The 57,671-nt window shown below is 42.9% G+C and carries 49 protein-coding genes, 2 pseudogenes and 1 riboswitch; of the genes and pseudogenes, 35 read left to right on the forward strand and 16 right to left on the reverse strand.

Going from position 1 to position 57,671, the window contains the following annotated elements; genetic code table 11:
- Window positions 1-389: 389 nt before the first annotated feature.
- Window positions 390-749, reverse strand: a complete 360-nt coding sequence (locus tag FZC79_RS14720; RefSeq protein WP_148947537.1) for a hypothetical protein — start codon at window positions 747-749, stop codon at window positions 390-392.
- Between the two features lie 554 nt (window positions 750-1,303).
- Entirely contained in the window at window positions 1,304-2,155 is an 852-nt protein-coding gene (locus FZC79_RS14725) for a TetR/AcrR family transcriptional regulator (RefSeq protein WP_187442801.1), read from the reverse strand.
- A gap of 225 nt (window positions 2,156-2,380) precedes the next feature.
- Here FZC79_RS14725 and FZC79_RS14730 point away from each other — a divergent pair, with 225 nt between their 5' ends.
- The gene (locus FZC79_RS14730; protein ID WP_148947539.1) at window positions 2,381-5,470 is read left to right on the forward strand and encodes an efflux RND transporter permease subunit; all 3,090 of its coding nucleotides are present in this window, start codon (window positions 2,381-2,383) and stop codon (window positions 5,468-5,470) included.
- 448 nt (window positions 5,471-5,918) lie between these two features.
- Here the strand turns inward: FZC79_RS14730 and FZC79_RS14735 are convergent, their stop codons facing one another.
- A complete protein-coding gene (locus FZC79_RS14735; protein WP_148947540.1) occupies window positions 5,919-6,734 on the reverse strand; it encodes an ion transporter in 816 nt (271 codons plus the stop codon).
- A gap of 282 nt (window positions 6,735-7,016) precedes the next feature.
- On the opposite strand from FZC79_RS14735, the gene psiE reads away from it, so the two are divergent.
- Together psiE and nhaC are read left to right on the forward strand one after the other, a co-directional pair.
- Window positions 7,017-7,427, forward strand: a complete 411-nt coding sequence (gene psiE, locus FZC79_RS14740) for a phosphate-starvation-inducible protein PsiE (protein ID WP_148947541.1) — start codon at window positions 7,017-7,019, stop codon at window positions 7,425-7,427.
- Window positions 7,428-7,820: 393 nt separating this feature from the next.
- Window positions 7,821-9,254 carry a Na+/H+ antiporter NhaC gene (nhaC, locus tag FZC79_RS14745; protein ID WP_148947542.1) on the forward strand — a complete coding sequence of 478 codons (1,434 nt, stop codon included), beginning with the start codon at window positions 7,821-7,823 and terminating at the stop codon, window positions 9,252-9,254.
- 256 nt (window positions 9,255-9,510) lie between these two features.
- Here the strand turns inward: nhaC and FZC79_RS14750 are convergent, their stop codons facing one another.
- The 4 genes and pseudogenes from FZC79_RS14750 to FZC79_RS14765 form a co-directional block, all read right to left on the reverse strand.
- Window positions 9,511-10,212 carry an ABC transporter ATP-binding protein gene (locus tag FZC79_RS14750; RefSeq protein ID WP_148947543.1) on the reverse strand — a complete coding sequence of 234 codons (702 nt, stop codon included), beginning with the start codon at window positions 10,210-10,212 and terminating at the stop codon, window positions 9,511-9,513.
- Complete coding sequence (locus FZC79_RS14755) at window positions 10,209-11,021, reverse strand: ABC transporter permease (protein WP_148947544.1); 813 nt, start codon at window positions 11,019-11,021, stop codon at window positions 10,209-10,211. The genes FZC79_RS14750 and FZC79_RS14755 overlap by 4 nt, the downstream gene beginning before the upstream one ends.
- A 335-nt stretch (window positions 11,022-11,356) precedes the next feature.
- Window positions 11,357-11,833, reverse strand: a pseudogene (locus FZC79_RS14760) (nitrous oxide reductase accessory protein NosL); the annotation flags it as partial.
- Window positions 11,830-13,203: a right-handed parallel beta-helix repeat-containing protein gene (locus FZC79_RS14765; protein WP_187442803.1), complete on the reverse strand. Its 1,374-nt coding sequence runs from the start codon at window positions 13,201-13,203 to the stop codon at window positions 11,830-11,832. The pseudogene FZC79_RS14760 and the gene FZC79_RS14765, both read right to left, overlap by 4 nt.
- Window positions 13,204-14,071: 868 nt before the next feature.
- A riboswitch (SAM riboswitch) is annotated at window positions 14,072-14,173 on the forward strand.
- A 139-nt stretch (window positions 14,174-14,312) separates the two neighbouring features.
- Between FZC79_RS14765 and FZC79_RS14770 the strand changes: the two genes are divergently transcribed.
- From FZC79_RS14770 to FZC79_RS14775, 3 genes are all read left to right on the forward strand, one after another.
- Window positions 14,313-15,416 (forward strand): 5-methyltetrahydropteroyltriglutamate--homocysteine S-methyltransferase, encoded by a 1,104-nt coding sequence (locus tag FZC79_RS14770; protein WP_148947545.1) that lies wholly within the window; start codon window positions 14,313-14,315, stop codon window positions 15,414-15,416.
- Between the two features lie 639 nt (window positions 15,417-16,055).
- A complete protein-coding gene (locus FZC79_RS23875; protein ID WP_262372216.1) occupies window positions 16,056-16,178 on the forward strand; it encodes a hypothetical protein in 123 nt (40 codons plus the stop codon).
- Window positions 16,179-16,267: 89 nt separating this feature from the next.
- Entirely contained in the window at window positions 16,268-17,464 is a 1,197-nt protein-coding gene (locus FZC79_RS14775; protein WP_148947546.1) for an MFS transporter, read from the forward strand.
- A gap of 148 nt (window positions 17,465-17,612) precedes the next feature.
- Here the strand turns inward: FZC79_RS14775 and FZC79_RS14780 are convergent, their stop codons facing one another.
- The gene (locus FZC79_RS14780; protein ID WP_187442804.1) at window positions 17,613-18,212 is read right to left on the reverse strand and encodes a hypothetical protein; all 600 of its coding nucleotides are present in this window, start codon (window positions 18,210-18,212) and stop codon (window positions 17,613-17,615) included.
- Window positions 18,213-18,402: 190 nt separating this feature from the next.
- On the opposite strand from FZC79_RS14780, the gene FZC79_RS14785 reads away from it, so the two are divergent.
- Entirely contained in the window at window positions 18,403-19,662 is a 1,260-nt protein-coding gene (locus FZC79_RS14785) for a cytochrome P450 (protein WP_148947548.1), read from the forward strand.
- Window positions 19,663-19,792: 130 nt separating this feature from the next.
- On the opposite strand, the gene FZC79_RS14790 is transcribed toward FZC79_RS14785, so the two are convergent.
- Together FZC79_RS14790 and FZC79_RS14795 are read right to left on the reverse strand one after the other, a co-directional pair.
- Window positions 19,793-20,374, reverse strand: a complete 582-nt coding sequence (locus FZC79_RS14790; RefSeq protein WP_187442805.1) for a hypothetical protein — start codon at window positions 20,372-20,374, stop codon at window positions 19,793-19,795.
- Window positions 20,375-21,122: 748 nt separating this feature from the next.
- A complete protein-coding gene (locus tag FZC79_RS14795; RefSeq protein WP_148947550.1) occupies window positions 21,123-21,689 on the reverse strand; it encodes a TetR/AcrR family transcriptional regulator in 567 nt (188 codons plus the stop codon).
- A gap of 165 nt (window positions 21,690-21,854) precedes the next feature.
- Between FZC79_RS14795 and FZC79_RS14800 the strand changes: the two genes are divergently transcribed.
- Together FZC79_RS14800 and FZC79_RS14805 are read left to right on the forward strand one after the other, a co-directional pair.
- A complete protein-coding gene (locus FZC79_RS14800; RefSeq protein ID WP_187442810.1) occupies window positions 21,855-23,912 on the forward strand; it encodes an efflux RND transporter permease subunit in 2,058 nt (685 codons plus the stop codon).
- Window positions 23,913-23,914: 2 nt separating this feature from the next.
- Complete coding sequence (locus FZC79_RS14805) at window positions 23,915-25,705, forward strand: YhgE/Pip domain-containing protein (RefSeq protein ID WP_252183344.1); 1,791 nt, start codon at window positions 23,915-23,917, stop codon at window positions 25,703-25,705.
- 510 nt (window positions 25,706-26,215) lie between these two features.
- Here the strand turns inward: FZC79_RS14805 and FZC79_RS14810 are convergent.
- The gene (locus FZC79_RS14810; RefSeq protein WP_148947553.1) at window positions 26,216-26,587 is read right to left on the reverse strand and encodes a VOC family protein; all 372 of its coding nucleotides are present in this window, start codon (window positions 26,585-26,587) and stop codon (window positions 26,216-26,218) included.
- Between the two features lie 603 nt (window positions 26,588-27,190).
- Here FZC79_RS14810 and FZC79_RS14815 point away from each other — a divergent pair.
- Entirely contained in the window at window positions 27,191-28,714 is a 1,524-nt protein-coding gene (locus FZC79_RS14815) for an AbgT family transporter (protein WP_148947554.1), read from the forward strand.
- A gap of 378 nt (window positions 28,715-29,092) precedes the next feature.
- Here the strand turns inward: FZC79_RS14815 and FZC79_RS14820 are convergent, their stop codons facing one another.
- Window positions 29,093-30,040, reverse strand: a complete 948-nt coding sequence (locus FZC79_RS14820; protein ID WP_148947555.1) for an ABC transporter substrate-binding protein — start codon at window positions 30,038-30,040, stop codon at window positions 29,093-29,095.
- Between the two features lie 660 nt (window positions 30,041-30,700).
- Between FZC79_RS14820 and FZC79_RS14825 the strand changes: the two genes are divergently transcribed.
- The 4 genes from FZC79_RS14825 to FZC79_RS14840 all read left to right on the forward strand — a co-directional run bounded on the left by FZC79_RS14825 (window position 30,701) and on the right by FZC79_RS14840 (window position 34,505).
- Window positions 30,701-31,756: a FecCD family ABC transporter permease gene (locus tag FZC79_RS14825; RefSeq protein ID WP_148947556.1), complete on the forward strand. Its 1,056-nt coding sequence runs from the start codon at window positions 30,701-30,703 to the stop codon at window positions 31,754-31,756.
- A complete protein-coding gene (locus tag FZC79_RS14830) occupies window positions 31,756-32,775 on the forward strand; it encodes a FecCD family ABC transporter permease (RefSeq protein WP_148947557.1) in 1,020 nt (339 codons plus the stop codon). The genes FZC79_RS14825 and FZC79_RS14830 overlap by 1 nt, the downstream gene beginning before the upstream one ends.
- A gap of 18 nt (window positions 32,776-32,793) precedes the next feature.
- Window positions 32,794-33,615: an ABC transporter ATP-binding protein gene (locus FZC79_RS14835; protein WP_148947558.1), complete on the forward strand. Its 822-nt coding sequence runs from the start codon at window positions 32,794-32,796 to the stop codon at window positions 33,613-33,615.
- A 158-nt stretch (window positions 33,616-33,773) separates the two neighbouring features.
- A complete protein-coding gene (locus tag FZC79_RS14840; RefSeq protein ID WP_148947559.1) occupies window positions 33,774-34,505 on the forward strand; it encodes a hypothetical protein in 732 nt (243 codons plus the stop codon).
- 224 nt (window positions 34,506-34,729) lie between these two features.
- Here the strand turns inward: FZC79_RS14840 and FZC79_RS14845 are convergent, their stop codons facing one another.
- Window positions 34,730-35,710, reverse strand: a complete 981-nt coding sequence (locus tag FZC79_RS14845; RefSeq protein WP_148947560.1) for an ABC transporter substrate-binding protein — start codon at window positions 35,708-35,710, stop codon at window positions 34,730-34,732.
- Window positions 35,711-35,923: 213 nt separating this feature from the next.
- Between FZC79_RS14845 and FZC79_RS14850 the strand changes: the two genes are divergently transcribed.
- From FZC79_RS14850 to FZC79_RS14875, 6 genes are all read left to right on the forward strand, one after another.
- Complete coding sequence (locus FZC79_RS14850; RefSeq protein ID WP_148947561.1) at window positions 35,924-36,775, forward strand: AraC family transcriptional regulator; 852 nt, start codon at window positions 35,924-35,926, stop codon at window positions 36,773-36,775.
- A gap of 214 nt (window positions 36,776-36,989) precedes the next feature.
- Window positions 36,990-37,577, forward strand: coding sequence for a nitroreductase family protein (locus FZC79_RS14855; RefSeq protein WP_148947631.1), 588 nt, complete (start codon window positions 36,990-36,992; stop codon window positions 37,575-37,577).
- 212 nt (window positions 37,578-37,789) lie between these two features.
- Window positions 37,790-38,626 carry a class I SAM-dependent methyltransferase gene (locus FZC79_RS14860; RefSeq protein WP_148947562.1) on the forward strand — a complete coding sequence of 279 codons (837 nt, stop codon included), beginning with the start codon at window positions 37,790-37,792 and terminating at the stop codon, window positions 38,624-38,626.
- 14 nt (window positions 38,627-38,640) lie between these two features.
- Window positions 38,641-39,576 carry an ABC transporter substrate-binding protein gene (locus FZC79_RS14865; protein WP_148947563.1) on the forward strand — a complete coding sequence of 312 codons (936 nt, stop codon included), beginning with the start codon at window positions 38,641-38,643 and terminating at the stop codon, window positions 39,574-39,576.
- A 531-nt stretch (window positions 39,577-40,107) separates the two neighbouring features.
- Window positions 40,108-40,962: a DegV family protein gene (locus FZC79_RS14870; RefSeq protein WP_148947564.1), complete on the forward strand. Its 855-nt coding sequence runs from the start codon at window positions 40,108-40,110 to the stop codon at window positions 40,960-40,962.
- Between the two features lie 22 nt (window positions 40,963-40,984).
- Window positions 40,985-42,085 (forward strand): flavin monoamine oxidase family protein, encoded by a 1,101-nt coding sequence (locus FZC79_RS14875; RefSeq protein WP_148947565.1) that lies wholly within the window; start codon window positions 40,985-40,987, stop codon window positions 42,083-42,085.
- A gap of 826 nt (window positions 42,086-42,911) precedes the next feature.
- On the opposite strand, the gene FZC79_RS14880 is transcribed toward FZC79_RS14875, so the two are convergent.
- Window positions 42,912-43,244 carry a winged helix-turn-helix transcriptional regulator gene (locus FZC79_RS14880; RefSeq protein ID WP_148947566.1) on the reverse strand — a complete coding sequence of 111 codons (333 nt, stop codon included), beginning with the start codon at window positions 43,242-43,244 and terminating at the stop codon, window positions 42,912-42,914.
- Window positions 43,245-43,365: 121 nt separating this feature from the next.
- On the opposite strand from FZC79_RS14880, the gene FZC79_RS14885 reads away from it, so the two are divergent.
- Window positions 43,366-43,857 (forward strand): lactoylglutathione lyase family protein, encoded by a 492-nt coding sequence (locus FZC79_RS14885; protein ID WP_148947632.1) that lies wholly within the window; start codon window positions 43,366-43,368, stop codon window positions 43,855-43,857.
- A gap of 985 nt (window positions 43,858-44,842) precedes the next feature.
- On the opposite strand, the gene FZC79_RS14890 is transcribed toward FZC79_RS14885, so the two are convergent.
- A complete protein-coding gene (locus tag FZC79_RS14890; RefSeq protein WP_148939653.1) occupies window positions 44,843-45,391 on the reverse strand; it encodes a ribonuclease H-like YkuK family protein in 549 nt (182 codons plus the stop codon).
- Between the two features lie 236 nt (window positions 45,392-45,627).
- On the opposite strand from FZC79_RS14890, the gene FZC79_RS14895 reads away from it, so the two are divergent.
- The 6 genes from FZC79_RS14895 (at window position 45,628) to FZC79_RS14920 (ending at window position 49,678) form a co-directional block, all read left to right on the forward strand.
- Window positions 45,628-46,263 carry a YhbD family protein gene (locus FZC79_RS14895; RefSeq protein WP_148947567.1) on the forward strand — a complete coding sequence of 212 codons (636 nt, stop codon included), beginning with the start codon at window positions 45,628-45,630 and terminating at the stop codon, window positions 46,261-46,263.
- Window positions 46,264-46,911 carry a bactofilin gene (locus FZC79_RS14900; protein WP_148947568.1) on the forward strand — a complete coding sequence of 216 codons (648 nt, stop codon included), beginning with the start codon at window positions 46,264-46,266 and terminating at the stop codon, window positions 46,909-46,911. It abuts the gene before it with no gap.
- A 13-nt stretch (window positions 46,912-46,924) separates the two neighbouring features.
- Window positions 46,925-47,653, forward strand: coding sequence for a polymer-forming cytoskeletal protein (locus FZC79_RS14905; protein ID WP_148947569.1), 729 nt, complete (start codon window positions 46,925-46,927; stop codon window positions 47,651-47,653).
- 99 nt (window positions 47,654-47,752) lie between these two features.
- On the forward strand, window positions 47,753-48,166 hold the full coding sequence (locus FZC79_RS14910) for an RrF2 family transcriptional regulator (protein WP_148947570.1): 414 nt from the start codon (window positions 47,753-47,755) through the stop codon (window positions 48,164-48,166).
- 607 nt (window positions 48,167-48,773) lie between these two features.
- The gene (locus tag FZC79_RS14915; RefSeq protein ID WP_148947571.1) at window positions 48,774-49,313 is read left to right on the forward strand and encodes a GNAT family N-acetyltransferase; all 540 of its coding nucleotides are present in this window, start codon (window positions 48,774-48,776) and stop codon (window positions 49,311-49,313) included.
- Window positions 49,314-49,480: 167 nt separating this feature from the next.
- A complete protein-coding gene (locus tag FZC79_RS14920) occupies window positions 49,481-49,678 on the forward strand; it encodes a hypothetical protein (RefSeq protein WP_148947572.1) in 198 nt (65 codons plus the stop codon).
- Window positions 49,679-49,771: 93 nt separating this feature from the next.
- Here the strand turns inward: FZC79_RS14920 and FZC79_RS14925 are convergent, their stop codons facing one another.
- Window positions 49,772-50,152 (reverse strand): hypothetical protein, encoded by a 381-nt coding sequence (locus FZC79_RS14925; protein WP_148947573.1) that lies wholly within the window; start codon window positions 50,150-50,152, stop codon window positions 49,772-49,774.
- A 544-nt stretch (window positions 50,153-50,696) separates the two neighbouring features.
- On the opposite strand from FZC79_RS14925, the pseudogene FZC79_RS14930 reads away from it, so the two are divergent.
- The 8 genes and pseudogenes from FZC79_RS14930 (at window position 50,697) to FZC79_RS14960 (ending at window position 56,821) form a co-directional block, all read left to right on the forward strand.
- Window positions 50,697-51,980, forward strand: a pseudogene (locus FZC79_RS14930) (histidine--tRNA ligase).
- 70 nt (window positions 51,981-52,050) lie between these two features.
- The gene (locus FZC79_RS14935) at window positions 52,051-52,725 is read left to right on the forward strand and encodes an HAD family hydrolase (RefSeq protein WP_148947574.1); all 675 of its coding nucleotides are present in this window, start codon (window positions 52,051-52,053) and stop codon (window positions 52,723-52,725) included.
- A gap of 107 nt (window positions 52,726-52,832) precedes the next feature.
- On the forward strand, window positions 52,833-53,504 hold the full coding sequence (locus FZC79_RS14940) for an HAD family hydrolase (RefSeq protein ID WP_148947575.1): 672 nt from the start codon (window positions 52,833-52,835) through the stop codon (window positions 53,502-53,504).
- Between the two features lie 146 nt (window positions 53,505-53,650).
- Window positions 53,651-54,583, forward strand: coding sequence for a S66 peptidase family protein (locus tag FZC79_RS14945; protein WP_148947576.1), 933 nt, complete (start codon window positions 53,651-53,653; stop codon window positions 54,581-54,583).
- A gap of 164 nt (window positions 54,584-54,747) precedes the next feature.
- Window positions 54,748-54,924 carry a hypothetical protein gene (locus FZC79_RS14950; RefSeq protein ID WP_252183345.1) on the forward strand — a complete coding sequence of 59 codons (177 nt, stop codon included), beginning with the start codon at window positions 54,748-54,750 and terminating at the stop codon, window positions 54,922-54,924.
- 52 nt (window positions 54,925-54,976) lie between these two features.
- Window positions 54,977-55,150, forward strand: coding sequence for a type II toxin-antitoxin system RelE family toxin (locus FZC79_RS23460; protein WP_215727439.1), 174 nt, complete (start codon window positions 54,977-54,979; stop codon window positions 55,148-55,150).
- 174 nt (window positions 55,151-55,324) lie between these two features.
- Window positions 55,325-56,032, forward strand: a complete 708-nt coding sequence (locus tag FZC79_RS14955) for a nitroreductase family protein (RefSeq protein ID WP_148947577.1) — start codon at window positions 55,325-55,327, stop codon at window positions 56,030-56,032.
- Window positions 56,033-56,170: 138 nt separating this feature from the next.
- Window positions 56,171-56,821, forward strand: a complete 651-nt coding sequence (locus FZC79_RS14960) for an SDR family oxidoreductase (protein WP_148947578.1) — start codon at window positions 56,171-56,173, stop codon at window positions 56,819-56,821.
- Window positions 56,822-57,671 lie beyond the last annotated feature (850 nt).

Consider the following 57,671-nt stretch of genomic DNA (forward strand, 5'->3'; position numbering starts at 1 on the left):
TCAATCAACCCAAGCATCATGATTTACACCACCCCCGCGGGTAGGCTTTCGTCAGCTCATTTTAGCTGATACGGTAAATTCTTACGCCTTTTCACCGAGCTCTTAACACTATCTTTCTTACTAAATCCAGTGCTAATCGACTAAGAGAGAACCCTTCCAAGCGTTACCTCTTCATTTGATTCTTCGATATAATCCTTCAATTCCATAAGGAATTGTCTACCTTTTACCTGAGTAATGTGTAACCACTCTCAGCTGTAGTAGAAACATTTCGCACAATTATCCTGCCCTTTACTTGAACAGAGGGCGGCTGCTTATTAAGCAAACGCCCCCTTTATATTGAACAACCTGGAGCTGCTTGTTCAGCTAAAGCTACCTTGAGTGGAAGATTGTTATTGAGTAGAAACCTCTTCTTTCTTCAGTAAAGAAAAGATTGATGAGAGCAAATACAATCCACTTACCGCCAAAATAACTACCATTAGAGCCGTTTCTATTGGTTCATAAAATATAGTTGACATAGTTATTAGCATAAAAGCAATAATCCAAATAGATTTCGAAGTTTTAGCTTCTTTAGTGCTTATCTCTTTTATATACAGCCCACCTGCGACAGCAGAAAAGACAAAACCAATTATCATCAAAATGAATAGAATTGGTTTTAAAAACACTGGAAGTGCCCAGATTTGACCATAGAACAAAAAACTTAAAGCGAAAAAGAAGACAAAAAGGTGAATGTTATATTTTATTAGTCCCAATTAAAATTTCTCTCCTCGATGTTTAAAACTTGCCCGCCTATATACCCGCTTAATAGTTAGACGAAGCTATAAGAGATTTGTTTCACAATCTTCCGTTAACCTGCCCCTTAATGGAAGATGGTTAGCGTTAATTAAAGATTCTTCTCCTATATATTAACATAATATTCAGTGATTATTTCTTTATTATCTGTATTAAAAAGTCCCAAGCTGTTGTGTGTATTAAAAACGAGTATCCCTGTTTAATACAATGCAATATTCCTTTGCTGTAAGCATAATTTCAACATAGAAATTAGCACTGGTTTTAGCAGAGCTTTTGAACACCGTACAATATATTTTGTACGGTTGTTGATTTGTGTGCTAATTCGGGTGTTATTTTACTCGTTAAACCTCCAAGAACATTTATATATCAACAAAAAAAGAGTGGCTAATTCTTATGCGAATTGCCACTCTAAAAGTAATGTTATTCAATGTTTTCTCTCCCGCAACCGAACCCGTTAGGCTCAGCCTTGTCCCTTTTCAGTGCGGGAAAAAGTACCTGTCCCGCCGCCCTGAAATCACTTACTCGTAAAATAATCCGAGATAAACTCCCGATAAGAATTAAGGCTTGGATATCCCGAGAAATTAGACAGCATCCCCTGAATGACTGGAACTCTGGGGGATTCCTTCCCGATTTCCTCTTTAAGGACTTGCAGGGTAACGGTCAGTTCGTCTGCACCCAGTTTTTCGATTTCGTCTTCCAGGTCTTTCATGACAGTGGACAGCTGCGGCTGGTCCGAAAACAAGAAATTGGATAAAACCGTTTCGGCTTTTTCTTTTGTAAAGAAAGGCTGGTCTTTATGAATGTCTTTGACAATGCTGTCGAGTCTGTTCAGCATGTATTCTGTTAAGCTTCTCAGGTCAAAGTCCTGAGTGGAGAACATCAGGACGCTCATATAGGATTTGATAATTCCTTCAAAGATGAGGGTGAGATCCCAGGAGAACGGTTCGATTTCAGGACCGTAAATGTCTATGATGCTTTTTCGATATTCAAGTTGTCTTTCCATCTTTTTTTCGAATATGAGCTGCTTGACAGTCTCATTTCTCGGGATGGCCTGTTCTTTGGCGAGCATAACGAGAAGGTCGCGATGGGTGATGAAATGGGAGTAAATCGCCATTTGTTCTCTAATGAGTTTTTCGCGAGGGTCTTCTATATCTTTTGTTTCTTCGCTGATTGTTCTGTGAATCATGTCGAAGTGATATTGTAAAATACCTAGTAATAGATCATCTTTTGTTTTGAAGTGTAAGTAAAAGGCGCCTTTTGAAATCCCGCTTTCAGTGGCGATTTCCTGGACCGAGGTGGTTGAAAATCCCTTGCTGGCAAAAAGCCTCATTCCTACTTCGATTATCTGCATATCTTTTTCCTTCATAAAATCCCCCCGGAAGGCCAAGTTCGAATTTATAGTATATCCCAAATGTGAAACTTTTGTTAACGGCATTCGTATATAACTGTGAGAAAAGTAACAAAGTCATTGACGGCTGACTGGTCGGTCAGTTATATTTGATGTATTGAAAATAAGGTTATGACTAACCGGTCATTTACATTATATCAAAGGTGTCAACCTTATTCAAAAGGGAAGAGGAAGGTGCTTTTATTGAAAAGTTTAGTGAATTTTGTCCTTAAAAATAAGCTGGCTGTATGGTTATTGACGATTATCATTACAGTTTCTGGTTTATATTCTGGGACGCAAATGAAGATGGAAAGTATACCGGATGTATCAATCCCGTATTTAATCGTGATGGATGTGTATCCAGGTGCAACGGCTGAGCAGGTCATGGACGAGGTTTCCATGCCGATGGAGCGGACGATTGATGGCCTTGAAGATGTCAAGGCAGTCTATTCGAATTCTTCAGCGAACGTGTCACAGGTTCAAATCGAATATGAATATGGCGTCGATATGGACGAGAAAAAACGTGAGCTGGAATCAGCTATAGATAATATCTCATTGCCGGAAGGTGCTGAGGAGCCATCGATCATGGCCCTTAGCATGAACATGATGCCGGTTGTGGCATTATCCGTCAGCAGCACAGAAGGAGATATTGTTGATCTTTCAACAAAGGTTGAAGAAACCATTTTACCTGAAATCGCCAAGATTGAGGGTGTTGGTTCGACGACGATTACAGGCCAGCACTTGGAAGAAGTAGAATTTACGTATGACCAGGAGCAGCTGGAATCTTTAGGATTAACGGAAGATACAGTTAAACAAATGGTCCAAGCAAGTGATATGGCTCTGTCGCTTGGCCTTCAGGAATTCGAAGGCGGAGAAGAGGCTCTTGCGATTGATGGTGACATTAAAACCATCGATCAACTGAGAGAGCTGCAGATCCCCGTTACACCATCTGAGTCAAACCCGAATCCGTTCGTCAGATTGGGGGAGATCGCCACAATTGAAACGGTTGGGAATGTCCAATCGATTTCCCGGACAAACGGGGAAGAAGCGATTGCTATCCAAGTAACTAAGGGTCAGGAAGCTAACACAGTTGATGTTGTAAATGCTGTTAAAGATGCAGCGGCTCAACAAGAAGAGGAAATTGACGGCTTGGTCATTGATGTTACCTTAGATCAGGCAGAACCGATTGAAGACTCTGTTTTCACCATGGTGGAAAAAGCATTATTTGGCGGCTTGTTCGCAGTCATTATCATTCTGTTATTCCTTCGTGACTTCAAGTCAACGATCATCTCTATTATATCCATTCCAGTTTCAATTTTCATGGCATTCCTGCTGTTGAACTGGCTTGATATTACATTGAACATCATGACACTGGGTGCGATAACGGTCGCAATCGGGCGTGTTATCGATGACTCGATCGTTGTAGTGGAAAATATATATAGACGGATGCACCTGCAGGAAGAGAAACTCCGCGGCCGTGCCTTAATCCGTGAAGCAACCATTGAAATGTTTAAGCCGATTTTATCATCGACACTTGTAACGGTTGCCGTGTTTGCGCCGCTTATGTTTGTCGGCGGGATGGTTGGCGAGTTGTTCAGACCATTTGCCTTGACGATGGCATTTGCTCTTGGGGCGTCACTTCTTGTAGCGATCACAATCGTTCCGGCGCTTTCGCATTTCTTATTCCGCAAGTCATTATACGGAGAGAAAAAAGAAGCGAAGCATGAAGAGGTGGGCAGACTTGCAAACTGGTATAAAGGCGTACTGGTAAAAGCACTGAACCACAAAATCATTACATCAGTCATCAGCGTCGTGCTCCTGGCTGGTTCACTAGCCTTGACTCCTCTCATTGGTTTCAGCTTTATGGGATCTGAAGAGGAAAAAACGATCTATTTAACGTATACACCAGCAACAGGTGAGCTGGAGGATGAAACGTTAGAAAACCTTGAAGAAGTTGAACAGGAATTAATGAAGCGTGAAGACCTGAAGACGGTTCAGTTATCCTTCAACAACAGCAACAGCACAGATGCTTCCTCGGTCATGATGGGAGGAACCAATGGTGCGTTACTGTATCTATTCTTTGAAGATGATACAGAGAACTTCTCTGAAGTAAAAGAAGAAGTCGAAGAGTATGTCTTTAACATCGGTCAGTCTGGTGAATGGAAATCGCAGGACATGATGGGCGGCGGAGGCATGGCCTCTAATGAAGTAAGCTATACATTGTATAGTGAAAACTTAGATGACTTGAATGCCGCTGTTACCCAGGTAGAAGATGCTTTAAAAGAAGTAGAAGACCTGGAAGATGTGACATCTGATATGGAAAATCCTTATGTTGAGCATGTGCTGAATGTGGATCATGAAGAGATATTGCAATATGGTCTGACAACAGGACAGATTGTAGGTGCCCTAACCGCTTCAGAATCTGAAGAAGTGCTGACAACAGTGGAAAATGACGGTGAAGAAATCGATGTGATTGTCCAGAGAGAAGAGAAAACGGACGCCGCATCCATCGATGAACTGCTGGAAACAGAAATTCCTACTGCGACGGGTACAACTCTGCCGCTGTCCGAGCTGGTAACGACAGAAGAGGGTACGACCTATAACACACTATCCCGTAGTGAGGGAGAATATTACGCAACCGTTTCAGGTACGGTAACGACTGATGACGTATCTGCTGCAACCACTCAAGCTGAAGAAGGAGTCGATGAGCTTGAGCTTCCGGATACGGTAGAAGTTGGGGTGGCCGGTGTTGCTGCCGATATGCAGGAAACCTTTACACAGCTAGGGATCGCCATGCTTGCGGCCATCCTGATTGTTTACTTCATCCTGGTTGTAACCTTTGGTGAAGGATTGGCGCCATTCGCGATCTTGTTCTCCTTGCCTTTCGCTGTGATTGGTTCCTTTGTAGGACTGTGGATCGCCGGGGAAACCATCTCCGTATCCGTCATGATGGGACTTCTGATGCTAATCGGAATCGTCGTAACAAACGCGATTGTCCTAGTGGACCGTATCATCCACATGGAACGCGATGGAATGCCGATCCGTGATGCCATTGTTGAAGCAGGAACGACAAGGCTTCGTCCGATCCTGATGACAGCTATTGCCACAATTGGCGCAATGTCACCAATGGTGCTTGGCGGCGCTGGATCAGCACTGATCTCTAAAGGGCTGGCCATCACTGTAATTGGCGGTCTAACATCATCCACGATCTTAACATTATTGATTGTACCGATTGTGTATGAAGTGCTTTCGAAATTGTTGAAGAAGAATCGTAAAGAAATTGAAGAGAATTAAGAATAGATAGTGAAAATCCCCTCAATCCTGTGATTGAGGGGGTTTTTGTGAGCAGAGTGATTTAAAGAAGGATGTCGTTCTCAGATAGCCTTCTTTAAAATTAACCGCAGCTGTCCTGTTGGTCTGTGCTGCGCACTTTTTCTTTTATCATTAAGTGCGCAAAAAAGATCAAAGGATTCTAAAGCTAATGAAGTAAAGAGAAGTATATACATTGCTTTCAAAGAAAAAAGTCAACTTTTCTTCCTGATTTAGGAGGGGTAGTTGACTCTTTCTATGTTCATAAGAGGTAGATTCTAAAATTCGGTAGATTTTCAGTACCCTCACCTGAAATATCCTCGTAAGCAAGAAAGAAAAGGGCTGCTCACTCCGATTAGAGAGTTAAAAAACTTAGTACCCGGGGGAAACCCGGCTGGCTGGATTTTTTAATTATGAAAAATCATGTCATCGTTTACTTTTCATTTTGAGCGACAAGCGTCTCCAGAAGGCCCTTTAATTCTTTTACTTCTTCCCTCAACTCAGCTATTTCTGTTGTATCTTTTTTAATATCTTTAGACTCTTTTTCAACTTCTTCGGAAATCAATTGTGCGTTGTTTACGATTTCCCCTACAATCAAGTTGATCATGATGAAGGTCGTGATGACGATAAAGGATACAAAGTATATCCAGGACCATGGCTCCACTTCGAAAATCGGGCGGAAGATACCGCTTGCCCACGATTCTAGTGTGAATATCTGAAACAGCGTGATAGTGGCGAGCTGCAAATTGCCGAAGTAATCAGGTTCAATAGTTGAAAAGAAGGCTGTTCCGATTACCGCGAACACATAGAATATGATGGTCATTAGAATCAGGACACTCCCAATAGTCGGTATCGCCATGAATAATGCACGGACAATCCGTCTCAAGGATGGGAAGATGGTTATGGTCCTGAAAATCCTCAGGACCCTGAAAATACGCAGCACACTGACAAATGGTGTGTTGTACAGTATTAAGCTTCCGACTACGATGAAAAAGTCAAAGTTATTCCAGTTATTTTTAAAGAAATGAGATCTTTCTACAGATATTTTTAAAAGCATTTCAATTGCAAAAATGATTAAGACGATCCAATCTAGAATGAAAAAGATATCTTTGTTGGGCTCATATATTGCCGGGTATGTTTCCAATCCAATTAAGACGGCGTTAAAGAGGATTAATACCGTAATAAATCGGTTGAAAAAACTGTGGTTCACGAATGATGCTATTCCTTTATCTCTACTTCGTTCCTTCAATCTCTTATTTCTCCTTCTCGTGTAAAAGTTTTCGTATACCTTTGTTTATTTAAATTTAACATAATTTTGACCTCGGCACTATTACTGAAAGGCGGGGCATCGTGACTTTTCCCTTTTTGGCAATAGCTTTGGGACTATAGATCTGCCGCGGTTATCATATTAGGATGAAGCAGGTGGATTTTGTCTGTTTTTCCTTCCATTTTGTTCATTGCAGTTTCTTTGCTTTTACATTCAATTTTATATATAGTTTTTACCAACGATGGACGAAAAGGAGCTCGGAAAATGAAAAAAACAATCAGTTCTATAGTGAAAGCAGCTCCAAAAGTATTTCAGCTCATTCTGAATGTTTCCCTCATCATCCTTGCTGTGATTCTTTCGATACTACTGATACAGGAACTGCTGGCTTTCGCAGCCGTATTATTTTCGCAGAACACTAATGATTACAAAGAGTTTTTGGCTATAATTCTTGTCTTCTTCCTTTACTTTGAGTTTATTGCCATGATTGTTAAATACTTTAAGGAAGACTACCATTTTCCGCTTCGTTATTTTATGTATATTGGCATTACGGCAATGGTAAGGCTGATTATTGTAGATTATGAAAATCCACTGGATACATTACTGTATTCGCTGGTCATATTAGTGCTCATCATCGGGTACTTCATTATGAATAAAACACCACGGGAAAGACCCTGAGCAAAACGAGCGGGACAAGGTGAAGTGCTTTGTCCTTTTTACGTTTATTTGAGTCGATTAACCTTCCTGCTGTCTCGCAAGAAAAAAGATAGGGCTACAATCCGGCAGGAAAAGAGAGCATTGCTGTGTATTAATACACCGAAAGCGCTATCAGCAGCCGTATAGCATTATATAGCCCTAGAAACGCTTATTTATCGGAATTTACTAACAATTCAATCTATAGTATTATTTTTATATAACTTATGACATCTTGGTATTATCCGCAGGCACCTCAAATCCCTTCCTGATCCCTCGAAGGAACATACCAAATCCACATTCGTAAAAAGTCTGTAATTGTCTTTTTTACAAAAGGAGTCCTAAGATTATTATATTAAAATACAAAGGAGTGGTTGGTTGGACACCGATAATATTAAAACACCATCTTTCGTGTACGCAATGTTTATGTTGATTTCATCGATTGCGATCATTTCGGTCGGAATCCTTGTTTTCGATGCACCTATTCAAATTCTGATGTTTATTAGTATGCTTGTGCTGATACCTTTCATGATGAGGTTGGGGTTCAGTTATAAACAAGTGGAACAATCGATGATAAGATCGATGAGCAGGGCTTTGCAGCCGGGCTTGATTCTATTGACCGTCGGGATTTTAATAGGTGCATGGATCGCTTCTGGGACCGTTCCTACCTTGATTTATTATGGAATTGAATCCGTGTCGCCGAAGTACTTTTTGGTGACGACGCTGCTTTTCTGTTCTCTTGTGGCATTGGCCACCGGTACATCTTGGGGAACAATCGGTACGGCCGGGATTGCCATGATGGGGGTTGGCGCGAGTCTTGGCGTACCTGCTGGCTTAACGGCCGGGGCCATCATCAGTGGAGCGTATTTTGGGGATAAGATGTCTCCTCTTTCTGATTCGACCAATCTGGCTCCGACCGTGACAGGAGGAGACTTATTCTCCCACATTAAACATATGCTGTGGACGACGGTCCCTGCCTATGTGATCACAGCCATTATTTTCACTGTCATCGGACTGCAATACAATACCGCTTCTGCCGAGGAACAAAGTGTGGCGGCACTGACTTCTTATTTAGCTGACACGTTTAATCTTGGTTTGATTCCAATGATTCCGATTGCTGTTCTTGTGACGTTATTGATGTTGAAAAAGCCGGCCATTCCGTCGATCTTTCTTGCTTCGGCAGCCGGGGGCCTGGTGGCGGTCTTGCACCAGGGATTCGGCTTTGGAGAGACGATCGGGATTTTCTATAACGGCTATGCAGTGGAATCCGGGATTGAAGTCGTGGATAGTTTACTGCAGCGCGGCGGCCTGACAAGTATGCTTGCCCTTATTGCGTTGTTCCTGTTTGCCCTTGGCCTTGGCGGGATGCTTGCTGAATCCAAAGTGCTGGAAGCGTTGATTGCTTCATTTGCTGACAAAATTCAGCATACGGGAGTCCTTGTATTTGTCACAGTGATTGTCAGTTATTTTACACTTGCCATCGGCGGCGCGATTTACTTTTCAACCGTGATGGGCGGTACTTTAATGAGACCGATTTTCGAAAGGCTGAATTTAAAGCCTGAAAATCTTTCAAGGATCTTGGAGGATACCGGGACACAGGGAGGTGCTCTGGTTCCATGGACAGGCAGCGGTATTTACACAGCCGGAGTCCTTGGAGTCGCAACCTTGACGTACCTTCCATTCTGTTTCCTTGCACTCATCACACCGCTCGTTTCCCTTTTCTACGGTATCACCGGGTGGACGATGACAGAATATGAAAAACCGAGGAAGTCCAGGAGAAATACAGGTAAAGTTGAATCCGTGGGTGCTTAATACTGAATATTAGAAAACCCCTGAAGTGCTGTTTCCTTATTGGAAGCAGCTTCAGGGGTTTTTAGAGGTTAACCAGGGGGAGAGTCAGGCTGCTGGGACTTTTCTGATAGCAGTAATTTATGCGGAAACAGTTTTGTATTAAAGGAAAATCAGTTCTAGTTTCTTAGAGCAGCCTTTGTACTAATACTGGATCGTATTGTCCACTTCAATTTGGTGAATTAAAAGGTGAATGTGAACCAGGCATAAATCTCAGCCTTCATACGCTTCGATGCAGCTTTAAAAGCTGAAGGGTTGTTTTTTCTTTGTCAGTCTCATGAAGAAACTCATGCACAATTCTGCCTTCCTTCATGAAATAAATGATGTCTCCAACTTCAGCTGCGACATCCATCATGTGAGTAGACAGAATGATGGTTGTTCCTGTTTTTTTCACTTCATTAACGATATTTATAAATCCATTGATCCAATAAGGATCCAGGCCATTTGTCGGCTCATCCATTAATAATAAAAGGGGAGTACCCAAGAGAGCTTGGCCGAATAAGAGCCGCTGGCGCATACCTTTAGAAAGATTTTTAATCAATTCATCTTTTTTTTCAATGAGTCCTATGCGTGACAAAATCTCTTCCACTTGTGTCTTGGAAGCATCAGGACGGTAAGAGGCGTAAAAGTGAAGCATTTCCCCAACAGACATCAGCTGTTGTGCAGGAAAACTGTCAGGCATATAGCCAATTCGGTTCACATAGTTCCCTCGGCTTTTCTCCATTTCGATTCCGTCCAGAACCACATGGCCGGCAGTTGGCTTTGACAAGGCAGCCAGTATTTGTATTAATGTACTTTTTCCAGCTCCGTTTCCCCCGCACAACACCACACACTGTCCTGGTTCTGCTGTAAAGGATAGAGGAAGAAGAGCTTCTTTACTTTGATAGACCTTTGACACTTCTTCTACTTTCAATAGACTCAATTCATCTTCCTCCTTTCGAGTTTCCATCCGGCTGCTCCAAGCACTGCGGCTATAAACAAAAAGGAATAGATCCCAAGCAGCGGAAAGGAAACAGGCAGTTCTAATAATGAGATCACCGTATCGAATTCCTGGCCAAAAACTGCTCCGCCGCCGAATTGAACAACGAAAAAGACACGCAGAAGCTCGGCGGGATTAAGAAGTAATGAAAGTGCCAATATATTCGGTATCAGCGGGTAAGGGATAAATTGCAGAATAGCTATTAACAGGCTTGCCCACATCATAATGAGAATGAACCAGACGGTCACCGACCCCATCAAAGCCTGCCAGCGCGTAGAAGCGAAAGAGCCCAATAATATTCCCAACCCGAGAAAGAAGCTTTGCAGAAATATAGAAAATAGATAAATAAGGATGATCCATTTCAAAGAGACAGAGAACTGCAGAACCGTACTTATTAAAATGCTGATTCCGAAGCTTAAAGTGAAAATGGCGATCTGAGCCACCAGCTGGCCGAGAAATTTTCCGCTGATATAACGAATGGCTGATATTGGGTAAGTACTGATGATGGCCCATTGTCCGCTTTCCACTTCATTTGTAATAGAAAGAGAGCCGATGATCAACATGAATAAAGGTAAAAGATATAATAGGAGATTAATGATTGTGCCTAACATATTGGTATAGCCTTCGAATTGCGGCAAGCCTCTATTTAACAAAAACAGCAGACTTATGACCGAAGTCCACAAAATAACAAAGGTATAGGAAGAGGGCTGTCTTAATGTCGTCCGCCACTCTGTTAAAAATGCTGTTTTCATCCTAAGCCCCCTTACAAAAATTTAATAGGACGGTGTATTGATTGGGTATACAGCCGTCCCTTGATTATTATTAAGGTGTTTCTAACATCATCCTGGAGGAAAACTTTAACTAAGTTATCCACGTCCAGCTTCAGCCTCCGAGGTTCGTATCCACCGAATCGAACTCAGCCCCTGGGAGTCAAATGTCCGAAGAGAATAATTCGGGGAGGGTCCGGGCACTTGCGCTTTTGTTCCTAACATTAATGGTCTGAGCTATCATGGTCGCCATTCTCGGAATGATCCATTTCTTCTTCAGTATCATCGTGATTATGTCCATCGTTACCCTCAGTTTCTTCATGATCATGTCCATGATGATGGTCCTTCATTTCTCTATTCATTTTCCATTCATGAGTCTGCAGGTCATCATAGGTCAAAAGGTCGCCATTGTTTTCTTCGACAAATTGTTCTGCGTCCTCTTTTTCCTGGAAAGAGATAATATTATAACTCATAGGTGTTTTGACGGATTCGTTGTATACATACGTTGCTTGTTCTCCCTCAATCCAGTCATCAGTATCGAAATCTCTTACGAAGTGGGCAGCCATATCTTCTGTTCCATTCTCATCCATCCAGTCATACATACATCCAACATCATCAAACTTGAGTACTTTATCGTTAGTCAAAATGATTTCAGTGGCAAACTGGCTGTTCATTACTTGCATATTGCACACCGCACATGTATCCGTTGACTCATCGATCGCAACAGGTTCGATCGCATTGTTTCCGCAGCCTGCTATGAACATAGCCGCTGCTAATAAAACGATGATTTTCTTCATTTATATTTCCTCCTAGTGTTAAATAACTTAATGCCTATTATGGTAAAACCGAGCCCAATGAATACTTTTAGAATGAAAGGTAACAAGTTGAAACCATCTCCATCAGGTTGGACAGGGGGGGTCATTAATGGGTTTTCGTCCTGCATCACATTCTCTGCCGGCACTTTGAATAACGCCTTTAATACTGTGATACCGGGTGAATCGAAGAATAACTGATAAGCAGGGGTGTCCTCGGTTAACAGTAAGTAAAGCGGTTCAGCAGCGTAAGGAAATATGCTGGTTCCTTCATTTCCTTGTTGAAGTTTCATTGAGGCATCCCAATAATTATGGTCTACGTTGTTCTTGATACTATCAACAGCTTGAAGTTCGTTCACATTTCCAATGAAGCTGTTATTCGTGACGGTATTTTGATTGGTTTTGTTGAATTGAACTCCAATGAAATTGCTTGTAATAAGGTTGTCCATTACTTCATTGCCTTCTGCAGATTCCATGAAGATACCCACCCGATTTTGAGTAATGGTATTGTTCCGTACAATCGTGTCATCGGCATCAAATAACAGGAGGCCCTGGGAATGGACATTGGAATTGTTAAAACTGAAAGTGTTATCAATTACTTGGGCGTTATTGGTCGTCATAACCATTGCTCCAGTGAAGTTTTGATGAGAAAGATTAGACTGAACGACCACTTCATCGGAATACATCAGATGAAGCCCATACCTAGCTGACTGGATATTGTTCTGCAGGATCTTGTTCTTGCTCCCTCGTTCCATGTAGATACCGTCCAGCACATGATTGATTTCTACGCCTTGGATGACATTTTCTGTCGAATCCCAGACATCAATCGCATGACCCGCTCCATTTGTGGTGATCTTACCACCTTTAATAACAGAATTGGTGACGCCGTCCAGCCTAATGCCGGTGCTTCTGCTGTTAATCTGAATATTATCCAGAGTGATGTTACTGCCCGCCAGGTATATGGAGGGTCCGCCAATTTCAGTCTCTTCCTGCTCATGGTTGTCATGCTCATGGCCGGCACCGGATTGAGCCTGCGGGCCTATTGTTGAATCATCGTCCTTGCAATGTTCAAGTTGGATGTTTTGTAATTTAACATCATCAGCTTGCACTTGTAGCAGAGGCTGATTAGAGCAGGAGCGAATTACCGTATACTCCGATCCTATTAATGTTATGGGCTTTGTGATAATGATTTCATCCTCGTAGGTATGGTCTAATAATGTAACTGCACTCCCAGCAGAGGCTTGATCAATCAAAGCCTGCAATTGACCTTCACTTGTAGCGCTGTCAGGTTTGGTCAAGAAAAGGATAAATAAGAGAGAAAGAGCCGAAATACCAATATATTTTTTCCTATTCACTTTGAGGTATCATCTCCCATGTAAGCGTTAAATAATATGAGCAATGAAATGCTGATCTCAGACTACCCAAGAATAATCTTAAATTGTATATGTGAAATTACAATGAAGTTTCTGGGTATTTTAAATGAACTAACGGTGTGTCAGGCGTGTAAAAACACTAGTTAAGAATCAACGCTGAATGTGCTGCCGGTGTACTGCTGAATTCAACAGTATTATCAAGTATGCCAAAGATAATTAATTTAAATCATTCTCTATTGAAGTACAGTAAAATTATGAATAGTAATAAAAGGGTGAATTGAATTAACAGGGGCATTACCGATAACGGCTGTAAAGGAAATTTGTAAGATTTTTAGAATGCTTAATTGATATAGCTGCAGTACAATGAGTCCCTTGCCTTCATTGAAAGAGGCTCAGATTAAGTTTAACGATTTTCAATCCTTCAAGTTGGCAGGTCATATTATTTAAATAAAAATAGTAGTGGAACCATCCATAAGGAGGACGTCTGTATTTGAATGGCTCTTTCGTCTTTCGTACTGCTATTTAATATGGATTTCGTAAGATAACGCCAACATTCACTTAAAATATTCCGTTAAGCAAAAAAGGAAAGACGTGCTCTCTCCGATTAGAGAGGGATATCCGAGAGCAACAATATATGCAAAAACAGCCATTTGAATTAAGAACATGGCAATCCATGCTTGCTTCCGATGCCACCCTGAAAATTGGGAGAGTTCACTAGCAGGAAATCTCAATTGAGGGGGCAGATATATAATTTCCCCTCAGATCAATCAGTTTATTTTAAATATTCACAGTTGACAATTTATTCATCCCGGTTTATAGTGATTCTAATAACTTAATAGTATCCAATTTTTTCTTATCCAGAGAGGTGGAGGGACTGGCCCTTTGATACCTCGGCAGCGGACTTTTAATAGTACTGTGCCAATTCCAGTAGCGTAATGCTAGCAGATAAGAAGAGAAGGTCTTTTAAATTCGTTTATTGCCCCCTCTTCTTATTTTTGAGAAGAGGGGGTTTTTGTTTTACATAATAGCAATTGAATTAGGTTGGACGGTAGACGCTGTATTAGCAAAAAAATGAAAAGGATGGGATTTATATGACAAAAACATTGATTAGAGCACCATTCAGAGCCGATCACGTAGGGAGCCTGCTGCGCCCGGACAGGATTCACCGCGCAAGGAAGGAGTTTCAGGACGGAACCCTTTCTGCTGAAGCACTTCACGCTATTGAAACAGAAGAGATCAAAAGAATTGTAGACAAGCAGATTGAAGTGGGCTTGAAAGCCGTAACAGACGGGGAATTCCGCCGCCGATTCTGGCATACTGATTTCCTGGAGCACCTGAACGGAGTGGAGGGATATGTTCCCGAGCAGGGCTTCCAGTTTAAAGGCGAGGAAACCGAAAGATATGATGTTCGTGTCACCGGAAAAATTTCTTTTAACAGGGATCACCCGCATATAAAGGATTTTGTTGAATTCAAGGAAATCGTCGGAGACCGGGCAGTTGCTAAGCAGACGATCCCGAGTCCGAACCAGTTGTTCAATGCCGGGATCCGCAATCTGGACATTTATCCGGACATAGAAGAATATTCAAAAGATGTAATCCAAACCTATCGTGATGCCGTCCAAGCCTTTTATGCTGCAGGCTGCCGCTATTTGCAGTTTGACGATGTTTATATTGCCGGCCTGAATGCTCCGGAAATTCCATTCAATGACAGCGGCTATTCCCGAGAGGAGCTGATCGACTTAGCACTGCATGTGGTGAACAGCGTATTGGAAGATAAGCCGGAAGACCTGACAATCACGACCCACCTCTGCAGGGGGAACTACCGATCCAAATGGGCATTCGAGGGCAGTTACGCTAAAATTGCTCCCACCCTTTTTGCCAAAGAGAACGTGAACGGATTCTTCCTGGAATATGACGATGACCGTTCCGGTGATTTCCAGCCGCTGGAGCATATCCCGAATGGCGGCCCTCAGGTTGTGCTGGGCGTATTCACTTCCAAGCACGGTACCTTGGAAGATAAGGAAAATATCAAGGCGCGAGTGGAAGAAGCCACACAATTTGTGCCGTTGGAACAGCTCTGTATCAGCCCGCAGTGCGGCTTTGCTTCCACGCATCACGGCAATATTTTGACCGAGGAAGAGCAGTGGGCGAAGCTGAAGTACATTGTGGAGGTTTCTAAAGAAATTTGGGGGTGAGGGTTTTCGGGTTTTTAAGGAAGCCGGCTTTTAAAAGGCAGGAACAAGGGGAAGGCGTCTTGTTCCTGTCTTTTGTTTTGGGCGTGAGATATAGTTCCTCCGTTCCTAAAAGGGGTTTAAACGGCATCAACGGTAGAGGTTTGTTGGTTTGATGCTGTATAACCGGGGTTTAAGCAGCATCAAGTATAGGGGGGTTGTGGATTTGATGCTGTATAAATGAGGTTTAAACGGCATCAAAGGTAGAGGTTTGTAGGTTTGATGCTGTATAAAAGGGGTTTAAATGGCATCAATGGTAGGGGTTTGTAGGTTTGATGCTGTATAAGTAAGGTTTAAACAGCATCAATGGTAGAGGTTTGTAGGTTTGATGCAGTATAAACGGGGTTTAAGCAGCATCAAGTAAAGGGGTTTGTGGATTTGATGCAGTATAAATGAGGTTTAAACAACATCAAAGGTAGAGGTTTGTAGGTTTGATGCTGTATAAAAGGGGTTTAAACGGCATCAACGGTAGGAGTTTATGGATTTGATGAGGTATAAACGTGGTGTACCCAGCCTAAAAGCGTACCCCCCACAATCCCAGGTTGTCGAGCCAGCAAAAGAGCTATATAATGAAAGTATCTTAAACATAAAGGAGGGAATATCATGAAATCGTTCATTGTAGACGTCAAAGCAGAGAAAAAATATCTTGTGTTTATGATGTCTATTTTTGGATTCTCTGCTGCCAACGGGACAGGTCTGTCCTTTTTCAGCGGAAATTCCAACTGAACGATTGCATGATTTCCTGAAGATATTTACAGCCGCAGGGGATCTCCCTGTGGTTTTTTACTTTTGTGTTTAAGAGAGGACTTTTTACTATGACTATCAAAAAGAACAATATTTACATGCTGTATTTTTATATATTTTTTGCTCAGTTATTTTTTGACCGGGCATTATGGGTCATCTATCTAGGGGACAAGGGGCTGACATTAGGCGAAATCGGAGTTTTGGAAGCTCTTCTTCATCTGGCGATTGTCCTTTTCGAGGTTCCGACAGGCATGATTGCTGACTTGTATGGAAGAAAAATCAGCCTGGTGGTCGGAAACATTTTCAGCTTGCTTTATGGTCTGTTTATGCTGATGAGCGGTTCGTTTTCGATGTTCACGCTGGCTTTTTTATCCATGGGATTAATGGTTACTTTTCATTCTGGAGCTGAGCAGGCATTTGCTTATGATACGTTGAAAAATCAAAACCGTGAAAAAGATTATACGAGGGTCATTGGCAGCATGACGGCCATTAGTTTGCTGTCATTGAGCCTTGCCAAATTCCTCGGCGGCTTCATGGCGGATGTCAGCTGGGAATGGGTGTATGGTTCAACGATCTTCACCCATGTCCTGGCGATGGTTCCGCTGATATTTTTAAAAGAACCCCTGCGGGAAAAGCCGGAAGAGGTGGCGGGGCGCTGGTATCAACAATGGGTTCATCAATTTAAGCTTGGGGTTAATGTCTGGAGGACAAATTCGATTATCCACCAGCCGGTCGTACTCTTTATTTTAGCGAGTGCGGTCATGGTGATCATTGTTTTCTACGGACAGGAATACTTCATTCAATTGGGGTACTCGCCGGTTGTTGTCGGAGCTGTGTTTACGATTGAGGGGCTGCTGGGAGTGGCGATGGCGAAGATTGCTTACAGAGTAGAAAGACGGTTGAAGTTCTTCAATATTCTCTATTATGGATGGGGTCTGTTTCTTCTGTTCTTTATCCTTTTCATCTTTGCCAGTGACTGGGCGATTCTGTTGTCGTTTCTTTTCCTTGCACAGCTGCTGAGCCTTTTTGAACCGATATTCAGTTCGTTCGTGCAGCAATTTTTAAAAAGCAATGTTCGATCTACTTTCCTATCGCTCATCGGGCTGGTGGAAAGCTTCGTCATCATGATCAGCTTCCCGCTGTTCGGGTTTGCGGTGGAACGTGCCGGCTTCACCAACGGCTTTACCGGCCTGCTGATTATCTTCTTTATTGGGGCAGGCGGATATCTGGTCTTCCAGCGAATCAAGATGCATAGAAAAACGGAATAAAGTATTTTATACGTAAAAAGCTGAAGATCTGTTTATTGGGATCTTCAGCTTTTTTATTGAGCTAATAAAATTGGAAGGTGTCAGAGGCAAATTAGTATGGAGAGCCTGTTGGGTAATAACCTGAAAAAATTGAATGGAGGCAGAGTAGTTAAGCTCTTATGGAGGCTTTCAAATCCTTTATTTCACTTTCATGCTTAATAGAACGAGCTGAAAGTGTGTCAATCATGCTTTGCTGCTCATTGAGGGTTTCTTTAATTGATTCCGTTTTGGTGTCAATGTGCTTCTCGATTTGTTTAAAGTACGGCCCTAATCCATTGATGAGGTTGTCTTTTAATTGGTCTTGTCCAGCCTGCAATCGATCTTGTCCGGCTTGCAATCGATCTAGTCCCGATTGAAATTTATCTTGTCTGTCTTGCAGTTGATCTAGTCCCAATTGAAATTTATCTTGTCTTTCTTGCAGTTGGTCTAGTCCCGATTGAAATTTGTCTTGTCTTTCTTGCAGTTGGTCTAGTCCAGCTTGAAAATGGTCTTGTCTGGCTTGCAATTGCTCTAGTCCAGCTTGAAAATGTTCTTGTCTGACTTGCAGTTGGTCTTGTCGAGCTTGCAACCGGTCTTGTCCAACTTTTAATTCTTTTACGTCTTTGGTTAAACCGTCGAGTCGTCCTTCAATTGAAACAAAGCGCTGGTCTACTTGGTCAAAACGGTTATTCATTTGTTTCATGAACTGTTTCAATAATTCTTCCATCATTGTCTCCTCCTTTCCTTTTTTTATATTATATCACGGGGAAGTGGGCCTGTCCCTTGGTCCCAGGAGGGATTTTTTGTATTTTTATCGAGAGAGGGAAAGCTTAAATTGTAGTGCTTTTGCAAGTGTTTTTTTATCTCCAAAAAGTGGTATATAGGAAGAAAGTCTTTTTGTGTAAAAGGAGGAAGAGAAGATGGCAGGTCATAAGGCAATGCCGAAAGAGACGGGGCTGATGGAAAATGTCCGCCTGCTCAGGGAAGGGTATTTATACATAATGAATCGAAGTGAAAAGTTTGATTCTCCCGTTTTTGAAACGAATCTCTTGGGGGAAAAAGGTATTTGTTTGACAGGTAAGGAAGCCGCGGAACTTTTTTATGACAATGAACGCTTCAAGCGTGAGGGTGCAGCTCCGAAACTTGCGCAAAAAACCTTGTTCGGCGAAGGCGGGGTACAAGGCCTGGACGGAGAGGAGCATCGAAACCGGAAAGTGATGTTCATGTCGATGATGACGAAGGATTCACTTGAAGAGGTTCAAGCCCTCTTCCAGGAGAAGTGGGAGAGATACAGTATGAAATGGGAAGCGGAGGAAGAGATTGTCCTTTACGATGAAGTGAAAAAAATGCTGGCTGAATCTGCCTTTGAGTGGACGGGTGTTCCGCTTCAAGGAGAAGATTTGGAGAAGTGGACAGACGAGCTGAGCGACATGTTTGAAGGAGCGGCGAGTTTTAGCTTGAAGCATTTCGAGTCACGCCGGTCCCGTTCCAAAGCAGAAGAACGGATGGAGGCATTAGTTGAGAAGGTGCGTTCCGGAGGTGTTAATGCTGATGAACAGAGGGCGCTTTATCAGTTCTCATTCCATAAGGATACCAATGGAGAGTTATTGAGCCCGGCTGTTGTTGCGGTGGAACTCTTGAACTTGCTGCGTCCAATCACAGCAATCTCCGTCTACGCAGATTTCACTGCCCTGGCTGTCCATGATTATCCAGAGGAAGCGGCGAAAGTGAAAGGCGGAGGCAAGGATGAACAGCAGCGCTTCATTCAGGAAGTCAGGCGCTATTATCCATTTTTCCCGTTTGCTGCAGCCCGTGTGAAGAAGGACTTTGAATGGAAGGGGTTCGAGTTTAAAAAAGACACGCTTACTCTTCTTGATTTATATGGCACGAATCATCATCCTGATCTATGGGAGCAGCCTGATGAATTTAAACCTGATCGTTTTTTGACCTGGTCGGGCAGTCCATTTGATTTTATCCCGCAAGGCGGGGGAGAGTATAATATCGGCCACCGCTGTGCCGGAGAATGGCTGACACTTGATATCCTGAGGGTGACGGTCGATTACTTGGTGAACCATTTGGAGTATACCGTTCCGAAGCAGGATTTAACCTACAGCATGAACGATATTCCGAGCCTGCCTGAGAGCAAGATGAAGATTCGGGATGTGAGACGGCGGGACTAAGGGACAGGTTCCTTTTTCCACCATATAATTCCAGTTGGATTTTTTCGCTGTTTTTTTATATCAAAAAGACATGCCGCAGTGGCATGTCTTTTTGGTATGTCTCTCCTCGGGCGGGGTACCTCCGTCCCTATTATTGAAGATAGGCCCAAGAAGGCCTCATACCGATGTTGGCAGATGTCGTCACGCCAATCATGGTTTCGCCTTCATATTCATAATGCTCGACATTGGAAGCGACGACTACCTTTTCACCTCTTGCACCGTAGACTTCCTTAATTTCATCCGGCTGTAGTTCCGGATTGAACTGAACGACCATGAAATAGACGATATCGGCCTGGCGTTCGAGTGTTAAGGTAGACTTGCCTTTAGAATCCACTTCTATTAACTCTTCAACTACAGGTGTCTCGGCAGGTTGAACTTCATCGTTAAAAATCTCACGTAAGGAGGCTTCCTTAGGATACTCTCTCAGAATTACCTTTAAGAGTGCTCCTTCTTGTAGGCTAGTGTATGCCTTCAAGTTGATCTGAGACTCATCGTACTCAATATCTCCGTTAATGAAGATACTTAAACTTTCATTCTGAGCGGAAGTGTTCCCGGAAGCAGGTACACTTGATTGAGCGGTTCCAGGGCCAGCAGGCGCCTCATCCAGACTCATCTCTATACGGCAGCCGCTCAATAGCAGCAGAAGGGCCAGCATCAAACATACTCTGTACATAACCTGATTCAATCTCCCATCCATCTAAATTGAGGTTCCGATCATGTCTCGAACTCCATGCTATACCTTTTCTACTTAATGGGTGGAAAATCCTGCATGGGACAAGGAACCTGTCGAGATCTCTGAAAGAGTCCAAAATAACTTAAAAAGCAGACCCGTTTATTTCAAAGAATGATCCCGCCTTACTCGCTTCATATAATAAAAAAGTGATTTCCATTAAAGGTGCATGATTCGACTGGGCGGATGCCCGGAGGAGTGGGCTTTGAAGAAAACCTAGATTAAGGTATCCGGCGGTAATAATAGGGGGAGATTTTCCCGTTAACGGCAAATTCAAAGCCCATTTAGGAGTAAATAAAGGGAGTTTTTCCCCTTATACGAAGAAATAGCACCCGCTTTTCAGTGATTCTAGTCTAATAAGGGGAATTTCTCCCTCTATTTTAGCTGTTTTCACATGCTTTTTAGTAAATAAGGGGAATTTTTCCCTCTATAATACCAGCCAAAGTACGGATACTGGCGGAGAGGTAGTGCAGGTTACTGTCCTGAGCCATGAAATTAGGATACTTCCATCGACTCGATTAGAAAGTACCTTCCCAGGCCGCGCAGGGAAGTCTTCTCATAACCATTAGAAAAACCCCAAAGCTAATGAGATAAAGAGAGCATGGGATTCAACTATTCTTATGATTTAAGAAGTGTTTATTTATGAGAATTAGATTTTGTTTCAGGGTCCTCAACCCGTCCGTCTGTCCCGTTACCGCATATTCGACAACCCTTTATTAATAAAATTATTAAGGATTTCCGCCATCTCCTTCGGTGTTTTGTTCTGTCCGCTTTCCAGCCAGTTTTTTGTGACGTAGATGCTGCCGCTGACGATGAAGAGGTTGATGTATCCGTAGGTTTCTTCATCCATTTTCATGTCGGTGATCCAGTCGTTGAAGATATACTCCCGGGTGATCATCATGCCCTTTTTTTGAAAATGAATGTCTGTATTTTCGCCTAAAAGGGTCTGGCAGACTTCACTGTTTTCCGCAATGAATTCAAAGAATTTCTCTGTCATTTGCAGAGTGTCATCTTCTTTTGAAAAATTGTATTGAGTGAGAGTGCGGACCAGATTCTCTATAAACTCTTCTTCTATTGCGTTCAACAGTTCGTATTGACTTGCGAAATGAGCATAGTAGGTGGAGCGGTTGATGTCCGCTTTTTCACAGATTTCTTTGATGGTGATGCTGGAAATCGATTTCTCCTTCAGGAGGTCCATCAAGCTCTCTTTTAAAACCATCCTCGTGTATTGCTTTCTTCGATCCATTTTTGAACTCATTATCAGTAATCCTTTCCTTCACAATATATTCATAAAGTTAACCAACATATTTTAAAAATATGTTGTGTAATGTACATTCTATATACAACTGTTTGTTGAATAACCAACACTGTGTTTAATATAATGATATAGTGTAAATCGGAAAGTGACAAGAGAGGATGAAAAATCATTAATATAGCATCATGGATCATTAAACATAAAAAAGCTGTTTTGGCTGCTTTCGTCCTTATTACGGTACTCTCGACAGCCGCGCAGTTTTTTGTATCTGTCAATTACAATATGGTCGATTACTTACCGGAAGACGCCCAGTCGACTCGTGCCATGGAGATCATGGAAGAGGAATTTACGGGTGATGTGCCGGATACCCGGGTCATGGTCACCGATGTCACCATACAGGAAGCCCTGGATTATAAAAAAGAATTAGAGAACATAGACGGTATTTCAAGTGTGATGTGGCTCGATGATATGGTCGATTTAAAAATGCCGCTTGAAATTGCCGATGAAGAAACAGTAGAGAATTACTACAAAGACGGCAATGCCCTCTTTCAGATCAGTGTCGGAAGCGGGGATGAAGTAAAAGCCACCAATGCGGTATATGAACTGATCGGCGAAGAAGGTGCGATTGCCGGAGAAGCCATCAATACGGCAAGTTCACAGACAATGGCCGGTCAGGAATCGATGTATGCGGCAATGCTCTTAGTGCCAATCATCATCTTGATCCTGGTCGTCTCGACAACCTCATGGATAGAGCCGCTGTTTTTCCTGACAGCGATTGGGGTTTCTGTCCTGATCAACTTAGGAACGAACATTTTTATCGGAGAAGTGTCGTTCGTGACCCAGTCGGTTGCGCCAATTTTGCAGCTTGCCGTTTCGCTGGATTACGCCGTGTTCCTGCTTCATAGTTTTTCCGATTACAGAAAAACCACGAACAGTCCGGAAGAAGCGATGGAGCTCGCTATGAAGAAATCCTTCCCGGCAATCATGGCCAGTGCCGCGACGACTTTCTTTGGATTCATGGCACTGACATTCATGAAGTTCGAAATCGGGTCAGACCTTGGCTTGAATCTGGTAAAAGGAATCGTCCTGAGTTTCATCAGTGTCATGGTATTCCTGCCTGCGTTAACGCTCGTTTTTTACAAATGGATGGATAAAACGAAGCATAAGAACTTTGTGCCGAGCTTCAAGGGAATTGGCAATAAAGTGATGAAGCTGAAGTTTCCAAGCTTGATCCTGATCGCTGCGATCATTGTTCCCGCGTTCCTCGCACAGACGAACACATCGTTTATCTATGGAACTGGAACACAGCCTGAAGATACACGTGTCGGTGGTGACGCGGTACTCGTCAATGAAGCCTTTGGTGAAACCACCTCGATTGTGCTGCTGGTTCCTAGAGGAGATGCGGTGAAAGAGACGGAGCTTGTGGGTGACATCGAAGAAATGGATTACGTCACAGGCGTCATGGCGTATGTGAATCAGGTTGGTGCCGAAATACCGCCTGAATATCTGGACGAATCGATTACAAAGGAATTTTATTCTGAAAATTACAGCCGGATCATCATCAACACGAACCAGGGAACAGAAGGAGACATTCCTTTTAGTATCGTTGAAAATGTAGAAGAAGCAGCCCAGAACTATTATGGAGATGACGCGCTCGCTTTGGGTGAAAGTGTGACTCTTTATGATATTAAAAATACGGTTAATAAAGATAATGTTGTCGTCAATGTACTGACCGTTGTGACGATTGCGCTTGTCCTGCTGTTCAGCTTCAAATCGATTTCAATTCCGATTGTGCTGCTGATCACGATTCAGACAGCGGTCTGGATCAACTTATCGATCCCTTATTTTACAAATACCTCACTGGTGTTTGTTGGATACTTGATCGTCAGTACGGTCCAGCTGGCCGCGACGGTGGATTACGCGATTCTGTTCACAGAAGAATATAATCATAACCGGAAAAAGATGTCGGCGAAGGAAGCGATTGTGAAGACTCTGGATGAAAAGACGTTCTCCATTTCAATTTCGGCGGCGATTTTATCCAGTGTCGGATTCATCCTGTGGATCACGTCATCCAACCCAATAGTCGGCTCAATCGGCCTGCTGATGGGAAGAGGAGCGCTGCTGGCCTTTGTCATGGTATTATTCGCCCTGCCGGCCATGCTCGTCGTATTCGATAAAGCTATAAAGAAAACAACCTATAAATCAAACTATTATGAGGAGAAATGATGATGAGAAAAAAACAAGTACGTTACACGGCTCTCGCTGCAATGGTCTTCTTGCCTTCATTTCTTAGCCAGCCTGCTCTGGCGGCGACGGAAGGCAATGTCACTTCAAAAGATGAAGTGATCTATGCCACGTTGAACGCAAGCGGAAACCTGGATAACATCTATGTCGTAAACACGCTGGAGGTTGAAAAAGCTGGGGAAATCCTTGATTACGGGAAGTACAGCAGCGTCAAAAACCTCACTGATTTAGCGGAAATCAATCAGGATGGGCAGAAGATTGAAATGGAAGCCCCTGAAGGAAAGTTTTATTATCAAGGAAACATGGATAAGGAAACAGAACTTCCTTGGAATGTGAATGTTTCATATCTGCTTGATGGAAAAGAAGTGAAGGCGGACGAACTCGCCGGAAAACACGGCCACCTGGAAATCTCGGTTGAAATAACGGAGAACGAAGAGGGAGATGCCGCTTTTTACGAAAACTATCTTCTTCAGGTATCCTTAGCAATGCCAAACACTTACCGTGACATTGAAGCACCGGACGGAATGGTGGCCAATGCCGGGAAGAACAAGCAGATCACCTTTACGGTTATGCCAGGCGAAGAGGAAACCCTCAGCGTAGAAGCAAATGTAGAGGACTTCGAGTTTAACGGAGTGGAAATTGCCGCGGTTCCATCGACACTTCCCATTGATGCTTCAGGAACCGGAAGCATGACAGAAGACATGTCAGAGCTGTCCAGCGCCATCAAGGAATTAAATGATGGGGTAGCTGAACTGGAAACAGGAGTGGCTGAGTTACACAATGGATCAGCCGGCCTTCAGGATGGGTCGGCACAATATAAAAATGGGATGAGCGAACTGAACGGATCTTCCGCGGGCCTTGTGAATGGATCGGCTTCGATCCGTGATGCATTGGCGGGAATTAACCAATCGCTGTCTGGACAGTCCGCCGATATGGACCTTTCAAGTCTGAGTGAACTGCCTGCGGGACTTAAGGGATTAGCGGGAGGCCTGACAGAGGTTTCTGCCGGCCTTAATGCTTTGCAGGAAAACTACGCGGGAGCTTATGCCGCATTGGCTGGCGCTATCAATGAGATTCCAGCAGGACAGGTTTCAGAGGATCAAATCGCGGAGCTTTATGACAGCGGAGCGGATCCAGCGGTAGTGGACCAGCTGGCAGCCTCTTATGCCGCTGCACAAAAGGTGAAAGCTACGTATGGACAGGTGCAGGAAGCTTTTGCAGCGGTTGAGCCGGCACTGACAGAGCTCAGCGGCTCGGTGAGTACAATCAGCGGACAGCTGACAAAAACAGCGGACAGTATCTCTGCTTCTCTCAAAGAGACTGACATGAGCGGTTTGGCCGAGCTGCAAAAAGGGATCGCCTCGCTGTCTGCCGAGTACGGTGAGTTCCATTCCGGCTTAGCCGGTTATACAAATGGAGTTGGAAACCTGGCTTCTTCTTACAGCGAGCTCCATTCCGGCATTGTTGACCTGACAGGCGGCACAAATGAACTGAAAAATGGTGTCGGTGACCTTCACGACGGCACTGCCCAGCTATTCAAAGAAACAAAAGACCTGCCGGCACAAATGCAGGAAGAAATCGATAAAATGATCTCAGAATACGACAAATCAGACTTCGAACCAGTATCCTTCGTCTCTTCCGAAAATGAAAATGTTACATCCGTCCAGTTCGTCATCAAGACGGAAAGCATTGAAATAGAAGAACAAGAAGAGAAAAAAGCAGAACCTGAGAAAGAGAAGGGATTCTGGGAGCTGTTCATGGATTTGTTTAAGTAAGAGCGGGATGGAGGGAAAGGTTCCTTGTCCCGGTTCGCCTTAATATATAAATGATAGCAGAAGACCCTGTTCCGTTTTGGAACCGGGTCTTCTTTTATTGCAATTTCAGGGCAGTTCAGCCTGCGTTACATGTAAGGGTAGAAGCAGCCAGAAACCCAGCCGCGGCTGGGGGGACAAACCAAAGTTAGTCTTTTTGAATGGTGCTTCGAAAAGGGAAGTGGCTGATAGAAGTGGCAAAGTGGTCGATAGAATGGGAAAAGTGGCTGATAGAAGTACGAAAGTGGTTGAAAGAATCGCAAAACCGGTCGATAGAAATACCCCCGAAGTAACTGCACCTCATAATTAACGCAGGAAGCAGCCAGAAACCCAGCCGCGGCTGGGGGGTCAAACCAAAGTTAGTCCTTTTTCAGTTGTTGACAGGACTAGACATGTCCTCAAACAGTAGCCCTTGGAGTAGAGGAGTTCAAGGAATGACCCGCCCTTTTTGATTGCAGAACGCCAACTTGATTTCTATTCATGAATTGCCAATACAGCCCCAGCAGGATCTTGAATGACGCAAAGAAACATTTGCCCCAGCATTTTGGGACCATCTATAATTTTTCCGCCATTTTCAACACATCGCTCAGCACTTTCTTTTACACTCTCTACTTTTACATACATGAGCCATTGAGGCGGCAGGGAGGAGTTTATTCCTTTTGCATGGCATATGCCTGTTACTGTCTCACCTGATGGCGTATGCATATTGTAATCATGGTACTCGCCCATTGGATGCGGGCTTGATTTCCATCCGATAACTTCAGAGTAAAAATCTTTAATGTGGTCTGCATTTTCAACCGTTAAATCGCGCCATTGAATTTGTCCTATATCGTTTTTATTACTCACCTTTTTTTCCTCCTTCAATTATTTCTTATACTATTTGTTATTCTCTTTAAAATTTGATTTTCCTGCCAGAACGGGACTGGACTACTTAACTTGTTGGCAGGCAAGCTGGTTGCTCCGGGGAAGGGGTGAAAGGGTAAGGTGGCTCTTGTTGGGAAGTGGTCGATAGAATGGGCAAAGTTGTTGATAGAAGTACGAAAGTGGTTGATAGAACCGCAAAACCGGTTGGTAGAAATAACCCCGAAGTAACTGCACCTCATAGATATCGCAGGAAACAGCCAGAATCCCAGCCGGGGCTGGGGGACAAACTAAGATTAGTCTTTTTGAATGGTGCCTCGTATTAGGAAGTGGTTGATAGAACCGCAAAACCGGTTGATAGACACAAAACTCCGCACTAGACTGCTCAGCCTAAACAGCCATCCAGCCTTTTAGCCCCAGGAAAAAAGCATCCTTTAATTCCATAAGATGCCTATCAGAAAAATTCTCCTATTATGAATACTTTCAGAAGTATTCCTTTCTTGGGTTCTCTTGACTATAATGTGAGTATTGTTTTTTTAGCAATTGTTAGAATTTTTAATAATAAATGAAAAAAGGAGGAAGAAAAAGATGGAACAAACGAAGAAAAATGGTTTTGTTATGCGTATGTTGAATGTCATCGAACGTGTCGGAAATAAACTTCCTGACCCGGTCACTTTGTTCTTTATCTTTTCTTTATTAGTTGTCGTTTTGTCTGCTCTTTTTTCTTCTATGGGTTTGCAAGTTGAAGACCCGCTGAATGAAGGAGAAATGATCGCAGTCAAGAACCTGCTGAGCTCCGAAGGGATTCTGTATCTCTTTGAGAGTGCTGTAACAAACTTCACGAGCTTTGCGCCGCTTGGTACTGTCCTGGTGACCATGCTTGGTATCGGAATTGCCGAGCGCTCAGGGTTAATCAGCGCCGCTCTTCGCGGATTGGTTACATCCGTACCGCGTGTGCTCATGACAGCTGCGCTGGTATTCGGCGGGGTCATGTCAAGTATGGCTGCAGATGCGGGTTATGTCGTACTGACACCACTTGGCGCAGTCTTGTTCGCAGGCCTTGGACGCCATCCGCTTGCAGGTCTTGCTGCAGCATTCGCCGGGGTTTCAGGAGGATTCAGTGCGAATCTTTTGCTGACATCACTTGATCCGCTTCTTGGCGGTTTGACGCAGGATGCTGCTGCTATCATTAATCCGGATTACGCTGCAGGCATCAACTATGCGATGAACTACTACTTCATGATTGTATCGGTGTTCTTGATCACGATTTTAGGAACATTGGTAACGGACTTCATCGTTGAACCGCGCCTTGGAAAATATAAAGGCGATGTGAAAGAGGAAGTCGATTATCTGAAACCGGAAGAGAAAAAAGGGTTGTGGGCTGCTCTTGCCGCTTTCCTTCTAACGGTTATTGCCATTGCATTGCTTGTTATCCCATCTTGGGGACCACTGCGCGGCGGGGAAGAGAACATCATTGATGCACCATTCTTCCATACGCTTGTCCCTATCATTTTGATCACGTTCTTTATACCTGGTCTGGTGTACGGCCGAATCACAAAATCTATTCAAAATGACAAAGACGTAGCAAGACAGCTCTCTGAAACAATGGCTACCATGGGTGCCTACATTGTACTAGCCTTCGTGGCGGCACAATTCGTTTCATACTTCAGTGAGTCCAACCTTGGAACCGTACTCGCTGTAAAAGGGGCAGAATTCATTGATGCCACAGGCTTCAAGGGAATTCCGCTGATCCTGACATTCATCGTTGTGTCCGGCTTTATCAACCTGTTTATCGGAAGTGCTTCCGCGAAATGGGCGATCATGGCACCGGTCTTCATCCCGATGATGATGCTTTCAGGCTACTCACCGGAATTCACACAGCTTGTATACAGAATCGCAGACTCAACAACAAACGTCATCTCACCATTGATGCCATACTTCGCAATCGTTATCGCCTTTGCGCAAAAGTATGACAAGAAGGTCGGAATCGGAACGCTGATCGCAACCATGCTTCCATACTCCATCGCCTTCACCATCGGCTGGGTGATCCTGCTGATCATCTGGATGCTCACTGGGCTTCCGATCGGTCCTGGATCTTCGATTACGTATTAATCGGCTGGCGCAGAGGCTCTTATATACTAAAGCAGAGAGACCTGATTCCTTTTTGGAATTGGGTCTCTTTGTGTATTCCTCACCAGTGTTTATTTGTTGAAAACTCAGCTGGGGCTGGGGACAAACCAACGTTTGTCTTTTAGGATGTACCCGAAACATGAATTCATTGATAGAAGGGGAAATGTCGTGGATAGGATACTAGAACTGGTTGATAGAAGGGGAAAAGTCGTTGTTAGAAATACAAAAGACGTGACAGAACGCCTTCAGCTTCTGCCACGGACTTTGTGAAGCAGAAGCTGAGATGCATTCTGATGTCATGAGAAATTCAGGAGGATTTTAATTTACTTCTAAGAAAGAATCAGTAACTTAATCGAAGAGCTATTGGGATAGATAGTTTCTTACATCTTCAATAATTATCTGCTTACCTAATGGGCCGCTGCTTTGGCCGATCAACTCGCTGTTGACCAACACATTTCCTTGCGCAACTGCAGGTAGTGTATTCCATATTGTTGTTTCTTCCATTTCTATTAGTGCTTCTGGCTCGTAATCATTTATAACAAAAAAATGGTCTGCTTCAAAAGTTGTGAGCCCCTCCAATGATATTTGATGAAAACGTTCTTTAGGAAGCTGTGGAGCAGGTGATAATCCTAGCAATTCATGAAGAAGGATTGCTAAATCGTGATCTTCTCCGCTTCCATATCCATATGTAAGGAATTGATTGTCTTTTTGTACTCGTAGCAACATAAAGTTTTCTTGAGAAAATTTCAAGTCAGCTATCTCTTTGACTTCTGTTGATTTGGTTTGAATGTCCTGAATCACATCGATCGCCTTATCTTCTTCTGCGTAAATCTCTGCCACTGTCTTAAATGCTGTTTTCCAATCAGAGGAATCAATTACGATAGTTGGAGCGATTTTATTTAATTGCTCATATTGCGCTTCAAAATAGTGAGGGATGACAATGTATTCAGGGTCAGTACTCAATAGCTGTTCTAAGTTGAACCCTTCAGAGAACTCAATAACAGAGGCACCTTTTGTCCGCTCATCAATGTATGGAAGAACTCCTACACCTGAATAGCTGGATACCATTGAAGGTTTGATGTCCAGGGCGAGAAGTTCATCTTCAAAGCCTAATACCGCTGCATTTTGCGGCTTCCCGCTTATCTCAGTTTGTCCTTTCATATGGCTGATGGTCCTTGGATATTCATTTGGTTCTGAATTATCTTGAATATCCGTCTGTGTTTGATTTTCTGAAGAACACCCAGTAAGAATTAATAAGAAAAATCCCATAATACCTAGAATGCGAAAAATAGTTTTTGTGTTTTTCATAGACAATTTGAATCCTCCTAACTTAGTTGATAATGATAACTATTATCAACTATATATTTAAAGTATTGTTTGGTCTAGTCAAAATCTTCTTCTTTGAAGGAAGATTCCTCATCAGATTATTATTGCTTGATATAAGACTTACGATAAAGTAAGCTATTTAGCATTTGTCTCAGCCATACAAAATTAATATATCTGGATATGTAAACGACCTGATTCTAGTCTGGGCTCGGGTCTTTTACGTGTGAACCCTTAGACTGCCTTTACTGGAGATCAACCCAGCCTGAGCTGGGGCTAACTCAAAGGTAATCCTTATGAAGGGTGCTTAATAATGGGGAGTAGCTGAAAAAACATCAAAACGGTTCATAGAGCGTCGAGGAAAAAGGAGGGCTTCTTTGTACTGATAGTTTTGCAAGGAAAAACGCAAAGCATGTTTGAATCTATTTAGGCTGTTTTCATTTGAGCGGGACCATTCCCATAAGAGAAAAAAGGGCAGGAGGACAGATTAAAGTTTTATAAAGGAGTATATGAGGTTCTTCTTTCGCATGGCCCAAATCTTATGTTGACTAGTAAGCAGGTCTATTTTATCATAGTTATTGAAAATGATTATCAGTATCATGCTCTCAAGTGTTAAATTGAAATGCTTAAAGGATTGATTACATAATGACAAATGTTTTGAAAGATGGGTCTGCCGCGGCAGGAGCTTCAGAAGAGAAGGTACATTCCAGGCCGGTTGCGGCTATGGCTGTATTGTTATTGGGAATCACTTTATTGATGATTTCGTTAGGAGCCTCCATCTCATTGGGGGCAGCAGACATTGACTTCCTAACGGCTTGGGAAGGAGTCTTTGCTTATGACGCCACGATTACCAATCATCAGATCATTCAGGAGCTCAGGCTTCCCCGTTCCTTGGCAGCCGCTTTGGTAGGGGCGTTTCTTGCTGTATCAGGTTCAATTATGCAAGGTATGACTCGTAATCCTCTCGCTTCTCCTTCCATCATGGGTATAAGTGCCGGGTCGGCGTTTATGATTGCCATTGCTTTCGCCTTTTTTCCTGGAACATCCTATCTTGGGCTGATCATCTTTTCTTTTGCGGGGGCTGCGATTTCTGCTTCTGTTGTGTTCGGGGTCGGAGCTTTTTCAAAAGGAGGACTCACGCCGGTGAAGCTGGCACTGGCAGGAACAGCGGTGGGAGCCCTGCTTGGTTCTTTATCCTCAGCAATTGCCATTCATTACAACGTGGCCCAGGATATGAGTTTCTGGTACGCCGGCGGGGTGGCAGGGACCAAATGGATCAGCATCCATATTTTGATTCCCATTGCCGTGGTTGGTATGATTGCGGCGATGATCATTTCTCGTTCCATTACTGTATTGAGTCTTGGTGATGATGTTGCGAAAGGCCTTGGACAGAAGACTTTGGCAGTTAAAGTAGCTGGAACGATTATTGTTCTTGTTTTGACGGGTGCTGCTGTATCAGTGGCAGGAACAGTTGGATTTATAGGGCTCGTAATACCGCATATCACAAGATTCTTGGTCGGACTGGATTATCGGTGGATTATCCCATGCTCTGCTATCCTAGGTGCCCTGCTGCTCGTTTTGGCGGATATCGGAGCCCGCATGGTGAATCCTCCTTTTGAAACTCCTGTAGGCGCCATTACAGCGGCAGTGGGAGTTCCCTTCTTTCTGTATCTCGCCCGTAACGAAAGGAGAGGACTATAATGCAGCCCATTAAAAATACGAACACTAAGTCTTTATACGCGGTTGGTGTATTGGCCGCATTAATTATTATCACCTTTTTCATAAGCCTTAACTTGGGAACTATAAAAATAGCTCCTATTAATGTTTTAAAAACCCTTTTTGGTGCTGGAACCGAGAACGAACAATTGGTTCTGTTTGATTTCAGGCTTCCACGGATGGTGATCGCTTTATTAATTGGAGCCGGGCTTGCCGTTTCCGGAGCCATTCTCCAAGGGGTCTCGCAGAATGGGCTGGCAGATCCGGGAATCCTCGGAATTAATGCGGGAGCTGGATTTGCTGTAGTGCTATTCATCTATTTATTCCAGGGATCAGCAGCTTCTCTGGGAACGATTTCTATTTTTCTAATGCCTATGGCTGCGCTGGCAGGAGGAGTTCTGGCAGCATTTCTCATCTATATTATCGCTTGGAAGAAAGGTGTCACCCCTGTGCGCCTCATTTTGGTAGGAATTGGAATCAATGCTGCTTTTGGTGCAGCATTGATTATCTTCCAGCTGCGGATGGCTCCCCAGGATTTTATGAAGGCGACCATCTGGTTGACAGGGAGCATTTGGGGAACCAACTGGAAATTCGTCTTAGCCATTCTTCCATGGATTATCCTGCTCATCCCTTATACCATATACAAGTCGCGTTACCTTAACATATTAACCCTCGGCGATCAGATGGCCACAGGGTTAGGAGCAGCAGTGGAAAAGGAACGGCGTATCCTGCTTCTTCTCGCCGTGTCGCTCGCCGGGTCTTGCGTAGCTGTCGGAGGAGGCATTTCTTTTCTGGGTTTGGTTGCCCCTCACTTGGCCAGGCAAATTGTTGGCCCGAAACACCAGGTGCTCCTTCCCGTATCTGCTCTGATGGGAGCGCTGCTTCTTCTTATTTCAGATACCATAGGGCGCAATATTTTAGCTCCCTCGGAAATTCCCGTTGGAATTATCGTCTCATTACTTGGCGCACCATATTTCATCTATTTATTAATGAAAGCAAAATAGTGAAAGGAGAAATGTCCTGTGGTTAAATTATCTGCAGATAATCTTGGCATTGCTTATGGAGAACTGGATATTGTAAAAGGTCTGAATCTTGATATTCCAGAAGGGCAGATTACGACCATTATTGGCCCGAATGGCTGCGGAAAGTCGACCATTTTAAAAACATTGGCCCGGATCCTGCGGGCAAAGAGAGGGGCTGTCTTTCTCGACGGAAAAGAAATCCACTCAGCCTCTACTAAAGAAATCGCGAAGAAAATGGCGATTCTTCCTCAAACTCCTGAAGCGCCGAGCGGACTGACCGTATTCGAACTTGTATCGTATGGAAGATTTCCTCATCAGAACGGATTTGGCCGTTTATCGCAGCAAGATAAAGAGCTTGTTCAATGGGCTATAGATGTTACAGGATTGTCCCAATTCCATAGCAGACCGATTGACGCCTTATCAGGAGGGCAGCGCCAGCGGGTCTGGATTGCGATGGCTCTGTGCCAGGAAACCGACTTACTGCTGCTCGATGAACCCACTACATATCTGGATTTAGCTCATCAGCTGGAAGTGTTAAAGCTGCTGGAGAAATTAAACCTTGAGCAAAACCGGACAATTGTGATGGTCATTCATGACTTGAATCACGCAGCTCGCTTTGCCCATCATATGGTTGCCATAAACAAAGGGATGATTGTTAGAGAAGGAACCCCCTATGACGTCATGACGCCAAGCGTGCTGAACGAAGTGTTTGCAATAGATGCAGAAGTTGTCCCTGATCCCCGGACAGGAAGGCCAGTCTGTATTACTTATGATTTACTGGAAGAGGCAGCGAGGGCAGACAAAAAGGAAATAGGAGTGTAACATCATGAAAAAGAGCCGGCTGTTTAAAAATGGGTGATAATGAAGAGTTTTATTGTTTTGCAAAGCATTGAGAAAAATTCCCTGTTTTCAGGTGTTTACATTGATAGTGATAACCATCGTATTAGCATGAGTATTCGGACAGGCAGGAGTGGACACAGATGATATCGAAAGAGCTATGTACATATACAGAGGAAAGATATTTTGTATCCTTTGATGAGACCACAGGAGCATTTCCGGTAGACGAATTGATTGGAAATCCAGTTCGATTAAAAAAAATGCTCGACACTCAAACGAGTCAAATGGATAATTGTAAGCCGGTTATTACGGGAACTATATTTGGTAAAAGATATTCAGTCCTTGCAATGGCTTTCATAGATTTATATATATCTAGAGGGATCCTCCTTGATCTTGCACCAAAAAATGTAAGGATTGTTCTCCGTGAAAATGGGGGGATGAGGTATGAAGTAACGCCTGATGCCCTGTACGATGCACAGCAGCTTTCCTTGGAGCAGCAGCGGACCATCGCAGCATCTTTCATTCAGGAACACCTTCTGCCATTATTTGGGGCAATAGCGAAAGAAACAGGAAGTCAGGAAAGCCACATGCATTCCTTAGTCACTCATAATTTCTTTCAAGTATCAATGAAGATTGAAGATGCTGTTCCTGAAAAGAAAGAATTACTTAAAGAAACCTTAGATTTCCTTCTATCAATCTATGAAGTGAGGAAAAAAAGCGGAGAACTCTACGAGCATGTATATCGTCTTTACTCCGATCCAAGCGGAGAAAAGTCGTATGTAAGAAATCATTGCTGCCTTTCTTATTTACTTCATAAGGGAAACAAAGAAAAATGCTGCGGCACATGTCCTTTAATAGAGGACAGCAGCCGCTAAAAATAGGTAGTAAGCTCTTAGTAAAATGTGAAAAAGGTTGGCTCCAATGGGAATCAACCTTTTCAGTGATGGATATTCAGGCTGGGAAGGACGGTGAGGGAACAGCTTCACCCAGCGTAGTCGCCTGGGTGTTAAGTACCTTGCCCGATCCGCCAAGGAGGGTAAAAAGAAACGCTTCTTGGCGGAATGGCTTAACTGCGGGAACTGGTCCACACCTACTGACTTTATTCCTGTTCGATATAACCTTGAACTTCTTCAACCATCTGGTTGCGTCCAATTACGCCCCAGCTCTTATAAATCCAAAAATCTGTTTCTTCTACACGATCATTCTTCACGGCCTCAAGGTTAGACCATAATGGACTCTCCTCCATGGAAGACAGATTATCAGGGCCTCCGGAAGAATCGACTTGCAGAAACACATAATCTGCTTTCATTTCAGGAATTACTTCCAGAGACAAATCTTTCCGCTCCTCTGGATCAGTTAAATCGGATGGTTCGAACCCTAAGTCATTATAAAGCAATGTGTTCATAGGGTGGCCTGATTGTGCATAAAGCTGAATGGCATCTTTTCGGATGCGGAGGAAAGCAAGTTTCTTGTCCTCAAGACTGGAGATTTTTTCTTTAGCAGCGTCAACGTCTGCATTCAATTCGTCGATTTTTTCTTGGGCCAAATCTGTTTTTCCATAGATTTCAGCAATCTTCATGAAATCCTGCTGCCAGTAATCAGGGGAATTTCGTTCTTCCTCGTCTTCAGTCCCCAGAACGATGGTAGGAGCAATTTTCTCTAGCTCATCATAGATTTCAGAAGCAAGGTAATCATCAATTAGTATCAAGTCGGGGTCAAGGGAAAGGACCTTCTCCAAATCGATGGAAGACTGATTGCCGACAATTTCCGCTCCTTCTAGCTGCTCAGCCAGATAAGGGATATATCCGCCGCCATATTGTTCTTCACCTGTAACACCGTAAGGCTTCTCATCTAAAGCCAGAATATGGTCAGAAAAGGAAGGGCGCAGGGAAAGGACCCTGTCAAGATTTTCAGGAATTTCGGTTTCGCCCCTCATATGTTGAACGACTCTCTTGTCCTCTTGGGTTTCCTCGTTACCACCTTGGCCGGAATCTTCCTTTGTGTCGTTGGTGTTTCCGCATGCACCTAAAATTAAAATGGCAGATAAGCATGCTGCTAAGACTATTAGTAATTTCTTCACGATGTTTCCTCCTTGTAGTATGTAAGGTATCTATTCTTCAATGACAATGATAATCAATATCAATTGAAAAGACAAGCTTTTTAGCAAATGTTTTTCAGAGACAGGATGGTTCAGGGGCAAAGTTTCAATCAAAGTCTTTTCGCAGCCGTACGTTAAAGTGTAAGTTACGTTATTAGATCATTGTATTGACACTCATGAAAGGGGATAGACCCAATGTACACACATAATATCCTTAAAATATTGAACAGTTATGTTTATGCGGTACACTCTGTCGATTACTATGTGAATCAAGAAGCCAAAATGATGTTTAGCAGTAATGAGGGATCCTATCATTGTCTTTGTTATATTAATAAAGGAAGTGGAAAAGTTTCTGTAAATGAGGACACGTTTTCGTTTTCAGCCGGCTCTCTATTTCTCTTTGTCCCGGGTGTACAAATCAAGGGACTTATGGCAGCAGGCGTCGAATTTTACCTTGTCCGCTTTCGGTACGCTATAGCCTATTACGAAAATGAATGGGTGTTTGACGGAACTCCTTCCAAATTTCCAATCGAGGGTGAACTGACAATCAAAAATACAGCCCATATTTTGACTGTATTTAAAAATCTTAAGAGGGCTGCCGAGCGACAGGGAAAAATAGGATCAATAAAATTAAAAGCACTATTAAATGAGCTGATTTTTCTAGTTATTGAGGATATTCGATCACAACTGATGGAAGGCAGTGTGCAAAAGGGAATCGAACAATCCATCGATTTTATGGAAGAACATTACTGCGCTCCAATCACACTTGAGCAGCTCAGCCAGACAGCTGGATTAAGCAGCAGCTACTATTCTAAGTGTTTCAAAGACTATACAGGGCAGCCGCCTATCGATTACTTAAGAGAAATCAGGTTGAAAAAAGCAAAGGAATTACTGATGTTTTCGAAGGAAAAGTTGAAAGTTGTAGCTGGGCTGGTTGGCTATCAGGATGAATTTTACTTTAGCAGGGTATTTAAAAAACAGTTTGGAGTATCTCCAAAAGAGTTCGCGAAACAGTTCCGTTCAAATCAGGACATAGAGAACCGTTAAGAAGTTCTTTTGACAACAAATATCATCCTTGAGAGGGCAGCCTTCCGAAGAAAATAGTTAGGGCCGTAATGGAAAGACGTATAGTGGGATGCAGTAGGAATCGCGGGTTAAAAGAATATAATCCATAGTTTTGAAGAGAGATATCTATGGAGTCAGGTCCTTTTTTTCTTTAAAATTAATGAGAATGATAATCAATAACAATAAGGAGATTGAAATGGAGAATGCAATTTACCGTTCACCCAACAAAAGTATTAAGAACATGATCCGTGAAAGGAGGAGTATTCGAGAATACTTAAATGTCTCAGTAGAGAGGGAGTTGGTTGCAGAATTGTTGAATAGCGCAGTCTGGGCACCGAACCATCTGAAAACAGAACCATGGCGGTTTATCATGATTGATGGTGAAAGCAGATTAACCATGCTCGAAGGGATGCGAGAATATTATAGCAGTACAGGCTTCCTGGATAACCTCTCAGAGACTCATCTTGAAAAGATTAAGGAGAATTTCTTGAAAACTCCTGCTCATCTTGTTGTTGTAATGCGTGAGGAGGAGACGGAGAAAAAATGGGAAGAAGCATTTGCAGCAACTTGTGCACTAATCCAAAACTTCCAACTGTTAGCTTGGGAGCAAGGTCTGGGAGTGGTCTGGAAAACAAATGACCATAATGCCAGTTCTCTTTTTAAACACAGGATCGGAATCCAAGGGTCGGAGAAAATTGTGGGGATTCTGCAACTGGGATACCCCGCCAGTATTCCAAAATCAAAACCAAGAAAGACAGCAGAAGAACTGCTTACATTTTTATGATAAGGCTGTTTTTGCATATATTGTTGCTTTTGGAAAAATCCCATGAGCCGGATTTTTTCCCGCATAATGAGAGTTTTAACTCTATACGGGGACGTGCAGCTCTTTTCTTTTCGGTTCTATGAGATTTCATCTTCGCAATAGGATATTTTTTTGAGATTAGTATCAACTAGCAACAAAGTTCGAAAAGAGCCTATGAAAATGAGGTGTAAATAATGGTAAAAGAAGTTTTGGCTAAGAAATGGGAAGTAGGGGCCGTTCACTACGCAAAAGGTTCAAGCGCTGTAAATGAAGCGCTTTGGAGAAAGATTATACAAGAAATCATCGGTGCTGATCTGCAGCAAGAGGTGTTAGATGTAGGAACGGGTCCTGGTTTCCTGGCAATAATCGCTGCTGAATTAGGACATCGATCAACGGGGCTGGACCTTTCTCAATCCATGCTGGCTATAGCAAAAGAGAAAGCGGCGGACAGGAAGCTTGCGTGCCAATTTGTACAAGGAGATGCTGAAAGCCTGCCGTTCAAATCTGACAGGTTTGACTTTGTGATGAACCGGCTTAATCTCTGGACACTGCCTAATCCCGGCAAAGGAATTCATGAGTGGGTCCGTGTCCTGAAGCCTCAAGGGAAATTGGCAGTTTTCGTGAATGATATAAAAAACCCTTTCGAGCAAACTAAAGAGCTGAAGGATCACGATACACAAAATATATTTACAAAAGAATATTTTGAAGCGTTTCAACATCTCCCTTTTGCCAGGGCTCTGCCGTCACAAGTAAAAGCATTATTTGAAGCAGCAGGTCTTCGTGATGTAACCATTCAGCCAATAAAGGATAAAAGAACGTATACGCCTGAACATGTAAGGGGATTTTTACAAACGAATAAGATACAAGAACACGAAATCGACCGGATACTCAACACTATTGATGATGAAGAGAGTGTGAAGGAAATCCTGAGAAAGTTAAATCTTGGGGAGACAGTATGGAAAAGAAACGAAGATAATTCTGAGTTTGTTTTTATCCGCCACATGGCTGGTGTCGTAGGAACAAAAGAGTAGAAGGAGCAGCTAATATGAAAAACTATGGATATCTGCTTATTTTACCCTTTCTTGTAATCACTCTCCATGGCTGCAATTCGGGTGCAGTTGAAAAAGTCAGTGTGGAATCGTCATCGGAAGGGCTTACCATTTCCCATGCAAAAGGAGAAACAACTTTAACAGATTATCCCGAGAAGGTGGCTGCTCTTTCCGTATTTCATACAGATTATTTAGCCGCATTAGACATCACTCCTTCCGCCGCTGTTACCTATGATCAGGATGGACACACACACCTTCCTTATCTAAGTCATGAACTAGAAGATGTGAATCAATTGGGTACTCAAAGCAATCCTGATATTGAGCGCCTTATGAGCAGTGCTCCAGACATTATTTTAGGAGAAAAAGAGCATGAAAGTCACTATGATACATTGGAAAAAGTAGCCCCAACCGTCATATTGGGCAAAACAGATAACTGGCGTACCTATTTAAACCAGATTGCTGCCATAGTTGGAAGAGAAACCAAAGCAGAAGCCGTTATTGCACAATATGATCAAAAAGCCGATGAGGTAAGACATAAACTGGAAACAAAAATGGGCAATGAGTCGATAATCTTTATGAGAGTACGAGCAAAGGAATTAAGGGTTTATGGAGCTCAATGGAATGTGGGAGATGTACTATATAAGGATTTGGCATTAAAGGCAGCCACCTGCGTACCAATGGATGATTGGGCGCAGTCTGTTTCTTTTGAAATATTACCAGAGTGCAACCCTGATCATATCATTCTCCAAGTCGATGATGACGAAAAAGCTTACAAAAAAATAGAAGAACTTAAAAAAAGTAAAATTTGGGCCAATCTGAAAGCCGTCCAAAACGGTCATATCTATCCAGTTGAACACTGGTTTATTATGAGCGGGCCATTAAGTAATATGGCTAAGTTGGAAAGTATTGAAAAAATGATGGAAGATCTTTGAAGAACGTAAAAGAAGGAGTGGTGGCAAATGCCTCCCCTCTATACAGAGGACGGTGCCAGAATTCCTATTCGGCCTGACAGCTGTATGTATAGCAGAAAGCACAAATTCTATCTTGCCACTGAAAAGCATCCGTCAAATGAGACGGATGCTTTGGATTTGTCATAATGGAAATAATAGAGGGTGTGAAGATGGCTCCCTTGTCCGTCCTGCGTGAACCGCTAACCTATCTTCTTCAGGGAAGTCTGTCTCAGAACCACCGCCGAGGCTGGGTCCAGACCAAAGTTCGCCTGATAGAACAATGAAACTCGTCGATAGAACCATAATTTTCGTTGATAGAGACCTCGAACTCGTTGATAGCCTCCTCAGCAAGAAATATTCCACAGCCAAATTTAGTGTACAGCACACACTAAATCCACAAAAATAATGATTATCACAATATTAATATCCCTATCTCATGTATAGTTAAAGCAAGACAATATAATAATGCAGAAAGAGTACATGCGCGACCAATATAACCAAGGGGGAAATAGAATGCGAAGGATCATTTTAACGACCGAAAGCGGTGCCGACTTACCGGAGGATTTGGCCCAAAAGTACAATGTACAGGTGGTTCCCATGCACATTATCATGGACGGGAAAGATTATTTAGACGGTTCTCTGCCGGTCCAGGAAATCTATGACTATTATGGTCGCACGAAAAAAATTCCCTCCACGACCTCAACAAATGCTCATGAATATGAAGAGTTATTTACAAGAATCAGACAAGAATCTCCGGACAGCATCATTGTTCATGTCGGTTATACATCAAAAGCGTCTTCTTCTTTTCAAAATGCGGTCATTGCCGCGGAAGAATTTCAAGACATTTATCTCATCGATGCACTCAATGTTACCGGCGGATTAGCTGCCGTGGTTGTATACGCGGGAGAGCTGCTAGAAAAAGAACCGGAAATTGAACCACAGCGCCTGGTTGAGAAAATAGAGGAAATCGTTCCAAAATCAAGGCTGGCTTTCATACCGGGAAGCCTGGAGTTTCTGAGAGCAGGAGGACGTGTAAGTAACATGGCGTCTCTCATTGGGACTCTTTTAAAAATAAAACCGTGCATAGAGCTGAAGGACGGCAAGCTTATGTCCACGAAGAAGTACCGCGGAAAGATGAGCGGAGCAGCTGAAAAGCTATTCAAAGATTACTTGAATGAATTTGATATTGATAGAGAACAGCAGCTCTATCTGATCTATTCAATCGGACTCGATGAAGCTATCAAACAGCGGATGGACGAGGTTGCCCGCGAAAATGGCTTCCAGAAGATCAGATGGATTCAGGCAGGCGGAATGATCTCCACTCATTCGGGCGCCGGCGGCTTTGGAGTGGCAGGGTTAGAAAAGTAGTACAAAGATTGGAGTGTAATATATGAAGGATCCCGTCATCATTATCGGGGCAGGGTTGAGCGGTCTCCGAGCGGCTTCCCTCCTTATTTCAAAAGGCATCGAGTGCAAGGTTTTGGAGGCACGCGGGCGGACTGGCGGAAGAGTGTTGAGTCAGGAGGTCGAGGACAGACCGGAGATTGGCCGATTTGACCTTGGGCCAACCTGGTTTTGGCCGGAGCATGAGCCTGTCATCACCAATTTAGTCAGCGAGCTCGAGTTAAACACAATCGACCAGCATACAGAAGGAGCTGTTCTTCTCGAACAATCTCCCGGAGGTCCAATTCAGCAGCATTTGCTGCCGGAAGGGTCGAGTGAAAAATCGGTCAGGCTGGCGGGAGGGATCAAGTCGCTCATTGACGCCCTGGCTCAAACTCTTCCCCAAAACACAATTGAACTCAACACGCGGGTAACAGCAATTTCTATGGAAGAAGAAAAGGTTGTCATTGAAGCAGCACTCAGGGATGGAACACAGAAGAAGATTCCAGCAGGAGCAGTCATTTTAGCTTTGCCTACCCGGTTGGCAGCACAGAGAATTGAATTCTCGCCAAACCTTCCTAAAGAGCTAGTGGACAGCCTGGAGAACAAGCCGACCTGGATGGCGGGACAGGCTAAGATTCTCGCTATATATGACCGCCCTTTTTGGAGAGGGGACGGCCTTTCCGGACAGGCTATGAGCTGGGCTGGCCCCTTGCAAGAGATTCATGATGCCTCTCCTCTAACTGGATATGGTGCGCTCTTCGGTTTCTTCAGCTTGTCTGCAAAACAACGCCAACAGCTGGGGAAGGAAAAGGTTCTCGAATTAGCCCTCGATCAATTGACCCGGCTATTCGGACCGCAGGCTGAAAAGCCGGTCTCTGTCCTTTACAAGGATTGGTCCGCCGATTCCAAAACGGCAGTAGAGGACGACCACCAGCCGCTCAGCAGTTTTCCGGCCTATGGACTGCCAGTAAACAGCGGTGCCTGGGAAAAGAAAATCCTGTTTGCAGGAACAGAAACCTCGGCGGAATCCGGAGGGCATCTGGAAGGGGCACTGCGGTCGGCCGAGCGTGCGGTTTCTGAGGTGCTGGAATTATATAAAATATAAAGAGGCTCAGCCATTGTGCTGAGCCTCAAAAAAGCGTAAAAAAAGGGGCTGGGACACAATTAAGGTCAGATCTATAATAGCCGAATAGTGTAAGGTACCGAAACAAAAATGTCGCCCTGCGCTTTTTTGGGGGCGCTCCCGTCTGAAGTTATGGCTACATCGGTCGCCCCGCGTTTTTTTGGGGGCGCTCCAGTCCGAAGTTACGGCTACATCGGTCGCCCCGCGTTTTTTTTGGGGGCGCTCCAGTCCGAAGTTACGGCTGCATCGGTCGCCCCGCGTTTTTTTGGGGGCGCTCCAGTCCAAAGTTCTTGCCACATCGGTCGCCATGGGCATAATTTGTGCCGCTCCAGTCCGAAGTTACGGCTACATCGGTCGCCATGGGCATAATTTGTGCCGCTCCCGTCCGAAGTTACGGCTACATCGGTCGCCATGGGCATAATTTGTGCCGCTCCCGTCTGAAGTTACGGCTACATCGGTCGCCATGGGCATAATTTGTGCCGCTCCCGTCCGAAGTTACGTCTACACCGGTCGCCATGGGCATACTTTGTGCCGCTCCCGTCCGATGTTACGTCTACATCGGTCGCCATGGGCATAATTTGTGCCGCTCCCGTCCGAAGTTACGGCTACATCGGTCGCCCCTCGCATAATTTGTGCCGCTCCCGTCCGAAGTTACGGCTACATCGGTCGCCCCGCGCATTATTTGTGCCGCTCCCGTCCGAAGTTGCATCTATAACGGTGGCCCTGCCCAAATACCTCCTGCCCCAGCCTCTTTTTATGGAAAAAGCATCTTCGACAAAAACAGACAAAACCCGGGTGGTGACTGTCACTAGTGCTGCCCGCTGCCCCACTTGTGCATCTCCTCTAACAATGGCTTTAAGGTCTCTCCCTTTTCAGAAATGGAATACTCCACTTTTGGCGGTACTTCGTTGTATTGCTTTCTATTGATCAGCCCTTCTTGCTCAAGTTCCTTCAGCTGCTGGCTGAGCATCTTGTGGGTGATACCCGGCAAGAGTCTTCTCAGCTCGTTATAGCGATGAATCCCATCGAAGGCAAGATGCCAAAGGATGACGAGTTTCCACTTGCCTCCAACCTTGTTCAGTGTATATTCAATCGAGCATTTCAGCTTCCCGTTTTCATCTACTTCAATGGAACTGTCCATCTCTGTTCACTCCTTGCTTCCCTTTTGGGTAGTATCTCTCCAAAAAGTGCATACTTTTGTGTAGAAGAATAACCGTTTATGATAAGAACTGTCAAACCAATGAAGGAGGAAATTGAACATGATGACTTATCCAAGAAACTTTTCACATATCGGTTTATCCGTTCCCGACCTGGACAAAGCAGTGGCATTCTACACAGAAATTTTCGGATGGTACACGCTGATGGAGCCTTCGGATGTCCAAAATGACGACACGCCTATCGGCCAAATGTGCCGTGATGTCTTCGGCGATGATTGGGAAAGCTTCCGTATAGCCCATCTTTCCACTGGTGATAAAATAGGAATCGAACTATTTGAATTTCCTCAAAACGAGCAGCCAGAAAACAATTTTGAATACTGGAAAACAGGTATTTTTCACTTTTGTGTCCAGGATCCTGATATCGAGGGACTCGTCGAGAAAATAAAAAAACACGGAGGCAAGCAGCGCATGCCAATTCGTGAATACTATCCTGACGACAAGCCTTATAAAATGGTTTATGTGGAAGACCCATTCGGAAATATCTTTGAGATTTACACTCACAGCTATGAGCTGACCTACTCACAAGGTGCATACTAATAAGGAAAAGGGCCGGCCCCCGGTATCGGGAGCACGGCCCTTTATTTCATATCTTCGGGATTTCTACCATGACTAATAACCTCTAAAGAAGAAAGAGGTCCCTTTTTTCTCCTGCGAACATTTTTCTGTCAGGGCTGAAAGGGGTGCTTGCGCATTTTAAATTAGAGGGAAAAATTCCCCTTATTAACCTGTAACAGAACCCCAACCTAATATTACGGGAACAAACTTGCTTTTTTTCTGTTAGTTACTCTGCTACCGGTTTGATAAAGTATTTACGTATTGGGTGGCAGGTCCTTAGTGTTCACTGTTTTTTTTTGCGGCCTTCTCTAAAATAACTGTACCTATATTGCCTATCCATAGCACTGCTAATAGCAAGGGCAGGTACTCTTCAAATATATCTCTGCCGATATTAAAAAAGCAAGAGTAAATGAAAGTCCTGCTATCATAGAAAAACCAAAAAATATGGCCTTGAGTTTTTTCATACCAGTCACCACTACTTTTAGAAATTATCATACCAATTTTTCCATAATATTCTACTTTGGTTTACTTTTAAAAAGTGTGAAAAGGTTACTCGTTCCGTAGTTCAAAGGTAGCAAGGCAGGGGCGTCTATCATTCAGGAGCCTGCCCCCTTGTGTGCCATAAAACCTGAAGTGAAAAAGTACAATTGCTTTATCTACTAGAGGAAGAAAATTCCTTTATTTAGCCCCAAGCATTAGAAATAGGTACCTTTTCTTCAGATAAGGGAAAAAACTTCCCTTATTCATCAGTAAAATGAGATCACATCTGCAAATAAGGGAAAAATCGTCCCTTATTTTTTTGCCGCTGGTTACTCATTACGGTAAAGCTTCTGGGGGGCAGACACCTGAAACTAAAGCGGCCAATTCGTCAATCCTATTCCATGAGGTTACAAGTATATAAAGAGGGACCCCACAGCAAAAAAACCAGCACACCTCTAAGGGGTGCTGATTTTAAAAATATCTATAACTAACCATTCCGCCTCTTCGTATACCGGTTCGCATAGCTCGAAGCCACAAACGCATCCGGCTTGATTTTCGGCTCAACACCCATCGCTTCCATGCGGGCGACCATCTCTGTCACGAACTTATTCGTCTTGCTTTTTTTTCCTGCTCCGATGTCAATATGGCCCTCCATGGTAAAAGAAGCTCCTTTATAAATATTAGGAAGGACGATGTCGATCAACTGATTTTTTCGTTCTTCCGTAAATAGCGAAACAATCTCCTCAGATAGAGATAACTCATATGAAATCCGCTCATGCAGCTGCAGCATTTTCCGCGGAACAACTACTTTCCTGATGCAGGCCCAAACTCCTTTTCCTTCGTTTAAAATAACAATTCCCGTGATGAAGGTGGTGTGCCTGGAGTGGACCTGAGAGTCCGTCCCAACCATTAGCCGGTAGCTTCCGTTTGGCTGAATTCTCATGAATTTTACAATATGCTCAAAGACCTGTTCAAACGACATCCCGCTTTTCTTCAGGTTTCGGAATGAGTAGTGATCAGCACCATCGCTTTTCATCTTTCATATCACAGCCTTCTTGAAATTTGTGGTGTACAAAGAACCCTTCCTTCTATCCTATGACAGGAAAATTTGTTTGATGTGGGCAAATAAAAACAGGCTGATTGCGAGGTGCAAAGACTTTATCCGTTCGACAAAAACCAACAAATCCCGGGTGGTGACTGTCACTAGAGGACATTATTTCACCTTTACAACGTAACAGTGTTATGTTACGTTAATAACAAGGAGTGAAGAACATGGATAAAGACTTGATTTCCAAGAAGGATCTGCTGGAGCAGACGGATATTACGTATGGCCAGCTTTATCGCTGGAAGCGGAAGAAGCTGATTCCTGAGGATTGGTTTATTAGAAAGTCAACGTTTACGGGCCAGGAAACCTTTTTTCCGAAAGAGCAGATACTCGAGAGAATCGGCAGGATAAAAGAACTGAAGGATCATCTGTCATTGGATGAATTAGCAGGGGCCCTGACGCCAAAGGCGAAGGATATCCAAATCACAAAGGAAGATTTCATCCAAAGTAACATTGTTTCGTCCAATACGGTTTCTATTTTTGAAGAGCTACTTGGTCCACTCGATAGCATTACTTTTCAAACCGGCTTGTACTTGTATCTTTTAGACAGAGCTTTGGCCACAGGGGAAGTCGGCTGGGAAGAAGGAAAGCAGATTCTGCAGACGCTGGATGCTCATTTTCCTAAGCTGGAGGATAAGCAGGCTTCTTTGGTGGTTTTAAGAAAAATGGGTGTTGTAACAGTGCTGCTTCTGACGAATGTCGATGACTTTTATGTGGATGAGAAGACGAAAATAGCTGTTTCATTGTCCATCGATTCGGAAACAGATGGGCTGATGAAAAAGCTGACAGCGGGAGGTTTTTAAATGAGCGGAGAGAGAACGAAACGGTTGAAAGTGATCGGAGAAGGCACTTATCCTGGCGGAGATTATGAAAAAGTGAATGTGACCGGGCAGGGGAAGGTTTCCGGAAATCTTCGTGCTGTCGAGACGAAGGTGACGGGTGAAGGCCATGTAAAGGGAAAGGCTGCGATCAATCAGTTGAAGGTGACGGGAAAACTGACCATCGACGAAGAATTAAGCAGCAATGAGCTGAACATCATCGGTGAGCTGAATGTCGGAAGCTCTTTAAAGGCAAATTCCGGAACTGTAAGAGGGTTTCTGAATAGTTCAGGAAATGCTGAGCTGGAAAAGCTTGAAGTTAAAGGCGGCGTTAATATCAATGGCCTGTTGAATGTCGGGGAGCTAATCATCAACCTGCAAGGAGCGCCGAGCAAGGCAACCGAAATTGGCGGAGAAACGATCAAGGTGAAGGGCAGAAGTTTTTTCAGCCGCCCTCAAACCCTCCAAGCAGAGGTCATCGAAGGCGACAGCATCTATCTTGAGAATACCACAGCCAAAATGGTCAGGGGCAGCAACGTCGAAATCGGGTCTGGCTGTCATATCGAGAAGGTGGAATATCGATCGACGTTCATCAATAAGGATAAAACAATTTTAGAAGCTAAAAAGATTTAAAGGGGGATTAGCGATGAATCAGGAAACGAAAGAAGCTTTGATATTGTCAGGGAGCAGCGAAACAGGCGGCGGCTCGTTTTCAAAGGTCGAAATCAATGGAAGCGGCAAGATTACAGGGGATGTCCATTGTGAAAGTCTGGAATGCAATGGTTCCGCCAAAGTATATGGAAACATCACCTCTGAGCATACGCTCATCAGAGGAAGCATGAATATACAGGGAGACCTTACTTCAGACAAAATCGAAGTGCAAGGAAATGCAGACGTGAGCGGCCAGGCGGCGTTCAGGAACATGGAAATCAAGGGACAGGCGAAAGTGGATCAATCACTGAAGGGAGACCACATCCTTCTCGAAGGTATGATAAAGGTGAAGGGCGACTGTGAAGTGGAGGCTGCTGACCTCAAGGGTGCCTTTACAATCGATGGCCTGCTTAACAGCGACCGCATTACGATCGAACTGCATGGAAAATCAAAGGTAAAAGAAATCGGCGGAGAAACCATTACGGTGAAACGATCCGGGCCTTCCATCCTAAACTTGGATAAATTCATCAAAACCTGGAGCAAAGAGCTGCAGGCGGAACTGATTGAAGGCGACACTATCAATCTTGAATACACCAAGGCAAAAGTGGTCCGCGGAAATAATGTAGAAATCGGGTCCGGCTGTCAGATTGAGCTTGTGGAGTACCGAAATGACCTGAAGGTGTCGGAAAAAGCAAAAGTAGGTAAAAGTGTGAAGCTGCAATAGCGCAGCCCCAATTTCTTCAGAAAATCACCTTTCATCTTCCCTAATCATTTTGACTTTTTATGGAGAATGTCTCAAAATGAAGGGAGATGAGGTGACACAATGAGCGAAAATGTAACGAGTGTAAAGTGGTTTGGCATGGCGATTCAGGCTCTGGTGGTCATGGCCAGCAATGAAGGACTCTGTCCAAGCGGCCAACTGGCAGAAAAGCTTAATTCCAAATCAGTCTTTTTAAGAAAAATATTAAGGCATCTTGTAAAAGAAGAGCTGATTCAGGCGAAGGAAGGCCGGGACGGCGGCTATTATCTTGTGAAAAAACCTGAAGACATCAAGCTGTCTGACGTGTATGAAGCGATGAGATCGGAAACCTTTCCTAAAGGATTCTTTGATGTAGAAAGCAAAGAATGCTTTGCTCCATGTACGCGTGAATCCATGGGTGAGCTGCGCGATGAAATGGAAAGCTGGGTAGTGAGCGGATTGGAGCAGAAGACGATTAAGGATTTGATGAAGTCTTAGAAGTTTTCGAAAAACTAATAGATTACTAAAAGAGCGACGCGATGCAGCGTTGCTTTTTTTATGCTTTGGCTGTTTTCGCAAAGATTGTGGCTATTAATAGTGGTGGATTTCCGCTCCAGGCGTACGACTCCGCGGGGCGGGCGTTGAGCCTCCTCGGCTTCGCCTGCGGGGTCTCACCTGTCCCGCTATTCCCGCAGGAGATCGCACGCCTTCCGCTCCAATCCTTCTACGTAAAAATGGGGAGGAGGATAATTTAGCATTCGAAAGCAACATTCTTCTAGAAAAGAGCCTTGATTTTTAACCAAGTTCAACTAGATCAATTATTAAATTTCCATCCTAACTGTAAAAGTTCTGTCACATTAATATCCTTAAAGAGGGAAGAACGTCTTTTAATTCAGCGGATGATAGGTGACATTATAGGTAAAATCTTTGCAGAGAAAAAAGGTGTAAATGAATTAATTTTTAATGAAAAGATACCTTTGAATTATTTCCGTTGGATCCTCTTCCATCTTCAAAAGGGGTGGCTGGTTGACTGAGCTTGCACAGTTAAGGGAAAATAAGGTAATTAAAAGTTTTAATTATCGAATACAACGCAGGGGGAAACGAAATGAAAATCGAGCAAGTTTTTGACTATCATATAAATGATGAGTTAAGAAGTAAGCTGCAAAACCTTTTAATAGAATGTTTTTCAGATGGCTATCCACAGGAGAGAATTTATTTTAAACAGGTACCTCATTTTCGGTTCGTAGCAAGGGATGGTCATGATCAACTTGTTGGTCAAGTTGGTTTGGATTACAGAGTGATGAATTTAAACGGAACACCTATAAGGGTTCTTGGTGTAATAGATTTATGTGTCTCTAAAACAAATCGGTCACAGGGAATAGGGACCTTATTACTAGATAAGATAGAAGATTTCTGTGAAGGGAAATCAGTTGATTTTATCCTCTTGTTCGCAGATAACAAAAAATTGTACTCCAATGCAGGTTTTAAGTCTGTAAATAATCAGTGTAAATGGCTGCAAATAGACGATGAAAATCAAACCACTCATGGAATTGGAAATGAAAGAATAAATGAACTCATGATTAAAGAAGTGGGTAGTATAAAGTGGGAGGATGGCAATATAGATCTATTAGGATACCTTTATTAAACTGAATGGAGGCGTTTCCGGAACAACAGAAAGGCCATATCCATTATTGCGGCAGTGAATTAAAAGATTAATGGAAGTGCGTTGGACTGTTCAAATCCGGGGCTGGCGCTATTTCCAAAAGCAGCAATTTATGTGAAAACAGTTTTGAGTAAACGGGGGTGGAGTAAATGGATCAACGTTTCGAATTTAGCTTTAAAAACAAAGAAGTAAGAATGTTGATTTACTTGGCAGTACCAACGTTTATTGTAGGAGCCATCCTTATATATTATGGTGACGGATATTATCATTGGATCCCTTATTTGTTGTTTCTTACTATCTTTTATATTTGGCGTTTCTTTTACAGAAGGAAAAGAAAGAAAGAATAATAAGTTACACAGTAAAAAAACAGACCTGATTGGCTCTGTTTTTTACGTTTTAATTCCTTTTTATCCCCTTGAAGCCCCTGTTGTTGAAGAAACTTATTGTAGAGTTGAATTAAAGATTGCACCATAATAAGTATCGTCAATTTTTATAGCAACTACAGGATTACTCCGGTCCTGTTCAATAATTTCAAATATTTTAGTCCCAGCCTGTAAGTTGAGGGTTGAATCATATTTTTCTGCTTCACCATTCTCTTTTATTTCGTCTACTATTGCTTTGATTTCCCCGATTTCTTTTCCTACATCTTCAACTAATACTTTACCGCGTTCAATAGTGTATACACTACCATCAAAAGCAAATGCCCCTTTTGATTCACTTGGAGTTTCACCTATTATTTTTCTTGGTTCTTCCGTTGTAGAACAAGCAGCCAGTGAAACGATAGTAATAAGTATGAACATACTTTTTAAAATTAATCTCAAGGAATCCCCCCTTACCTCTATCTATTTTAACACCTATTCGCATATTTCTTTTTTCTTTGCCAATTCAATAATTCAGCTCCATTACTTGGACAGAGGGGATGCTGGTCGTTACTACCCTAAAGAACCGAAGATTTATTCTATCTTCCGCAGCGGTTCTATATATTATATGGGTAAGGCTGGCTTCGAATGGGGTAAGAACGTTGACGAGGATCAAAATGATGGCAAGTAACAATTTTGAGAGTTGTAGATCATTGTAAGACTTGGTTGCTCATGTAAAGGTACGGTTAGTTGAAGAAGAAGTAATTGAATACCTCATTGGAATATGATAACATTGTTGGAAATTAGAGGTGAGTATTTATGCAATCATTTAATAAGGCAATTATCTCGTTCTCACAACTACATCATCATATCAAGTAGCCTTGCTATCCGATTTATTAAAAATCGTTAATAGGAAGGCTATTTATCATTAAACCGTATTTGATTAAGTTCAACACTTAAATCAAGTGCGGTTTTTTATTTTATTAAAAAATGGGAGGCAATGAAAATGAAGAAAATGGATTATCAAAATGTTAAGGGTACTCAAGATTACTTGCCGGATGCTGAGGTGGTAAGAAGAGACATAAGACGATCATTAGAAGATGTTTTTATCCAATATGGATGTAAACCATTGGAAACACCTATATTAAATTATACCGAATTAATGGCTTCTAAGTATGGCGGCGGAGCAGAAATATTAGAAGAAATGTATACATTATCTGATAGAGGAGAAAGAGATTTAGCTTTACGCTATGACCTCACTATACCATTTGCAAAGGTTGTCGCGATGAACCCGACACTAAAGATGCCTTTTAAACGATATGAAATTGGTAAGGTATTTAGGGATGGACCGATTAAAACTGGAAGGTTTCGTGAGTTCACCCAATGTGATGTTGATATAGTAGGTGTGGATTCGCAAATCGCTGAAGCTGAATTAATGGTTATGGCATAGGATGCTTTCAGGAAACTTGAATTGAAGGTAACGATTCAATATAACAATCGAAAGGTATTAACTGGAATGCTTGATGTATTTGGTACTGATGATGAAAAAATCAATAAAGTAGTCTTAATTCTAGATAAGCTTGAAAAGGGGGGAATAGAATCTGTTGTTTCTGAGCTTAATGAACAAGGATTATCAAGTCCAACCATTACTCTAATTAAACAGTTTTTAATCGATGATGGAAATTCAAGCCTTGGCTATTTTGAATCATTTGCCGAACAAAATAAAGAGGTAAGACAAGGTTTAAAGGAACTAAAAGAGTTAGAGTCATATCTTGAATTTCTAGGAGTAAAAGAGCAGTGCGTATTCAATCCATTTTTAGCAAGAGGTTTAGAGATATATACTGGTACAATTTATGAAATATTCTTGGTTGACCAATCAATTAAATCAAGTATAGGGAGCGGCGGAAGATATGATAACGCAATCGGTGGGTTGATAGGTACAAACCAAAACTTTTCAACAGTAGGAATTTCATTTGGCTTAGATGTAATCTATACGGCTGTAAGTTCGACTGTGAAAAAATCAAAAGAAAATCCGTATGTGGATTTTTATATAGTTCCATTAGGTACTCAAAAAGAATCTCTATTGGTAGCGAGCTATTTAAGAAACAAGGGTTATAAAGTTGAATATGAAATGAGTAACAAAAAGTTAAGCAAAGCACTTGATAAAGCAAATAAAGAGAAGCTTCGCAGCGTTATTATTATCGGAGAGGATGAAGTTAGAAATAACCAGATTAAAGTAAAAGATATGTTTACAGGCGATGAAAGGACTGAGTCATATCGATTTAACTGATTTATTTTTTTAAAGTAAAGGGGCTCTATGGGCCGAATAAAATAAAAAAGGAATTTTTGGGGGAGATTTATTGTCTATTAAAGCATTTTTTTTAGATTTTTATGGAACCGTTGTACACGAAGATGGGGAGATAATTTCAAACATCTGTAATCAAATAAAAAATAATTCAAGGACGGAAGCAACCTTAACTGAAATAGGAGGCTTTTGGTGGAAGGAATTTTCTAATTTATTTCAAGAGAGTCATGGTGAAACTTTTAAAACACAAAGAGTATTAGAAACGATCTCTCTAAAAAATACACTTTCTAATTTTGGTTCAACGTTAGATGATAACGTATTAAGTGAATTAATGTTCAATCATTGGATGCAACCCTCTATCTTTAATGATTCTTTAGAATTTTTCAAACACAATACAATACCCGTATATATTCTCTCAAATATTGATACTTTTGATTTAAAAAAAGCAATTGAATTTCATAATTTAAAGGTCAATGGATTAATTACCAGTGAAGATGTAAAGTCCTATAAGCCACGCCAAGAAATGTTTGAACAAGCTCTAAAGATAAGCAATCTATCAAAAGATGAGGTTATTCACGTGGGTGATTCTCTATCAAGTGATGTAAATGGAGCCATAAATATGGGGATTAAGAGTGTCTGGATAAACCGCAATAATAAGGAATTCAAAGGTAAAGAAAGACCAAGTTTTGTTATAAACAGGCTGGATGAATTGCTTGATTTAGAGGTGTAAACTAGGAGCAGTTTAGTACAACAAGGGATATCAAAAATTCATAATGACCCAGTTGAGCAAATAGTAGAAGATACACTAGGAGTGCATCATCCAGGGGGGATTGAATAATGGTTAAAGTACTAATATTTGATTTTGATGGATTAATTTTTGATACAGAAACATATGACCTAGAAGCATTTCAAAATTTATATACTAAATATAAGGTGGATTTTCCACTGGAAGAGTGGATGAATTCAATTGGCAGCTCTCTGCAGTTTGACCCTTATGAACGCTTATTAGTGAACTTTCCCGAAATCAGTAGAGATGACATTAGAACTGAACGGAGTAATTTATATCAAAAATTATTGGAAGGTAAATCCCCGAGAGAAGGTGTTGAAGAGTATTTAAAAAGAGCTAAACAACTTGGTATTAGTATTGCACTTGCATCCAGTTCTACAAGAAGCTGGATTGATTTCCACATGAACAAATTAGGCATCATATCTTATTTTGATTATATCTGTACCTCTGATGATGTTGAGAAGGTAAAACCAGAACCAGACTTGTACAAGAAAGTTCTTAGTTATTTTGAAATTAGTCCTATGGAAGCTGTTGTATTCGAAGACTCTCCGAATGGTTTATTAGCCTCAATACGTGCTGAAATACCTTGTGTTATTGTACCTAATGAAACGACGAAGTTACTTAAATTTGATGAAAGAGTTTCGTTACGTTTAAATTCTAAGTTGGATATGACTTTAGATAGGGTTTTGGAAGTTTTATCTTTGAATAATACTTCTGTTTAATAGAATTGAAGATAGTTTATGAAAAGATTAACGCCATTATTGGAAAAATGGAAGATCCGCTAATTGATCCGGCTGTCTATACTCTTATTCAATTATTGAATTAATTGAAGTTGGAACATTCATAGGAAGGAAGAGGAGGTAAGGGTATGAACAAACCACGTCCTTTGAAAAAGGGTGACCAAGTAGCAATTATTGCACCAGCTGGCCCGGCTGACAAAGAGCAATTGACACAAGGAAAACGGGTACTTGAAGAGATGGGGCTTGATGTTGTCCTTGGACGGCACGTGTTCGATGTGGAGGACGACATTGAAACTCTGGACCAAAAGCGGCTTTCTGATTTGCACGAAGCCTTTAGAAATCCTGCTATCAGCGGCATTTTTTGTGCTAATGGAGGATTTGGAACAGCGAGAATTGCTCCTATGATTGATTATGCAATGATAAAAAGAAATCCTAAGATATTTTGGGGATATAGTGACATTACTTATCTGCTTAATGCCATTCAAAAATTCAGTGATTTAGTTACATTTCACGGACCGATGGTGGCATCCGACTTGAATGATGAAGAAAGGACCAGAGAAACAGAATCGTCCATTTTATCTTTGTTTACAGGCGAACCTTTAACCTATGATTCCAGAAGATCGCCATTGAACCCGATTACATCTGGAACAGGAGAAGGACGTTTGGTTGGAGGGAATTTAACTCTGCTCACCAATGGGCTGGGAACACCCTATCAAGTGAATGCGGATGAAGCAATCCTGCTAATCGAGGAAGTTCAAGAACCTGCGTTCAAGGTTAATTTAATGCTTACCCACCTCCAGCAGGCTGGTGTGTTTGATACTATCAAAGGTGTGGTTGTTGGTCATTTTCAAGCGGAACCAGACGAATATAAGAACATTAAAAAAGTGCTTCAAGACTTTTTCGCTAGAGCCTCATTTCCTGTTGTTGAAAATTTTCAAATAGGTCACTGCCAGCCTAATTATGGGGTACCGCTAGGAGTGAATGCAAGACTTACAACGTCTCCGTCACGTCTTGAGGTCGATGCTGGTGTTAGTTGTTTTTCAACAAATGGGGGAGGTTAATGGATAAAAGGCTTGAATTACATAAACGTAATTCTCGTTATTAAGCCAGTGATGGAAAGGAAGAAAAAGATTAATTGAAGTGAGTTGGAGTTCAATTAAATTTCAATTAAAAATGATTTATAATAAAACTACAGGTACGTTTCATCAAAAAGGTGGTGAATGAAATGGACGTTCGTAAAGAGGATTTATTTAGAATGGTGGACTCTTTAAGCAAGGAAGATAAAAAAGCAGCCTTGGACTTTATAGAGTTCTTGGTCGAACGTTCAAAGAATAAGAAACCACAATCTTGGCAAGACATCGATGAGTTAGATAGTGATGATGAAACTTTAACATATGAATAACAAAAGCAGTTGAACAGTGAAGAAGGATATGTTTCAGGGGAGGATGCAAAGCGTGAATTCGGACTACAAATTGATTTACCGTAGGTCCGCAGTTAAATTCATAGCTAAATTAGATAAAACCTCTCAAGAAAGAATTGTAACTGGGTTAAAAGGACTTTTATCCTTACCGCCAGAAGGAAGAATTGGAAGTTACCGTGTGATCTTTACGATTGTCCCTGAAGAGTAAACTGTCTGCATCGAAGCCATCGGCAGCCGTGGAAACTCTCTAGTCTTTTCTAGAGGTTTTTTTTCTTTAGGGGGATTCTTTTTTACATCCCTCGGATTAACTGTAGTTGACAAAGGAACAGTTTAAGTTCTATACTGTTCTTGTGAAAGTTACAGTTTAAAGGAGGATTTTTTAATGTCTGATAAAACAATGAGCAAAGAAGAATATTTAAATAAAGCGAAAGAACTTGATACAACGAAAGAAGCACCGAAGCAATTGGAGGATACGGACTTTTTGACAGTGGCGAAAGAGCGCCGTTCCGTGCGCCAATATGATCCGAATTTTAAAATAGAGGAAAGCGAGATCCGTGAGCTTCTGGAAACGGCTGTGCTGGCGCCTTCATCCAGCAATCTTCAATCCTGGAGATTCTTAGTTATTGAAGATCAGAAGGAAAAAGAGAAGCTGCTGCCAATCGCCAACAATCAGCAGCAAATCGTGGATGCTTCCGTTGTCATCGCCATCCTTGGTGATCGTGAAGCGTACAAAAATGCTGATCAAATCTACACTCAAATTGCTGAAAGAGGCAACATGCCTGAAGACGTCAAAGACATGTACGTCAAAAGCATTTTCGATAACTACGGAAACTTCCCTAAAGAGCGCTTAGCGAAAATTGCCCACATTGACGGCGGAATTGTCGCGAATCAATTAATGCTCGCAGCGAAAGCAAAAGGCTATGACACTGTCCCAATGGGCGGCTATGATGAAGCGCAATTCGTGGAAGCTTTTAATGTGCCAGAAAGCTATGAGCCGGTTATGCTGCTCTCGCTTGGTAAAGGAACGAAAGCTGGATTCGAGAAAACTCGTCTTCCTCTTGATGATGTACTTTCTTGGAATCGATTCTAATAATAAAAAACAGGGCCTGACTCCAGTGAGCAGGTCCTGAAATTTTTTTATAAAAAAGGTTTCAAACAGGTCATTAGACATTGTGATTGAATACGGTTTACGCTAGTTATAGAAACTAAATCTGAAAGGGTGGATTCAATGAAAATTCTAGTTGTCGGAGCAAATGGACAAATCGGAAAACATTTAGTCGGACTGATACAAGACAGCGGCAGCCATACCGCCAAAGCGATGATCCGTAAACAGGAGCAGGTCTCCCATTTCGAATCAGTCGGTGCCGAAACCGCGGTTGTGAATTTAGAAGGTGAGATAGAAGATATCGCCAAAGCAGCAGAGGGAGTCGACGCCATCGTGTTCACTGCCGGATCCGGTCCGCATACTGGCGCAGACAAAACTCTTATGATTGATTTAGACGGCGCTGTCAAAACGATAAAAGCGGCTGAAATGGCAGGAGTGAAGCGGTTTGTCATGGTCAGCTCCTATGATACGACCCGCAAAGCCATTCAGGAAGCGCCTGAATCCTTCGCGCCATATGTGGCTGCCAAGCACTATGCAGATGAGTGGCTGCGAGGAACAGATTTGGACTACACCATCGTCCATCCTGGTCTCCTCACAAATGACAGTGGAACCGGTAAGGTCGAAATCGCCAGTGAAGTGGAAAGAGGAGAAGTTCCACGCGAGGACGTGGCGCAGGTTCTTTTCGAAACCTTGGAAGATGACTCGACGATCGGAAAAGAGTTCCAAGTGGTGGCAGGATCTACCTCTGTGAAAGAGGCTTTGGGTAATCTTTAATTTGGTTTGGTTAGTCTCTTTTAAAATGCCCTCGAATTTGAGGGATGGAGAGTAACTATTCTCTTTTTGAAAAATGGAATTGATTTGAAATCAGCAGGCCTGATCCCCAGTAGCGGGGGTCAGGCCTTTTTGTTTTTCAAATGTCGTCGTTGGCAGGGAGGTTTTCTTTATATGTAGGCTGTGGGAAGCCAAGGCGCGTTATTTGATGTTAGGTGTCCCTCGTGATCCGCTCGAGAGACACCAAGAGGCTGATTTTCGCTGTTAGGTGTCCTCCGTGGCCCGCTCGAGAGACACCAAGAGGCTGATTTTCGCTGTTAGGTGTCCTTAGTGGCCGGCTCGAGTGCCACCAGGAGTCGATTTTTCATAGCTAGGTGTCCCTCGTGATCCGCTCGAGAGACACCAAGAGGCTGATTTTCGCTGTTAGGTGTCCTTCGTGGCCGGCTCGAGTGCCACCAGGAGTCGATTTTTCATAGCTAGGTGTCCCTCGTGATCCGCTCGAGAGACACCAAGAGGCTGATTTTCGCTGTTAGGTGTCCTTCGTGGCCGGTTCGAGTGCCACCAGGAGTCGATTTTTCGTAGCTAGGTGTCCCTCGTGATCCGCTCGAGAGACACCAAGAGGCTGATTTTCGCTGTTAGGTGTCCTTCGTGGCCGGCTCGAGTGCCACCAGGAGTCGATTTTTCATAGCTAGGTGTCCTCCGTGGCCCGCTCGAGAGACACCAAGAGGCTGATTTTCGCTGTTAGGTGTCCTTCGTGGCCGGCTCGAGTGCCACCAGGAGACGATTTTTCATAGTTAGGTGTCCTCCGTGATTCACTCGAGAGACACCAAGAGGCTGATTTTCGCTGTTAGGT

Origin of the sequence: Rossellomorea vietnamensis (genome assembly GCF_008180615.1) — a bacterium.
In the GTDB taxonomy this organism is placed as follows: Bacteria; Bacillota; Bacilli; order Bacillales; family Bacillaceae_B; genus Rossellomorea; species Rossellomorea vietnamensis_D.

What these genes read in the sequence shown, in the direction of transcription:
- FZC79_RS14890 (WP_148939653.1), bottom strand. Translation starts at nt 45,391, where the DNA reads ATGAAAAGCGATGGTGCTGATCACTACTCATTCCGAAACCTGAAGAAA.
- FZC79_RS14840 (WP_148947559.1), top strand. Translation starts at nt 33,774, where the DNA reads ATGATATCGAAAGAGCTATGTACATATACAGAGGAAAGATATTTTGTA.
- FZC79_RS14920 (WP_148947572.1), top strand. Translation starts at nt 49,481, where the DNA reads ATGGATCAACGTTTCGAATTTAGCTTTAAAAACAAAGAAGTAAGAATG.
- FZC79_RS14785 (WP_148947548.1), top strand. Translation starts at nt 18,403, where the DNA reads ATGGCAGGTCATAAGGCAATGCCGAAAGAGACGGGGCTGATGGAAAAT.
- FZC79_RS14875 (WP_148947565.1), top strand. Translation starts at nt 40,985, where the DNA reads ATGAAGGATCCCGTCATCATTATCGGGGCAGGGTTGAGCGGTCTCCGA.
- FZC79_RS14850 (WP_148947561.1), top strand. Translation starts at nt 35,924, where the DNA reads ATGTACACACATAATATCCTTAAAATATTGAACAGTTATGTTTATGCG.
- FZC79_RS14825 (WP_148947556.1), top strand. Translation starts at nt 30,701, where the DNA reads ATGACAAATGTTTTGAAAGATGGGTCTGCCGCGGCAGGAGCTTCAGAA.
- FZC79_RS14880 (WP_148947566.1), bottom strand. Translation starts at nt 43,244, where the DNA reads ATGGACAGTTCCATTGAAGTAGATGAAAACGGGAAGCTGAAATGCTCG.
- FZC79_RS14775 (WP_148947546.1), top strand. Translation starts at nt 16,268, where the DNA reads ATGACTATCAAAAAGAACAATATTTACATGCTGTATTTTTATATATTT.
- FZC79_RS14725 (WP_187442801.1), bottom strand. Translation starts at nt 2,155, where the DNA reads ATGAAGGAAAAAGATATGCAGATAATCGAAGTAGGAATGAGGCTTTTT.
- FZC79_RS14790 (WP_187442805.1), bottom strand. Translation starts at nt 20,374, where the DNA reads ATGTACAGAGTATGTTTGATGCTGGCCCTTCTGCTGCTATTGAGCGGC.
- FZC79_RS14870 (WP_148947564.1), top strand. Translation starts at nt 40,108, where the DNA reads ATGCGAAGGATCATTTTAACGACCGAAAGCGGTGCCGACTTACCGGAG.
- FZC79_RS14940 (WP_148947575.1), top strand. Translation starts at nt 52,833, where the DNA reads ATGGTTAAAGTACTAATATTTGATTTTGATGGATTAATTTTTGATACA.
- FZC79_RS14885 (WP_148947632.1), top strand. Translation starts at nt 43,366, where the DNA reads ATGACTTATCCAAGAAACTTTTCACATATCGGTTTATCCGTTCCCGAC.
- FZC79_RS14815 (WP_148947554.1), top strand. Translation starts at nt 27,191, where the DNA reads ATGGAACAAACGAAGAAAAATGGTTTTGTTATGCGTATGTTGAATGTC.
- FZC79_RS14855 (WP_148947631.1), top strand. Translation starts at nt 36,990, where the DNA reads ATGGAGAATGCAATTTACCGTTCACCCAACAAAAGTATTAAGAACATG.
- FZC79_RS14945 (WP_148947576.1), top strand. Translation starts at nt 53,651, where the DNA reads ATGAACAAACCACGTCCTTTGAAAAAGGGTGACCAAGTAGCAATTATT.
- FZC79_RS14860 (WP_148947562.1), top strand. Translation starts at nt 37,790, where the DNA reads ATGGTAAAAGAAGTTTTGGCTAAGAAATGGGAAGTAGGGGCCGTTCAC.
- FZC79_RS14915 (WP_148947571.1), top strand. Translation starts at nt 48,774, where the DNA reads ATGAAAATCGAGCAAGTTTTTGACTATCATATAAATGATGAGTTAAGA.
- FZC79_RS14905 (WP_148947569.1), top strand. Translation starts at nt 46,925, where the DNA reads ATGAATCAGGAAACGAAAGAAGCTTTGATATTGTCAGGGAGCAGCGAA.
- FZC79_RS23875 (WP_262372216.1), top strand. Translation starts at nt 16,056, where the DNA reads ATGAAATCGTTCATTGTAGACGTCAAAGCAGAGAAAAAATATCTTGTG.
- FZC79_RS14780 (WP_187442804.1), bottom strand. Translation starts at nt 18,212, where the DNA reads ATGATGGAAGAATTATTGAAACAGTTCATGAAACAAATGAATAACCGT.
- FZC79_RS14755 (WP_148947544.1), bottom strand. Translation starts at nt 11,021, where the DNA reads ATGAAAACAGCATTTTTAACAGAGTGGCGGACGACATTAAGACAGCCC.
- FZC79_RS14895 (WP_148947567.1), top strand. Translation starts at nt 45,628, where the DNA reads ATGGATAAAGACTTGATTTCCAAGAAGGATCTGCTGGAGCAGACGGAT.
- FZC79_RS14795 (WP_148947550.1), bottom strand. Translation starts at nt 21,689, where the DNA reads ATGAGTTCAAAAATGGATCGAAGAAAGCAATACACGAGGATGGTTTTA.
- FZC79_RS14910 (WP_148947570.1), top strand. Translation starts at nt 47,753, where the DNA reads ATGAGCGAAAATGTAACGAGTGTAAAGTGGTTTGGCATGGCGATTCAG.
- FZC79_RS14950 (WP_252183345.1), top strand. Translation starts at nt 54,748, where the DNA reads ATGGACGTTCGTAAAGAGGATTTATTTAGAATGGTGGACTCTTTAAGC.
- FZC79_RS14955 (WP_148947577.1), top strand. Translation starts at nt 55,325, where the DNA reads ATGTCTGATAAAACAATGAGCAAAGAAGAATATTTAAATAAAGCGAAA.
- psiE (WP_148947541.1), top strand. Translation starts at nt 7,017, where the DNA reads ATGAAAAAAACAATCAGTTCTATAGTGAAAGCAGCTCCAAAAGTATTT.
- FZC79_RS14865 (WP_148947563.1), top strand. Translation starts at nt 38,641, where the DNA reads ATGAAAAACTATGGATATCTGCTTATTTTACCCTTTCTTGTAATCACT.
- FZC79_RS14900 (WP_148947568.1), top strand. Translation starts at nt 46,264, where the DNA reads ATGAGCGGAGAGAGAACGAAACGGTTGAAAGTGATCGGAGAAGGCACT.
- FZC79_RS14820 (WP_148947555.1), bottom strand. Translation starts at nt 30,040, where the DNA reads ATGAAAAACACAAAAACTATTTTTCGCATTCTAGGTATTATGGGATTT.
- FZC79_RS14770 (WP_148947545.1), top strand. Translation starts at nt 14,313, where the DNA reads ATGACAAAAACATTGATTAGAGCACCATTCAGAGCCGATCACGTAGGG.
- FZC79_RS14830 (WP_148947557.1), top strand. Translation starts at nt 31,756, where the DNA reads ATGCAGCCCATTAAAAATACGAACACTAAGTCTTTATACGCGGTTGGT.
- FZC79_RS14805 (WP_252183344.1), top strand. Translation starts at nt 23,915, where the DNA reads ATGAGAAAAAAACAAGTACGTTACACGGCTCTCGCTGCAATGGTCTTC.
- FZC79_RS14960 (WP_148947578.1), top strand. Translation starts at nt 56,171, where the DNA reads ATGAAAATTCTAGTTGTCGGAGCAAATGGACAAATCGGAAAACATTTA.